Annotated in this window: 48 protein-coding genes and 1 riboswitch (2 of these 49 running past the window's edge); of the genes, 32 read left to right on the top strand and 16 right to left on the bottom strand. The window is 72.6% G+C overall.

Annotated features, from left to right (window positions below):
- Nucleotides 1-489, bottom strand: partial view of an RDD family protein gene (locus ACSP50_RS43080; protein WP_172898785.1) — the 5' portion only. It extends 291 nt beyond the left edge of the window; 489 of the gene's 780 nt are visible here — the first part of the coding sequence; its start codon is at nucleotides 487-489; the stop codon falls past the left edge of the window.
- A 130-nt stretch (nucleotides 490-619) separates the two neighbouring features.
- A complete protein-coding gene (locus tag ACSP50_RS22180; RefSeq protein ID WP_014691510.1) occupies nucleotides 620-2,254 on the bottom strand; it encodes an AMP-binding protein in 1,635 nt (544 codons plus the stop codon).
- A gap of 320 nt (nucleotides 2,255-2,574) precedes the next feature.
- On the opposite strand from ACSP50_RS22180, the gene ACSP50_RS22175 reads away from it, so the two are divergent.
- From ACSP50_RS22175 to ACSP50_RS22160, 4 genes are all read left to right on the top strand, one after another.
- On the top strand, nucleotides 2,575-4,146 hold the full coding sequence (locus tag ACSP50_RS22175) for a DUF2397 domain-containing protein (protein WP_014691509.1): 1,572 nt from the start codon (nucleotides 2,575-2,577) through the stop codon (nucleotides 4,144-4,146).
- Entirely contained in the window at nucleotides 4,143-5,306 is a 1,164-nt protein-coding gene (locus tag ACSP50_RS22170) for a TIGR02678 family protein (protein ID WP_014691508.1), read from the top strand. Before ACSP50_RS22175 ends, ACSP50_RS22170 begins: the two co-directional genes overlap by 4 nt.
- Entirely contained in the window at nucleotides 5,303-8,479 is a 3,177-nt protein-coding gene (locus ACSP50_RS22165) for a hypothetical protein (RefSeq protein ID WP_014691507.1), read from the top strand. The genes ACSP50_RS22170 and ACSP50_RS22165 overlap by 4 nt, the downstream gene beginning before the upstream one ends.
- Nucleotides 8,480-8,540: 61 nt before the next feature.
- Nucleotides 8,541-9,539, top strand: a complete 999-nt coding sequence (locus ACSP50_RS22160; protein WP_014689635.1) for an IS481 family transposase — start codon at nucleotides 8,541-8,543, stop codon at nucleotides 9,537-9,539.
- Between the two features lie 26 nt (nucleotides 9,540-9,565).
- Here the strand turns inward: ACSP50_RS22160 and ACSP50_RS44105 are convergent, their stop codons facing one another.
- The gene (locus ACSP50_RS44105; protein ID WP_231956687.1) at nucleotides 9,566-9,847 is read right to left on the bottom strand and encodes a hypothetical protein; all 282 of its coding nucleotides are present in this window, start codon (nucleotides 9,845-9,847) and stop codon (nucleotides 9,566-9,568) included.
- 3 nt (nucleotides 9,848-9,850) lie between these two features.
- Here ACSP50_RS44105 and ACSP50_RS22155 point away from each other — a divergent pair, with 3 nt between their 5' ends.
- The 3 genes from ACSP50_RS22155 to ACSP50_RS22145 all read left to right on the top strand — a co-directional run bounded on the left by ACSP50_RS22155 (nucleotide 9,851) and on the right by ACSP50_RS22145 (nucleotide 12,733).
- Nucleotides 9,851-10,786, top strand: a complete 936-nt coding sequence (locus ACSP50_RS22155; protein WP_231956686.1) for an SbcC/MukB-like Walker B domain-containing protein — start codon at nucleotides 9,851-9,853, stop codon at nucleotides 10,784-10,786.
- Nucleotides 10,783-11,994, top strand: a complete 1,212-nt coding sequence (locus ACSP50_RS22150) for a TIGR02679 domain-containing protein (protein ID WP_014691505.1) — start codon at nucleotides 10,783-10,785, stop codon at nucleotides 11,992-11,994. The genes ACSP50_RS22155 and ACSP50_RS22150 overlap by 4 nt, the downstream gene beginning before the upstream one ends.
- Nucleotides 11,995-12,073: 79 nt before the next feature.
- Nucleotides 12,074-12,733: a hypothetical protein gene (locus tag ACSP50_RS22145; protein WP_014691504.1), complete on the top strand. Its 660-nt coding sequence runs from the start codon at nucleotides 12,074-12,076 to the stop codon at nucleotides 12,731-12,733.
- Between the two features lie 161 nt (nucleotides 12,734-12,894).
- Here the strand turns inward: ACSP50_RS22145 and ACSP50_RS22140 are convergent, their stop codons facing one another.
- Entirely contained in the window at nucleotides 12,895-13,308 is a 414-nt protein-coding gene (locus tag ACSP50_RS22140) for a hypothetical protein (RefSeq protein WP_014691503.1), read from the bottom strand.
- A 100-nt stretch (nucleotides 13,309-13,408) separates the two neighbouring features.
- The gene (locus tag ACSP50_RS43075) at nucleotides 13,409-13,774 is read right to left on the bottom strand and encodes an Ig-like domain-containing protein (protein ID WP_043511924.1); all 366 of its coding nucleotides are present in this window, start codon (nucleotides 13,772-13,774) and stop codon (nucleotides 13,409-13,411) included.
- Between the two features lie 138 nt (nucleotides 13,775-13,912).
- Between ACSP50_RS43075 and ACSP50_RS22135 the strand changes: the two genes are divergently transcribed.
- Both ACSP50_RS22135 and ACSP50_RS22130 read left to right on the top strand, forming a co-directional pair.
- Nucleotides 13,913-15,421, top strand: coding sequence for a glycosyltransferase family 2 protein (locus tag ACSP50_RS22135; protein ID WP_014691501.1), 1,509 nt, complete (start codon nucleotides 13,913-13,915; stop codon nucleotides 15,419-15,421).
- Nucleotides 15,422-16,045: 624 nt separating this feature from the next.
- Nucleotides 16,046-18,667, top strand: a complete 2,622-nt coding sequence (locus tag ACSP50_RS22130; protein WP_014691500.1) for a helix-turn-helix transcriptional regulator — start codon at nucleotides 16,046-16,048, stop codon at nucleotides 18,665-18,667.
- Here the strand turns inward: ACSP50_RS22130 and ACSP50_RS22125 are convergent.
- Entirely contained in the window at nucleotides 18,630-21,263 is a 2,634-nt protein-coding gene (locus ACSP50_RS22125; RefSeq protein WP_043511921.1) for a helix-turn-helix transcriptional regulator, read from the bottom strand. The two genes, ACSP50_RS22130 and ACSP50_RS22125, sit on opposite strands and share 38 nt — an antisense overlap.
- A gap of 216 nt (nucleotides 21,264-21,479) precedes the next feature.
- Between ACSP50_RS22125 and lanL the strand changes: the two genes are divergently transcribed.
- The 5 genes from lanL (at nucleotide 21,480) to ACSP50_RS22105 (ending at nucleotide 29,648) form a co-directional block, all read left to right on the top strand.
- Nucleotides 21,480-24,224 carry a class IV lanthionine synthetase LanL gene (lanL, locus tag ACSP50_RS22120; protein WP_014691498.1) on the top strand — a complete coding sequence of 915 codons (2,745 nt, stop codon included), beginning with the start codon at nucleotides 21,480-21,482 and terminating at the stop codon, nucleotides 24,222-24,224.
- The gene (locus ACSP50_RS22115; protein ID WP_014691497.1) at nucleotides 24,221-25,993 is read left to right on the top strand and encodes a S9 family peptidase; all 1,773 of its coding nucleotides are present in this window, start codon (nucleotides 24,221-24,223) and stop codon (nucleotides 25,991-25,993) included. Before lanL ends, ACSP50_RS22115 begins: the two co-directional genes overlap by 4 nt.
- 18 nt (nucleotides 25,994-26,011) lie before the next feature.
- Complete coding sequence (locus tag ACSP50_RS42120) at nucleotides 26,012-26,152, top strand: hypothetical protein (RefSeq protein ID WP_014691496.1); 141 nt, start codon at nucleotides 26,012-26,014, stop codon at nucleotides 26,150-26,152.
- A gap of 74 nt (nucleotides 26,153-26,226) precedes the next feature.
- Entirely contained in the window at nucleotides 26,227-27,939 is a 1,713-nt protein-coding gene (locus tag ACSP50_RS22110) for an ABC transporter ATP-binding protein (protein WP_014691495.1), read from the top strand.
- On the top strand, nucleotides 27,921-29,648 hold the full coding sequence (locus ACSP50_RS22105; RefSeq protein WP_052311680.1) for an ABC transporter ATP-binding protein: 1,728 nt from the start codon (nucleotides 27,921-27,923) through the stop codon (nucleotides 29,646-29,648). The genes ACSP50_RS22110 and ACSP50_RS22105 overlap by 19 nt, the downstream gene beginning before the upstream one ends.
- A 23-nt stretch (nucleotides 29,649-29,671) precedes the next feature.
- Here ACSP50_RS22105 and ACSP50_RS22100 read toward each other — a convergent pair whose 3' ends face one another.
- Nucleotides 29,672-30,574: an AEC family transporter gene (locus tag ACSP50_RS22100; RefSeq protein WP_014691493.1), complete on the bottom strand. Its 903-nt coding sequence runs from the start codon at nucleotides 30,572-30,574 to the stop codon at nucleotides 29,672-29,674.
- An 11-nt stretch (nucleotides 30,575-30,585) separates the two neighbouring features.
- Nucleotides 30,586-31,581, bottom strand: a complete 996-nt coding sequence (locus ACSP50_RS22095; protein ID WP_014691492.1) for a DUF2867 domain-containing protein — start codon at nucleotides 31,579-31,581, stop codon at nucleotides 30,586-30,588.
- 50 nt (nucleotides 31,582-31,631) lie between these two features.
- Here ACSP50_RS22095 and ACSP50_RS22090 point away from each other — a divergent pair, with 50 nt between their 5' ends.
- The 3 genes from ACSP50_RS22090 to ACSP50_RS22080 are packed head-to-tail and all read left to right on the top strand — an operon-like array spanning nucleotide 31,632 to nucleotide 33,620.
- Nucleotides 31,632-32,255, top strand: coding sequence for a TetR/AcrR family transcriptional regulator (locus tag ACSP50_RS22090; protein ID WP_014691491.1), 624 nt, complete (start codon nucleotides 31,632-31,634; stop codon nucleotides 32,253-32,255).
- Nucleotides 32,256-32,300: 45 nt separating this feature from the next.
- Entirely contained in the window at nucleotides 32,301-32,993 is a 693-nt protein-coding gene (locus ACSP50_RS22085) for a type 1 glutamine amidotransferase domain-containing protein (RefSeq protein WP_043515057.1), read from the top strand.
- Between the two features lie 33 nt (nucleotides 32,994-33,026).
- Nucleotides 33,027-33,620, top strand: coding sequence for a TetR/AcrR family transcriptional regulator (locus ACSP50_RS22080; protein ID WP_043515055.1), 594 nt, complete (start codon nucleotides 33,027-33,029; stop codon nucleotides 33,618-33,620).
- A gap of 818 nt (nucleotides 33,621-34,438) precedes the next feature.
- On the opposite strand, the gene ACSP50_RS22075 is transcribed toward ACSP50_RS22080, so the two are convergent.
- A complete protein-coding gene (locus ACSP50_RS22075; protein WP_014691488.1) occupies nucleotides 34,439-35,083 on the bottom strand; it encodes an NADPH-dependent F420 reductase in 645 nt (214 codons plus the stop codon).
- 90 nt (nucleotides 35,084-35,173) lie between these two features.
- On the opposite strand from ACSP50_RS22075, the gene ACSP50_RS22070 reads away from it, so the two are divergent.
- The 3 genes from ACSP50_RS22070 (at nucleotide 35,174) to ACSP50_RS22060 (ending at nucleotide 37,289) form a co-directional block, all read left to right on the top strand.
- A complete protein-coding gene (locus ACSP50_RS22070) occupies nucleotides 35,174-35,560 on the top strand; it encodes a helix-turn-helix domain-containing protein (protein WP_014691487.1) in 387 nt (128 codons plus the stop codon).
- Nucleotides 35,561-35,883: 323 nt separating this feature from the next.
- Complete coding sequence (locus tag ACSP50_RS22065; protein WP_014691486.1) at nucleotides 35,884-36,447, top strand: RNA polymerase sigma factor; 564 nt, start codon at nucleotides 35,884-35,886, stop codon at nucleotides 36,445-36,447.
- Nucleotides 36,444-37,289 (top strand): hypothetical protein, encoded by an 846-nt coding sequence (locus ACSP50_RS22060; protein WP_014691485.1) that lies wholly within the window; start codon nucleotides 36,444-36,446, stop codon nucleotides 37,287-37,289. The genes ACSP50_RS22065 and ACSP50_RS22060 overlap by 4 nt, the downstream gene beginning before the upstream one ends.
- 30 nt (nucleotides 37,290-37,319) lie before the next feature.
- Here ACSP50_RS22060 and ACSP50_RS22055 read toward each other — a convergent pair whose 3' ends face one another.
- Complete coding sequence (locus tag ACSP50_RS22055) at nucleotides 37,320-38,126, bottom strand: hypothetical protein (RefSeq protein WP_014691484.1); 807 nt, start codon at nucleotides 38,124-38,126, stop codon at nucleotides 37,320-37,322.
- Between the two features lie 39 nt (nucleotides 38,127-38,165).
- On the opposite strand from ACSP50_RS22055, the gene ACSP50_RS22050 reads away from it, so the two are divergent.
- Nucleotides 38,166-38,954, top strand: coding sequence for a thioesterase family protein (locus tag ACSP50_RS22050; RefSeq protein WP_014691483.1), 789 nt, complete (start codon nucleotides 38,166-38,168; stop codon nucleotides 38,952-38,954).
- Nucleotides 38,955-39,033: 79 nt separating this feature from the next.
- Here the strand turns inward: ACSP50_RS22050 and ACSP50_RS22045 are convergent, their stop codons facing one another.
- The gene (locus ACSP50_RS22045) at nucleotides 39,034-41,082 is read right to left on the bottom strand and encodes a cellulose binding domain-containing protein (protein ID WP_014691482.1); all 2,049 of its coding nucleotides are present in this window, start codon (nucleotides 41,080-41,082) and stop codon (nucleotides 39,034-39,036) included.
- 137 nt (nucleotides 41,083-41,219) lie between these two features.
- On the opposite strand from ACSP50_RS22045, the gene ACSP50_RS22040 reads away from it, so the two are divergent.
- The 3 genes from ACSP50_RS22040 (at nucleotide 41,220) to ACSP50_RS22030 (ending at nucleotide 44,275) form a co-directional block, all read left to right on the top strand.
- The gene (locus ACSP50_RS22040) at nucleotides 41,220-41,669 is read left to right on the top strand and encodes a MarR family winged helix-turn-helix transcriptional regulator (protein ID WP_043511918.1); all 450 of its coding nucleotides are present in this window, start codon (nucleotides 41,220-41,222) and stop codon (nucleotides 41,667-41,669) included.
- A gap of 33 nt (nucleotides 41,670-41,702) precedes the next feature.
- Nucleotides 41,703-41,800, top strand: a riboswitch (glycine riboswitch).
- A 121-nt stretch (nucleotides 41,801-41,921) separates the two neighbouring features.
- Nucleotides 41,922-42,971, top strand: a complete 1,050-nt coding sequence (gcvT, locus tag ACSP50_RS22035; RefSeq protein WP_014691480.1) for a glycine cleavage system aminomethyltransferase GcvT — start codon at nucleotides 41,922-41,924, stop codon at nucleotides 42,969-42,971.
- Nucleotides 42,971-44,275 carry an L-serine ammonia-lyase gene (locus ACSP50_RS22030; protein WP_014691479.1) on the top strand — a complete coding sequence of 435 codons (1,305 nt, stop codon included), beginning with the start codon at nucleotides 42,971-42,973 and terminating at the stop codon, nucleotides 44,273-44,275. The genes gcvT and ACSP50_RS22030 overlap by 1 nt, the downstream gene beginning before the upstream one ends.
- Here the strand turns inward: ACSP50_RS22030 and ACSP50_RS22025 are convergent.
- Genes ACSP50_RS22025 through ACSP50_RS44625 form a run of 3 tightly spaced genes read right to left on the bottom strand, consistent with a single transcriptional unit; the run spans nucleotide 44,262 to nucleotide 44,967 of the window.
- The gene (locus ACSP50_RS22025) at nucleotides 44,262-44,540 is read right to left on the bottom strand and encodes a hypothetical protein (RefSeq protein ID WP_014691478.1); all 279 of its coding nucleotides are present in this window, start codon (nucleotides 44,538-44,540) and stop codon (nucleotides 44,262-44,264) included. The two genes, ACSP50_RS22030 and ACSP50_RS22025, sit on opposite strands and share 14 nt — an antisense overlap.
- A complete protein-coding gene (locus tag ACSP50_RS22020) occupies nucleotides 44,537-44,824 on the bottom strand; it encodes a hypothetical protein (protein WP_155123585.1) in 288 nt (95 codons plus the stop codon). Before ACSP50_RS22020 ends, ACSP50_RS22025 begins: the two co-directional genes overlap by 4 nt.
- Nucleotides 44,825-44,835: 11 nt before the next feature.
- On the bottom strand, nucleotides 44,836-44,967 hold the full coding sequence (locus tag ACSP50_RS44625) for a hypothetical protein (RefSeq protein WP_014691477.1): 132 nt from the start codon (nucleotides 44,965-44,967) through the stop codon (nucleotides 44,836-44,838).
- Nucleotides 44,968-45,057: 90 nt separating this feature from the next.
- Between ACSP50_RS44625 and ACSP50_RS22010 the strand changes: the two genes are divergently transcribed.
- The 4 genes from ACSP50_RS22010 (at nucleotide 45,058) to ACSP50_RS21995 (ending at nucleotide 51,844) form a co-directional block, all read left to right on the top strand.
- The gene (locus ACSP50_RS22010; RefSeq protein ID WP_014691476.1) at nucleotides 45,058-47,388 is read left to right on the top strand and encodes a 1-deoxy-D-xylulose-5-phosphate synthase N-terminal domain-containing protein; all 2,331 of its coding nucleotides are present in this window, start codon (nucleotides 45,058-45,060) and stop codon (nucleotides 47,386-47,388) included.
- Between the two features lie 414 nt (nucleotides 47,389-47,802).
- Complete coding sequence (locus ACSP50_RS44100) at nucleotides 47,803-49,626, top strand: Ig domain-containing protein (RefSeq protein WP_155123584.1); 1,824 nt, start codon at nucleotides 47,803-47,805, stop codon at nucleotides 49,624-49,626.
- Nucleotides 49,626-50,303: a hypothetical protein gene (locus ACSP50_RS22000; RefSeq protein ID WP_014691474.1), complete on the top strand. Its 678-nt coding sequence runs from the start codon at nucleotides 49,626-49,628 to the stop codon at nucleotides 50,301-50,303. The genes ACSP50_RS44100 and ACSP50_RS22000 overlap by 1 nt, the downstream gene beginning before the upstream one ends.
- Complete coding sequence (locus tag ACSP50_RS21995) at nucleotides 50,300-51,844, top strand: ricin-type beta-trefoil lectin domain protein (protein ID WP_014691473.1); 1,545 nt, start codon at nucleotides 50,300-50,302, stop codon at nucleotides 51,842-51,844. The genes ACSP50_RS22000 and ACSP50_RS21995 overlap by 4 nt, the downstream gene beginning before the upstream one ends.
- On the opposite strand, the gene ACSP50_RS21990 is transcribed toward ACSP50_RS21995, so the two are convergent.
- Entirely contained in the window at nucleotides 51,815-52,945 is a 1,131-nt protein-coding gene (locus tag ACSP50_RS21990) for an MFS transporter (RefSeq protein ID WP_014691472.1), read from the bottom strand. The genes ACSP50_RS21995 and ACSP50_RS21990 overlap by 30 nt on opposite strands.
- Nucleotides 52,946-52,972: 27 nt before the next feature.
- Here ACSP50_RS21990 and ACSP50_RS43460 point away from each other — a divergent pair, with 27 nt between their 5' ends.
- The 4 genes from ACSP50_RS43460 (at nucleotide 52,973) to ACSP50_RS21970 (ending at nucleotide 57,019) form a co-directional block, all read left to right on the top strand.
- Nucleotides 52,973-53,308, top strand: coding sequence for a response regulator transcription factor (locus tag ACSP50_RS43460; protein ID WP_014691471.1), 336 nt, complete (start codon nucleotides 52,973-52,975; stop codon nucleotides 53,306-53,308).
- A gap of 334 nt (nucleotides 53,309-53,642) precedes the next feature.
- Nucleotides 53,643-55,646: an NADPH-dependent 2,4-dienoyl-CoA reductase gene (locus ACSP50_RS21980; protein ID WP_014691470.1), complete on the top strand. Its 2,004-nt coding sequence runs from the start codon at nucleotides 53,643-53,645 to the stop codon at nucleotides 55,644-55,646.
- 15 nt (nucleotides 55,647-55,661) lie between these two features.
- Nucleotides 55,662-56,474: a crotonase/enoyl-CoA hydratase family protein gene (locus tag ACSP50_RS21975; RefSeq protein ID WP_014691469.1), complete on the top strand. Its 813-nt coding sequence runs from the start codon at nucleotides 55,662-55,664 to the stop codon at nucleotides 56,472-56,474.
- A complete protein-coding gene (locus tag ACSP50_RS21970) occupies nucleotides 56,465-57,019 on the top strand; it encodes a PadR family transcriptional regulator (protein WP_014691468.1) in 555 nt (184 codons plus the stop codon). Before ACSP50_RS21975 ends, ACSP50_RS21970 begins: the two co-directional genes overlap by 10 nt.
- Here ACSP50_RS21970 and ACSP50_RS21965 read toward each other — a convergent pair.
- On the bottom strand, nucleotides 57,001-57,217 hold the 3' portion of the coding sequence (locus ACSP50_RS21965; RefSeq protein WP_014691467.1) for an IPT/TIG domain-containing protein. 1,295 nt of this gene lie beyond the right edge of the window; the window shows 217 of its 1,512 coding nt (coding positions 1,296-1,512); its start codon lies beyond the right edge, outside the window; its stop codon occupies nucleotides 57,001-57,003. The two genes, ACSP50_RS21970 and ACSP50_RS21965, sit on opposite strands and share 19 nt — an antisense overlap.

Raw genomic sequence — 57,217 nt, 5'->3', positions numbered from 1 at the left:
GTAGCCCAGGAAAAGGACCGCATCCACGACCGCCGAGAGGAAGGTGCTGAGGAACCAGGAGTTCGACAGGATCCCGAGGATGACGCTGATGACGCTGACCACGATGGCGACGATGACGCCGTCGATGAGCCGGGCGACGAACCGGTCGATCAGGTTGCCGGGCTGGCCGACGCCGGTCCCGGGCGCGCCGTACGGGGCCTTCCCGTATTCGGGCTGCTGGTAGCCGGGCTGGCCGTAGCCCGGCTGCTGGCCGTAGCCGGGCTGCTGGCCGTAGCCGGGCGGCGGGGGCGGCGGCTGCTGACCGTAACCGGGCGGGGGCGGCGGCTGCTGACCGTAGCCCGGCTGCTGCCCGTAGCCGGGCGGCGGAGGCGGCGGCTGCTGGCCGTAACCGGGCTGCTGGTAGCCGGGCTGCTGGCCGTAGCCGGGCGGGGGCGGGGGCTGCTGCCCGTAAGCCGGCTGCTGCCCGTCGAACGGATCGGGGCTGCTCATTACGTTTTTCCATTTCTGGTAGGTTTGGCTCGATTGCGGCGCGCGTCCTTCGGAAAAAGACCGCTCACCGTTCCCGGGGCTTCACGTGAACGCACATCGTGCCATGATCGAGGACGTCCGAGGAATCGGGTCAGACATCTGACTTGCTGGTCAGGGCCAGCTCGCGGGTGGAGATATCGCGCATTTCGACTTTGCGGACCTTTCCGGTGACGGTCGTCGGGAATTCGTCCACCAGCCGCACGTACCGCGGAATCTTGAAGTGAGCCAGCCGCCCGGCGCAGAAAGCGCGGACATTCGCCGCGTCCAGCGGCGTCGCGCCGGGGCGCATCCGGATCCACGCCATCACCTCCTCGCCGAACTTCTCGTCCGGGACGCCGATCACCTGCACGTCCACCACGTCCGGATGGGTCAGCAGGAACTCCTCGACCTCGCGCGGATAGACGTTCTCCCCGCCGCGGATCACCATGTCCTTGATCCGGCCGGTGATCCGCAGATAGCCGTCGGCGTCCATCTCGGCCAGGTCGCCGGTGTGCATCCAGCCGTCCGCGTCCACCGCCTCGGCCGTCTTCTCCGGCTGCCCCCAGTAACCGAGCATCACCGAGTAGCCGCGGGTGCACAGCTCGCCGGACTCGCCGATCGGCACCGTCGCACCGGCCGGGTCGACGACCTTGACCTGCAGGTGCGGGCCCACCCGGCCGACCGTCGACACCCGGCGGGTGAGGCTGTCGTCGGGGCGGGTCTGGCAGGAGACCGGTGACGTCTCGGTCATCCCGTAGCAGATCGACACCTCGGTCATGCCCATCCGGTCGATCACCTGCTTCATCGTCTCCACCGGGCAGGGGGAGCCGGCCATGATGCCGGTGCGCAGCGACGACAGGTCGTACCCGGCGAAGTCCGGGTGGTGCAGCATGGCGATGAACATGGTCGGCACGCCGTACAGCGAGGTGCATTTCTCCTCGGCGACGGCCCGCAGCGTCAGCGCGGGGTCGAAGCCCGGCGCCGGGATGACCATGGCGGCGCCGTGGCTGGTCGCCGCCAGGTTGCCCATCACCATGCCGAAGCAGTGGTAGAACGGCACCGGGATGCAGATCCGGTCCGCCGCCGTGTAGTCGATCAACTCGCCGACGAGGAAACCGTTGTTCAGGATGTTGCGGTGTGACAGCGTGGCGCCCTTGGGGAAGCCGGTCGTCCCCGACGTGTACTGGATGTTGATCGGGTCGTCCGGGTGCAGGGTGCCGCCGATCGCGTCGAGAACCCCCGGCTCCGGCGCGGTGCCGGTCAGCGCGGTCCACTGCTCCTGACCGATCAGGACCACGTCGATCAGGTCCGGGCACTCGTCGCGCACCTCGTCGATCATCGCGGCGTAGTCGGACGTCTTGAACGACGGCGCGGCGATCAGGGTGCGAACCCCGGACTGGCGCAGCACGTAGCTCAACTCGTGGGTCCGGTACGCCGGGTTGACGGTGACCAGGATGGCGCCGAGGCGAGCCGTCGCATACTGCAGGAACACCCACTCCGGGCAGTTCGGGGCCCAGATGCCGACCCGGTCACCCGTGCCGACCCCGAGTGCGCGCAGGCCGAGCGCGACGGCGTCGACCGTGGCGGTGAGCTCGGCATAGGTCCAGCGCCGCCCGGACACCACGTCGACCAGGGCCTCCCGCTCGGCGTAGCGGGCGGTGGTGGCCACGAGGTCGGCGCCGATCGTCCGGTCCAGCAGCGGCGGCTCCGCCGGTCCGGTGCTGATACTGAGCTGCTGCTGCACCACGAGTGCCTCCCCGGATGGTGGTCCAAGCCACATCTTGACCCGCCGCGCCGCAACGGTCCACCCCCGGCCGGGCCGGCTCCGGGATGTCCCGGCCGACAAGTGTCAAGGAGTGGACAGTTGTCCCGCCCCGAGCGGAACGGTGATGTTGAGTGGTGCCGTGACTGCACAACGCCATCAGTTGATCATGGTGGGTTTTGTCACCTGGACGAACCCGCCAGGCGGGAACTGCCGCAACCAGCTTTTATGCTCGCCGAACGGCAGCTCGCCCGGTCCGCATGTCGCAGGCATGAGCGCGCGGTCGGACTGCGGCGAAGAAAGGGATGCGGGTGCGGCCGGACAGTTCCGAGGACGATGACGACGAACGTCCCGCTGCGGGCCTCGACCTGTGGCAGCTCGCCGGCCTCCCCGGCGGCCTGCTGCAGGCAAGCTATCTGACCAGCCGGTTTGCGGCGCAGTACCGGCTGATCGTGGACGTGCTGCTGGCCGAGCAGGAACACACGCTGACCGGCGTCGCCGCCACCGAACTGCCCGATCTGCTGCGCAGGCGCCTGCGCCACCTCGGCGTCGACACGGCCCTGCTCGATGATCCCGGCTTCCGGCTCAAGGAACGGATGGCCCGGCTCGAACGCTGGGGTGTGGTGTACACGTTCCAGGACAAAGCCGTCCGGGACGCTGAATTCGTCCTCGACCGAGACCGGTACCAGCTGACCGAGACCGTCGCCCAGCTGCACCGGGCAATCACCTCGCTCGGGGATGACAGCGCGGCCGAAGCCGCCGCCACTCTCGCCCCCGGCATCCTGACCGCGAACCTGAACCTGCTGTACGAGTACGCCCGCACCGACCCGGCCGCAGCCGCCGCAGCCTGGTCGGTGATCGCCACCACGCATCAGTCGATGGTGAAAGCCGCCGCCGGCTGGCAGGCCCGCCTCGCCGGGGCCCTGGCCGGGGCCCCGACGCCGGAAAAGATCACCACCGTGCAGGAGACGCTGCGCCGCTACGTCGACATGTGGGGCGCCGGCATCGACACCCACTCCGACACGATCACCACCCGTGCCGGGAAACTCGCCCTGCTCCCGGCTGGGGTGTGGCGGCGCATCGCCGTACACACCCTCGGCACCAACGCCGACAACCCGGCGATCGACGCCTTGGTCGACACTCACCAGCACACCCTGCAAACGCTGCGGCGCTGGTTCGACGGCCCGGACTGCCAGGCCCGCAAACTACGCCGGCAGATGCGCGACACGATCGGGCCGCTCCTGCGCGGGCAGCGCACCCTTGCCGCGGTCGGCGGGCACGTCTCCCGGCGTGCCGAACTGCTCGCCCTGGCGGCACGCCTGGAATCAGCCGCCGACGACCACGCCGCCTGGCGACTGTGGTGCGCCGCCACCGGGCTTTTCTCCGCCCGGCACCTACCGGGCGAGACGAACCCGCCGGCCGGCAGCGCCGGCGCGGTGTCGTTCTGGGAAGCCGACCCGGTCCCGATCGAAGCACGGCTGCGTAAACAAGGCCCCAAAGCCGTGACCGGCACCGCAGCCCGCATCGCCGACCGCACGGGCGCCAAACGCGCCGCCCGGGAACGTGCTGCCCGCATGGCAGCGCACGCCGCGCTCACCGAAGCCGCGATCCTCGCCCGGTCCGGGCAGCGACTCTCGCAATGGCGCAACGTAAGCGCCGATGAGCTGCAGATGCTGCTCGTTCTGCTGGCCACGATCGCCGCAGCCCGCCCCGACCCGACCGGCATCAGGTCGGCGACCACCGGCGACGCGCGCTGGCTGCTGCACGCCGACCCGCCACCAGACGGCGCACCCGCCGCGATCGTGCACACCCCCGACGGACGCCTGGTCCACCCCGACATCGCCCTGCACATCACCCCGGCCGGGAGCCGCCCGTGAACACCGCGACCTCCGCCGTCGAAAAGCAGGCCCAGCAGGCATTCCTCGGTCTGCTCGCCCAACCCCTGATCACCCCGGCCACCAACCGGATCCTGCACCGGCACGTGCTGCGCCACCAACGCCAGATCACCGACCACGCTCGCCGCGCCGGCTACCGCATCCAACGCGTCGGCCGCGCCGTCCGTCTCATCCGGGTACCGATCGGCGGACAGGTCACCGCACCACCACGCCCCGCCGGCGCGCCCGGCCGGCGACTGCTGGCACTGGCGTGCTGCCTCGCCGCCTGCTGTGAAGAAGTCTCGACCACCGTCACCCTGCAGCAGCTGTCCGACATGGTCCGCGACCTGACCGGCGCCGCCGGGTCCACCGTCACCGGCTACGACCCGGAACTGAAACCGCAACGGCGGCTGCTGCGTGACGCCGCCACCCTGCTCGCCGACTGGGGAGTGCTACGCCGCCGCACCAGCGACGAAATGCTGCTCGACTGGACCGAAGACGGTGCCGGGCCCGGCGCCGGCTATGACGTCGACCGGGACGCCCTGCTGCTGATGACCAGCCCCGACGTCCTGGCCGCGGCCCTGCACACCGCCGCGGCCGATGCTGAGCAGCTGGCCGCGACCCGCACCGTGCGGCAGCTGCGAGAGCTGCTGGAAACCCCCGCCGTCGTCTACGCCGACCTCGACGAACACGACGCCGACGCGCTGCGCAAAGCCCGCGGCCTGCGCACCGCCGATCTGGCGCAGATGACCGGCGGCACGGTGGAAGCGCGCGCCGAGGGCCTGCTCCTCGTCCTACCGGATGATCCCGACCGGCAGCCGAGCGTCGTCGACTGGCCCCGCGCCCGCGCCGCGGACTGGGTCGCGCTGCTGATGGCCGACCTCGCCGGCCGCCACGGCGCCCGGACCTCCACCGGCACGGTCCGACTGACCGGCACACAGGTCGACGAGGTCGTCGACGACCTTGTGGCATGGCGCGGCGACTACATGTCGAAAGACCAGAAAACCGTGCCCGGCAGCGTGCGCGCCGACGCCGAAACGATCCTGACCGAACTCGGCCTGCTCCAGGTCGGCGCCGACGGCTCGTGGACGTTGTCACCGGTCGCAGGGCGTTACCGGGACCCCGACATCACCCTGATCGACACCACGGAGCCCACCCGATGACGATGATCGACCTGCCCGCGCCGGGGCCGGCCGCCACCGACGAGCAACTGGCCGCCTGGCGTGACGCCGTGACCACCGCCGGACTCCCCGCCCCGTCCCGCAGCCGCTGGCAGGTCCTGCGCGCAGGCGTGATCGGACTGTGGGAATTCGACGTCGCCGAGTACTGGTTCGCTGACGGCCGGGCCCAGTTCGTCGGCCAGAACCAGTCCGGCAAGTCCACCATGATGGCCTTGACCACGCTGCTCATGCTCGCCGGCAGCCTCGACCGCAAGTACGTCGACACCTTCGGCGAGTCCGAGAAGGAATACCGGTACTACGTCGAACCCGTCACCGACGACCGGGACCGGCGTGACGCCTCCACCTCGACCAACCGGGGCTGGGCCTGGGTCGAATACGGCCGCGTCGGCCCGCTCGGCGCCCCCGAATTCTTCACCACCATGCTCTACACCCAGACCAAACGCGGCGTGAAGCAGATGACCCGGGCCTGGGTCGTCTGCCGCGGCACCGCCCGCGTCCGCGACGGCCTGGACCTGGCCGTCGGACAGGCGGTCACCGAGCCCAGGGAACTCGAGGGCGTCGACGGGCTCACTGTCTACCCGAAGGGCGCGGACTACACCGAGCGGCTCGCCACCGACCTGTTCGGCTTCGACGACACCGAACGCTATGCGACCGTGATCGAGATGCTGAAGGTGCTGCGTACCCCACACCTGGGGCAGAAACTCGACCCGGCCTGGTTCACCTCCCAGATCCGTTCCGCGCTTCCGCCGGTCGCGAAAAGCGAGGTGACCGAGCTGGCCAACGGCTGGCAGGAACTCGAACAGCTGGCCCACGACCGTGACCACGCCGACGAAGCCCGCAAGGCGATCACCGTCTACCTCAACCGGGCGTGGCGGCCCTGGGCCGATGCCGTCCTGCGGCTGCACGCCGACACACTGATCGCCGCTGACGCTGCGTTCATCAAGGCCGGCGACGACGCCACCGCGGCGGAAAGGAAGCTTGAGCAGGCGCGCGCCCGCCTCAACGAGGAGACTCAGAACACCATCGACCTGGAGAAGGCCCTCGGACGGACCCGCGCCGACCTGATGCAGCTGCTGCGCTCATCGGCGTACACGACCGCCGTTGACCGCGCCGACGACGCGAAACGCCTGCGCGCCGACGCCAACGCCGCTGCTGAGCGCGCCCGCAAGGCCACCGCCCAACTGGCCACGACCCGCGTTGACCTGCAGAAGGCAACCGGCCGTCGCGACACGACCCGGGCAGAGCTCGGCGTTGCCCGAGACGAGGTCGAGATCGCGGGCGGGCACGCTGTCGAGGCCGCCACCGCCGCCGGGCTCGGCGAACACGCACCGGCCTGGGCAGCCGCCGGCGACGTGGACCGGTTCGACGCCGCAATCGCCAACCGCCGCGGGCAAGTCGCCGCTCTCCGCAAACTCATCCGCGCCGCCAGCACCGCCGCCGCGACCTGGAACACCCTCGACGACCTGGCGCAGAAGGCGCAAACCGAACTCCACAATCGGACGGCCGCAGCCACCGCCACCGAGAATGCTCTGCAGCAAGCGGTGCAGACGCTGTCGGACGACCTGGAACGCTGGGCTTCGGCACTCGACGAATGGGCGCCACCGACCGAGATCCGCACCCAGTGGATCACCGCCGTCACCGACCAGACCCGCGTCGAGCGGCCCCGGGAACTGCTCACCGCCCTGCTGACCCACCAGTGGCTCGAACCGGTCACCGTACCGCTGATCACCCGCGCCGCCGACCTGCGCGCCGCCGCGAAAACGGCCACCCACCAAGCAGCCGCGGCGGACGCCGAAGCTGACCGGCTCGCCGCCGCCGGCGACCCCATCCCGAGCCCGCCGGCCCGCTGGACCCGCCGTGAACGCCCCGCCTTCCCCACAGCGGCGGGCGCCCCGCTGTGGCGACTGCTCGATCCGGTCGACGATCTCGACCCCGCCGTCCTCGACCATGTCGAGGCGGCCCTGGCCGCCGCGGGCCTGCTCGACACCTGGGTCACTCCCGACGGCACCTTCAACCCCGAGCACGGTGCCGACGTCGTCATCACCACCGGCACCCTGCCTGCCGCGACAACCTCGCTGGCCGCCGTTCTCCAACCCGCCGAAGACGCCGCCACCCTCACCGAGGCCGTCACGAAGGTCCTCCACGGCATCGGCTACACCCCTGACGGCCCGCTCACCACGACCGTGTGCCTCGCCGCCGACGGACGCTGGCAAACCACCGCCGCAGCCGGCCGGGCAGCGCCCGCCGAACACGGCGCTGCATTGATCGGCACCGCCGCCCGCGCCGCGACCCGCCGCCGCAACATCGCAGAACTACGCGCACGGGCCACCGCGTTCCGCGACGAAGCGCAGCGCCTCGCCGGTGAAGCAGACACCGTCAGCACCCGCGTCACCAGCCTGCGCGCCATCGCCGGACAGGCACCCACCGACGCCGACGTGGTCGCTGCCGCCGCCGCTCACACTGCCGCGACCGCCGAAGCCGAGAAGGCCGGCACCGCCCACCGCGACGCCCGCAGCCGCGAGGCGCATGCCCGCACCCTGTCGCAGGAGAAGTCAGCAGAGGTCACCCGCTACGGCACCGACAACCGGCTGCCCACCGGAGAAGAACACCTTGACGCACTTGCCGCGGCCCTCGACACCACCGCCACCGCCGCCGGCACCCTGAGGCTGGCACTGCGCGGGCTCACCGCCGCCACCGCTGCCGCAACCGATGCCGCCGACCGGTTCATCACCGAAGAGGATCGGGTCAGCGCCGCTACCACCCTCGCCGAGGACGAAGCGGCAGCCGCCGAACTGGCCGACACGAACGCGACCCTGGCCGAACAATTCGTGGACGCCGACGCTCAACAGCTGTTCGCCCAGGCCGAGGAACTCGAACGCAGAGTCGAGGAATACGGCCCGTCGATCTCAGCCAGCCGACGCGAAGGCCTGGCCCGCTCCAAAGAGGCAGGCGAAGCCGAGAACGCCTGGAAGAGCGCCTGCAAGGACCACACCGCAGCCGGTGAACACCGCGACGTCGCAGCCACCGCCTGGTGGACCCCCGTCGACGCCGGTCTCACCACCGCCCGCAACCTGCCCACCCCGGACAGCCGCGACCTGCCCGCCGCGCTAGCTGTACTGACCACGGACGTTGGTGACGGGGAGATCTTGAAATAGGTGAGGGCCTTCGGGTTCGGTGTGGATTGCGACGTCCTACCCCGAACCTGCGGAGGCCCTCATGCCCCACCGTAATGCACCCTTGTCCGAGACCGGCAGGCTGCGCCTGGCGCGCTGCGTGGTCGATGACCGATGGCCGCTACGGCGAGCCGCCGAACGTTTCCAGGTCAGCACGACCACAGCGAAACGGTGGGCCGACCGCTACCGCACCGACGGGCCGGCGGGTATGACCGACCGTTCCTCGCGACCACACCACAGCCCGTCACAGACTCCGACCCGCACTGAGCGGCGAATCATCAAGGTCCGCATCCTGCGCCGTTGGGGACCCGCCCGGATCGCCTACTTCCTGAGCCTGAACCCGGCCACCGTGCACCGGGTCCTGACCCGCTACCGGCTCGCCAGGCTCACCCACCTGGACCGGGCCACCAGCCGGCCGATCCGCCGCTACGAACACGACACACCAGGCGATCTGGTCCATGTCGACATCAAGAAACTCGGCAACATCCCCGACGGCGGCGGCCACCGCGTCCACGGCCGGGCCGACGGCAACCGCCACAGCTCGGCCCACCGGGACCCGGCCCGTCCCCGCACCCACCACGGCCGGCCCAACCTCGGCTACCACTACCTGCACAACGCTGTTGACGACCACTCCCGGCTGGCCTACACCGAAATCCTGCCCGACGAGACCCGCGAGACAGCCACAGCCTTCTGGCAACGCGCCCACGCCTGGTTCACCAGCCGGGGCATCACCGTCAAACGGGTACTGACCGACAACGGCTCCTGCTACCGCTCCCACCTATGGCATGACGCACTCGCCGCCGCCGGCATCACCCACAAACGCACCCGCCCCTACCGGCCCCAGACCAACGGAAAAGTCGAACGCTTCAACCGCACCATGCTCGACGAATGGGCCTACGCCCGGGCCTACCGCACCGAAACCGAACGCCGCGAAGCCCTGCCCGCCTGGCTACACACCTACAATCACCACCGCGGACACACCGCACTCAACGGCCTACCACCCGCCAGCCGCGTCCCCAACCTCTCGGGTCAGTACAGCTAGCCCACGCCCGCACCGCCACCGAGCACCTACGCCCGCTGACGTGGCCCGACCGCCTCGACGACAAAGCCAAACGCGCCGAAGCCGCCCTCTCCCGCATGCTCGGCAGCGCCCTGATTGACCTTCGCACCGTTCTGGAAGCCCACGGCGGTCGCTCCGTCATCACCACCGAAGCCGACGAACAGCACCCCCTGCCGTCGGTCACTCTGATCGTCGATGCCTCCGGCACCCCGCTCGACCCCGCCGAAGCCATCCTGCACCTGCAGAAACTGGTCGACGACCTGTCGCGCACCCACGACGAGAAGCTCCACCAGATGTACACCGAACTTCTCTCGTCCACCTTCATCGACCACCTCGCCGACCGGATGCGGAAGGTCATCACCCTGCTCAAGATCGTCAACGATGTCCTCGAGAAACACCCGACCGGCGCCAACAAGACCACCCTGCGACTGCGTCGCGTCCCCGCGGAAGGCCAGACCCCCGGCTTCAAAATCCTCAAAGCACTCCTGGACGGCACCATCGAATCCGACGCCGCGCAACAACAGATCCAACTGTTCCTCGGCGCCCGCCTCCGCGAAGCCCAGGAAGCCGGCCTCGTCGGGACCGAAGACTGGACCGACCGCCTCGCTGAACTCCTCGACTACCGCGCCTGGTTCGACGTGGTCGCCCAATACAAGGTCGGCGACAGCGACGAGGACGAGAACCGATGGAAGGACCTCACCAGGAAAGTCCACGGCGTCGACTCCGGCGGCGGCAAAGTCGTCACCCTCCTGCAACCTTTGCTGGCCACCCTGGTCGCCCTGTACTCCGAATCCCCGAACGCACCCCGCCCCCTCTGGCTCGACGAAGCCTTCGAGGGCGTCGACCCGGCCAACCGCGCCACCATGATGCGGATGCTCACCGACTTCGACCTCGACTTCCTGCTCGCCGGCCCGGCACCCCTGGTCGCCGTCGCGCAAGTCCCCGCCGCCGCAGTCTGGATCATCACCCGCGCACCCGCACCCATCCCCGGCGTCGACCTGTCCCTGATGCTGTGGGCCGGCCACACCCTCGAACAGATCCCCGTCGGGGACTACGCCACCCGGCTACTCACCCCACGCCGCAGCGCCGAAAACCTCGGTCCCGACCTGTTCGCGGCCATGCTCACCGACCCGGCACCGGCCGAGCCGTCGCACACCAACGGAGCCGACCACACCGACACCGAGCAGACATCGGACGCGGCCGGCATCGGCGAAAGCGAGCCCGCATGAGCGCGGCAACCGACCGATGGGCCGCCCAACCCGGCCCCCGGAAGGTCCTCACCGCCGTCCGTGAACTGCTGCAGGAACGCCGCACCGGCAACGGTGTCATCGTCCGCGTCGAGCTCACCGCGACGCAACGAGCCCAAGTGGCCCGCTACCTCGGCGTGGCGTGGGACACCTCCGGTCAGCCCGTGACCCTCGGCAGACTCCGTGCCGCCCTCCTCCGAGCCGGCGACGACCTGCTCGACCTGCTGACCCGTACCGGCGGCGCCATCGAGGACGTTCGCGGCCGCCGTGACGAAGCCGCCGCCCGCGCCGCCGCCCGCATCGACGCCGCCTACACCGGCCTCACCACCGCAGGCCTACCCGATCACGCCGTCCGCCTGGCCCGCAAACGCCGCTGGCTCGGCACCGACCCCGAGACCGCCACCCGCCGCTCCGACGACCTGCAACACCTGTGGCAAGCGTTGCCCGGCACCGGCCGTCCCCTCGCCGAAATCGCCAACTCCCTCTACGGCGACCCACACCGCCTCGACCGCGACCACGACCTCGGCCGCGCCGCCGCCCGGCTACTCGCGGCCGCCGCGGCCGCCGCGGACGATGACGCCGCCTTCGCCGCCGACACCGCGCTGACCGCCGACCGGTGGCGGCAGGTGTGGTCCCAGTACGGCATCGGCTGCGACGAAGTCTCCGCCACCGTCCTGGTCCTCAACCTTCCCCTGATCGGGAAGGCACCGGCCGCCCGGATCGCGGGCGCGGCAGCCGTACACGGCGAACCGGTCTGGCTGACCAGCCGCAGCCTGCGCGGAGACTGGACACCCGGACCCGACCTGACCGTCGTGCGCGTCTGCGAGAACCCCGCCGTCGCCGAGGCCGCCGCCGACCGACTCGGCAGCGCCTGCCTGCCGCTGGTCTGTATCTACGGACGGCCCTCATCAGCAGCCTGGACACTGCTGCGTGGCCTCGCCGCCGACGGCGTCCGACTCCGGGTCACCGCTGACCGTGACGCCGCGGGCCGCGGCTTCCTCACCGAGATGCTCGCCTTACCCGGCGCCACCGAATGGCTGCCCGACGCCGACGGGCTGTACGAGGAAGCCCGGCTGGAAGCCCTGGTGGCCGACCTCGATCCCATCACCCGTGCCGCCGGTGACAGAGATGATCATGGTGAGGGGCTTTTGCCGGGCCCCGATCCGAAGCCGACAATGGGCTTCGACTGAGCTTTCCTCATCCTGCGCAGCGGCTGGCTGGGACGTAATGCAAGACGCGAGGAAGTCCAGGGCGTTATAGGGAGCAGCCTTGTCGCATTTCGGGGTTTACGTCTGCCTGGCTCCGGGGGCGGAGGCGGACTGGCAGGCGGCCGTCGCCGCGGTGATGGCGCCCTTCCGGATCGACGACGAGACCGGTCTGGGGGAGTGGGACCACTGGCACCCGTCCGGGCAGTTTCTGGTCCGGCCGGAGTACGCGGACAGCCCGCTCATCCTGCCCAGCACCCGATGGCCTGCCGATCCGCTGCGGTGCGACGGCGGCCCGAAACGGATGCTCGATCTGGAAGGGATGCGGACGGCGGCACGGGATCGGGCGGGACAGCTGTGGGCCGCCTGGCGGGAGGCGGTATCCCGGCATCCACCCGCCCGGTCCCTCGAGACGTGCGCGTCGCGGGAGGCGTACGAGGCGCAACCCCTCATCGCGGAGATCCGGGCCCGCAGCGACGACGAGGGCGACGTCTTCGGCCTGCTGTGGACCGACGGCCGGGACGAGGTCACCTACCTTGGAGACGACGAGCAGCGTTTTCTCGACACCGCCGTCGAGTCCGCGCTGATGACGTACGCGCTGGTCACGCTTGACGGCCGATGGCTGGACATGGAGCAGACGCCGGCGTTCGCCTCGCTGGTCTGGCCCTGTCTGGAAGGCCTGCCGGAGGACGCCTTCGTCATCGAGCTCGACTGTCACTGTTGATTGTCGGTCGGCGGGTGCACGGGAAGCAGCCCCGCACGCCGGTCCGTCAGGGGGCCGGCGACACGGCGGTCAGCCCAGCATCGTTGCTCGTCAGATGGTCCACTTCCCGCGCGGTCGATCAGGGTCGACGCGCGGCGGCGATTTCCGGGAAGCCGTTTCGCCTAGGGGGTTGTGCCTTCACAGATCACGCCCCCCGGGTTGGTGGTCTCCGCAACCTTTTCGCCGTCGAAGAACATGCGACAGGTGGCGTTTCCGGGTTCGCTCAAGGTGACCGCTACGGCTACGTACTGCTGGGACTTCTTGAAGGTGACGGTGGTTGACCAGGGGAGGCCGGCTGTCTCTCCGAGCGAGGCCGGCACCTTGGAAATTTCCGAGCTCGTTCCATTGGTCCACGTGATCATGGTGGCGGTCTTGCTGGTGGCCTCGACCTCGTAGCGGACCTTGAGGCCAGACCCGTCCCGCACGATGAACATCACCGCCGCCGCGGATGCTGCCACGAGAACGACCGCGAGCGCGACCAGGTAAAGGCGAAGCTTGGAATGCGGTGACGTCGACGCCGGTGAGTCCGGGCTCATTTCTCTTTTCCTGTCGGGTATGTGCCGACACTTCGTGCATGGCGGCTGGTTGCTCGCCGGTGCCGGCCCGCTGCGGGCCGGCACCGGCGAGGGCCATGCATCAGCGGTGGTAGGTGCGCCGGCTGCTGTACTGGATGTTGCCGGCGCGATCGTACGCCCGCAGTTGCACGGTGAAGGTCTTGCCGTACCTCGCGGGGTTGAGGGTGAACGCGTAGCCGGCGCGGGTGTCGGTGGCGACCGGTTTGCCGTTGACGAGCAGCTCGACCCGGGCGATGCCGTTGCGGTCGCTGGCGGCGGCGGTCACCGCGGCGCTTCCGGTGAGTTTGGCGCCGTTGGCGGGTGCCTTGCTGATCGCGATGGCGGGTTTGGTGTTGTCGACGACGACGGTCCGGGTGGCGGTGCTGGTCTGGCCTCGGCCCGCAGGGCAGCCCTCCGGGCGGCCACGCCCGAAAATGTCACACCGCACTTCCAGCCTCACGACGAACGGAAAGGGCATCTGCGACCCTCGTCCGCTGCGGCTGACCGGCGGCGACGTCCGGAGAAGCGTCCAAAAGTTTCACAGCATGACGCATTCCTGAAAACGCTCTCCCGTACGGTCTGCGCCGTGACATCCACGATTCTGCTTCTCGCCGTTCCCGGCTTTCTGACGCTCTACTTCGGATTCTTCGCTGTCTTCAACTACACCTACGCGTTCGGCGCGCTGACCCGCCGCCGCCCGCCCACGGTCCCGCTGCCGCTCGACGCGGCGGTGGCGGTCGTCATCGTGTCGTTCAATGAGCGCGAAGTGATCGCCGACACGGTGGTCGCGTGTGAGCAGCTGACCTATCGGAACAAGACCATCATCGTCGGCGACGACTCCACCGACCCGGAAACGATCGCCCTGCTGCGGACACTGGCTCAAGAGCGGGGCTGCACGTTGGTACCCGGCGCCCGTTACGCCGGTAGCGACATCGAGCTGTGGGAATCGGATCGGTTCGTCCTGTTCCACCGGGCGGAGAACGTCGGCTTCAAGGCGGGCAACCTGTCGACCATGGAGCAGTATCTCCGACAGCGTGGCTTCTCCCACATGTACCTTCTGGATGCGGACTGGCGTCCCCAGGCCGACGCCGTCGAGCGCTGCCTCGAGGTGATCGCCGCCGACCCGGCCACGGGATACGTCCAGGCCAAGCGTCTGTATCACTACGGCCGTAGCGACCACTTCCAGCGCTGTCTGGCCCTCAACGAGGAATCTTGCTATCTGTCCGACCTGCCCGGCCGGCAGCGGTGGAACCACATGGTGCTGTTCACCGGTTGCTGCGCGATGTTCGACCTGCGGGCGCTGTATGCCGTGGGCGGATTCCGCGCCGGTCACCTGACCGAGGACATCGACCTGTCGAATCGTTTCTACCTATCCGGCTATCGCGGCGTCTACCTGGAAGACGTGGCCAATCTCGGTGAGGTGCCGCCGAATTACCAGGCGTTCCGTCGGCAGCAGGAGCGCTGGGCGATCGGTTCGGCCCGCACCTTCAAGGAGTACCTGCTGCCCGTCCTACGGTCAGGGCTCGACCTGCGCACCAAATGGAGCCTGCTGCGCCAGAACGCCTACTACACCGCCGCCTTGGGCGTCGAGTTGTCCGTGGTGTGGAGCCTGCTGGTGGTCGCCGTCGCGGTCCTCGGCACCGGACCAGGCTGGCCGGCGGCCGAGCCCGGTGAGCTGCTACGCGTCTTGGGATACGGGCTGGGACCGGTCATGCTCGTGACGCTGCTCAGCGGCGTCGCCCCCCTCGTCGTCACGACCATCAAAAAGCGCGAATGGATCAATCTTCTCTACATCCCGGTCGCTAGCTGGATCGCCCTGTCGGTCGTGCACACCTATGCGATCGCCAACATCAAGGGGTTCCGCAACACGGCACAGTCCTGGTTCGTCACCCCGAAGACAAACCGTAAGAAGGGCGCGGTACGCATACGCGCGGGGCGTCGTATGCGGGCGTTCAACATGGTGACGCTGGTCGCCATGACCGCCACCTATCTGGCCGTATACCACCACACACCCGACCCGGCGTCGCTCGCGCTGCTCGCCGTGTACGCCGCGCTCTGGCTGCCGTCGATGGCCATCGCCGCCATGAGGAGCTGAAACGCCGCCGTGGCCGCCGAAGTCCGGGGCGCGAGGCCACCGACCGACTCGCCGCCGTGAAGCGCACGCGCGGCGGAGCGATCACCGGCCGCGCCCGCGCCGAGCGACAGGCCCGGGACGCCGGCACCCGTGCCGGGGCACCGTAGGAGGTCGCCCGCGACAGCCGACTTGCCAACTGCGCGAGCACCTCGCCGCCGTCCGGCGGGAACCGGCCAGCACCCGGGACCGGGCACTCACCGCCGAAACCGCGGCCGGTGATCGCGAGGTGCGGGGACAGCCGGCAAACACCCGTTGTTTGGTGCAATGACTGTCGACGGCGTTGATCCGATCCATGCTCGTACGTCAAACGGGAAGGCAATCCTGATCATCCATGGGTCCGGTGCCCTGCAGGAGGTACCGGTCTGATCATGTGGGTGTTCGGCCACTTGCCCGGTGATGACGTGATGGTGTCCGGCCGGCGCAGCCCTCGGCGGGCAGAGCGACGGTGGGGCCCGGCGCCGATGGACCTCGCCGAGGACCGACTGGCCGATGGTGCGGGTTCGCCGCAAGGATCTCTCGGCCGACAACGGCGTCCTCTGTGGAATCCGATGATAGAAACGTCGTATGTCGGGTGAAGCATCATCGATGTCCGGTGCCGGCGGACGCGGGTTGGTCGGCCGGCAGGGTGAGCTCGACGCCGTCCGGGCGGCGCTCACCGAGCTCGGGTCCGGTGCCGGCCGGGCCCTCGCGTTCGTCGGGGAACCCGGGATCGGCAAGAGCGCTCTCGCGGCGGCGGCGGTGTCCCTGGCCCGAGCGGCCGGGGTCGATGTCGTCGCGGCGCGCGGCGCCCCGGTGCCCGTCCCGGGGCCGCGACGGCCGGTGCTGGTGGTGGTCGACGACCTGCACGAGGTCGCCGACGCGCACATCGACCGGGTCGAGCGTCTGGTGGCGGCGACCGGCGCCGGGCCGGTGCTCTGCCTGCTGGCCTACCGCGAGCGGCAGATGTCGCGGGCCCTGGCCGCGGTGCTCGCCGGCACCGTGCCCGCCGGACTGCTGGAACGCCGCACGATCGGACCGCTCTCCGCCGAGCAGTGCCGGGAGTTGCTCGGCGACCGGCCCGGCGTCGAGGCGGCACACCGGGCGAGCCAGGGCAACCCGGGTTACCTCGCTGTTTTCGCGGGGCAGCCGGACGCCGGCACCCCGATCCTCGGTGAGCTGGCCCGCCTCGACCGCGCCGCCCTCACGCTGGTGCGTGCTGCGGCGGTGCTCGAGCAGCCGTTCCGGCCGGAGCTTCTCGCCGAGGTCGCCGAGTTGCCGGTGCCCGCGACGCTGACGGCCCTCGACACGCTCATGCGACTCGACCTCGTCCGGCCGGCCGAGCCGGCGCCGCACCTCGCGCTGCGGCACCCGGCGATCGGCGTGGTCGTGTACGGCCGGTTGGAGCCCAGCCACCGCGCGGAGCTGCACCGCCGCGCCGACGCCGTGCTGGCCGACCGGGCGGCCCCGATCGCGCTCCGCGCCCACCACGTGGCGCGAGCGGCCGACCTGAGCCGGCCGGACGACGTCATCACCCTGATCGCGGCGGCGCGGGGAATGCTCTACGGTTCCCCGGCCGGCGCGGCCGGTTACCTGCAGACCGTCCTGCCGTTGCTGCGCGACGGCGACCCGCACCGCCACGAGGTCCAGGTGCTGCTGGCCCGGGCGCGCCTGCTGACCGGCGAGGCGTCCGAGGGCCGGGCGCTGCTCGACGCGTTGCGCTCGGCACCGCCGCGCCGGGCGCCCGACGAGGCGCACGCGCTGGTCGACTCCAGCCGCATCGAGCGGCAGCGCGGCCGCTACGGCGAGGCCGCGGCCCTCGCGCGGGCCGGGCTGGCCGCCTTGGCCGACCGCGACACCGGGACCGCCGCGGCGCTGCACACCGAACTCGCCGACCATGCCTACAACCTGGGTGACTACGAGACGTCGCAGCAGCACGCCGAGACCGCGGCCGCCATCGCCCGCCGCCACCACGACCCGGTCGGCGAGGCACACGCCCTGGCCCACGCGGCGCTCGCCCAGCTGTTCACCGGCCGGCAGGCCTGTGCCCTGCGGACCGCGACCCGGGCGGCCGACCTGGTCGACGCGGCACCCGACGCCGTGCTGCTGACCAACCTGGAGGCCGTGTTCCAGCTCGGCATGATGGAGGGGATGCTGGGCCGGCTCGCGAACTCGGCCCGGCACCTCGAGCGCGGCGTCGACCTGTGCCGGCGGACCGGTCAGAACTACATCGAGCCGGCGATGCTGACCGCGTTGACCAACGCGCGCCTGCGCTCCGGCAGCCTGCCACAGGCGCTGGCGACGTTGGACGAGCCCCCGCACCCGGTCGAATGGGACGCCAACGCGGCCACCGAGGCGATCACGGCGATGCTGCGCGCCAAGATCCTGTTCTGGCGGCACCGGCCCGGCGACCTGGCCGAGGCGGTGGCGCAGGCCGATCATGCGGTACGCCTCGCCGGTGACACCCCGGAGTCGTGGGCCGTCACGATCCGCTGCTTCCACGCCGAATTCGTGCTGCTGACCGGCGACCCGGCCCGTGCCCGCTGGCTGATGCTCGACGCGGCCGGCGGCGCCGACCTGCCGAAGCTGACCGCCTGGCGGCGCCCCCGCTGGTGCGACACCCTCGCCGAGGCGGCGGCGGCCGAGCACGACGAAGCCGCGGTGCGGCACTGGGCCGAGCTCGCCGAGGTCTGCCTGCGGCAGCTGCCGTCGACCGACCGGCAGGGGTTCGCCCGGCGCGCGCGGATGCGGGCCCATGCACTGGCCGGTGAGGTCGACCGCGCGCTCGCCGCCGGGCGCGACGCGATCACCGACTTCTCGGCGGGCGGGGAGCGGATCGAGGTGGGCCGCACGTTGCTCACCACGGCCGCGGTGGCGCTGGACGCCGGCGACACCGGCGAGGTGGCCCAGTGGCTGGACCGCGCCGCGGTGCTCGCCGACCGGTGCGGGTCGGCCCGGCTGGCCGAGGAGGCCGCGACCCTGCGCGGCCGGTTCACCGAAGGTGGTGCGCTCGCCCACCTCACCTCGCGGGAACGTGAGGTCGCCCGGTTGGCCAGCACCGGCATGACCAGTGGCGGCATCGCCGAAGCCCTGTTCCTGAGCGTGCGCACGGTCGACGGTCACCTGGGCCGCGTGTACCGCAAGCTGCAGGTGCGCAACCGGGCCAGCCTGATCGGTGCTCTCCGGGCCGGTGTCACACCGCGACCGCGGTCAACGCCGCCCGCGACGTGACCCGCAGCTTGCGGAAGATGCGGGTCAGGTGTCCCTCCACCGTCTTGACCGAGATGTACAGCTCACGGGCCACGTCCCGGTTCGTGAGGCCGGCCGCGACCAGGGCACAGATGCGCCGTTCCTGCTCGGAGAGCACGTCGGCGCAGCCCCGGGACCGGCCCGCGCCGATGCGACGCTGCACGTTGACCGCGAGGACGGCGAGCCGGGCCGCGCCGTACGCGTCCGCGAGGTTCTTCGCCTCGCCCACGCTCGCGGCCGCCTCGTCGAGCTGCCGCAGGTCGACGAGGACCCGGCCGAGCAGCAGGCGGGCGCGGATCTCGGCGGGCACCAGTCCGGCGGTGGCGAACGCTGCGGCGGCCGCGGACAGCTGCCCGGCGGCGACCGGATCGGCACCGGTCACGACCGCCTGCGCCAGCAACGCATGGCCACGCGGACCCGGCAGGCCCACCACGTCCGCCACCCGGGCCGCGCGGCCGGCCCAGTCGCGCGCCGCCGCCGGGTCGCCGAGGACCATCGCGGCGCGAGCGGCGGTGCCGAACCACCCGGCCTGCAACGCGTGGGTCGCCGCGTCGTCGCGATCCACCACCGGACGTAGGAGCGCGGCGCAGTCGTCGGCCCGCCCCTGATCCAGCCGCACCGCGGCGAGCTCGGCGACGGCCGCCTGGCCCGGCCGGTCCGGCCCGGCCGGTGCACCGACCGCCGGCCCGGCGGTGGGATCGTCGCGCAACGCCGCGGCGGCGTGGTGCAGCGCCTGCGCGCCGGCGGCCAGGTCGGTCAGGTGCAGCAGGTGCGCGGCCCGGTGCGCCTGGCCGGCGGCCGCCGTGGCACCGGCCAGGTCACCGGTCGCCAGCTGGGCGTAGGCGCGGCAGATCAGCAGATGGGGCAGTAGATGCCGCTGGCCGGTGCCGCAGGCGGCCCGCACCGCCCGGCCGGTGTGCCGGATCGCGTCGGCGTGCCGCCCCGCCATGATCTCCGCCCAGGCGAGTTGGCAGACCTCGTCGAGGAAGGCGGCGAACGGTGCGTCCGCCATGCCGTCGACGACCGGGGTCGCCCCGGTGAGAGCCGCGCACAGCTGCGGTGTGTGCCCTCGGTAGCCGGCGTCGAGCGCCCGGCAGATCGCCACCGCGGTCCGGGTCCGCGCATCGGTCGCGCGTTCGGCCAGGGCGGCGAGCCGCCGCGCGCCACCCCCGGGGACGCCCAGCCCGGCCACGGCCAGTTGCAGCCGCACCGGGTCGGCTCCCGGGTCGGCCGGGGCCCACCTGGCCAGCTCGGTGCGTGCCACCAGCTCGGCGCCGCCCGGATCACCGAGCAGGCGCTGCGTCGCCGAGCACAGGGCGACGACGCCGGCGCGCCGACCGATCGGGGCCAGCTCGGCCGCCTCGATGAGCGCGGCGCGGCAGCCGGCCGGATCACCGGTCGCCGCGCTGGCCCGCGCCAGCGCCAGCAGCAGCTCGATGCGGGCGGGGGCCGCCGGGTCGGCGGGCGGCTCGGGACGCAGCCGCAACGCGGCGCGCAGCCAGGCGGCCGCGGCCGCCGGGGCGCGGGGCGTCGCCCGGGTGGCCGCCTCGGTGAGCACGGCGACCGCCGTCGCGTCGCCCGGCCGGGCCGCCCGGGCCAGGTGCGGAGCCCGGGCGAGGGGGCCGGCACCGCAGCGGTGCAGGGCCCGATCCGCGCGCGCGTTCGCGGCGATCCACCATCCCGGTGGCGTCCGGCGGACCACGGCGACCCGCACCAGGGTGTGCCGGAGGGTCAACCGGTGATGCGATCCGTCCGAGCGGACGAGGTCCCGGGCCGCCAGGCCGTCGAGCGCGGCGAGCGCGGCCCGCTCGTCGAGCTCGGCGACCGGCGCCAGCAGGAGCGGGTCGAACGGGTCGCCCAGGACGGCGGCGGCGCGCAGCACCGCGAGCTGATCGCCGTGCACCGGCGCGAGGTCGCGGGTCAGGGCGGTGCGCAGATCCTCGGGTAACGCGGCGGGGTCACCGCCGCGGCGCTCCAGTTCGCATGCCACCCGCAGATAGAGCGGATTGCCGCCGCTGGCGGCCAGGTGGCGCAGGGCCGGACCGTCGCCGAACAACCGCGTGGCCGCCGCCTGGTCGAGAGCGGCCGGAGCCAGGTGGACGGTGCGGAAACCGGCGGCGGTGTCCCGCAGGACCGTCTCCAGCGCACCGGAGACCTGACGGGGCCGATAGGCACCGGCCACCAGCAGAGCCCCGGTCGGCGGACGCCGCAGGAGCCGGCTGAGCACCGCCAGGTCGTCGTCGTCGGCCGCATGCAGATCGTCGAGGCACAGCACGACGGCGCGTCGACCGCCGGCGGCGGAGCGCAGGCCGTCGACGGCCCGCGACACCGGGGAGTCGCCGGGAACCGCCCGCCCGACCGGCGTCGCCCGTCCGCGGAGCACCGGGAGCCCGGCCGCGCCGGCCAACCGGCCCAGCTCATCGAGCAGCGCGGTCTTGCCCAGTCCCGGGTCCCCGCCGACGGTCACCACCACGGACCCGCCGCCGGCACAGGTGGCGACGGCGGTGATCAGGGCGTCGAGCTCGCTGTCCCGGCCGACGAGCGGCGGCTGTGAGGCATCGGCCCGCACGGCGGTCACCTCCCTTCACCGTCCTGCACCGTCGCGGAAACGGTCCCAGAGACGGCCGGGCCGGGAACAGGCGTGGAACTACCCGATCCGGCTACGTACCGCCGGTACCCTTGCCCGCCGCCGGCCGGGAAACAAGGGTCCCGACCCTGATGCTGTGCGCCGCCACCGCTGCCAGATTCATTGCCGGGAGCCGCCGATGCGGCGGGTCGAAAGGCGGGCAATCGCATGGGCGAGTTTCACTTGCGGAGCATCGTGGCGGCGGTCGTCGCCGTCGACGGCACGCAGGGCTGGTCGTTCACCGAGGACGACACCTGGTGTCACGTCTGTCCGCCGGACGGCACCGCGGTAGCGCGGGTGCAGGGGTGGAAGCTGCACGTCTCGGCCACCCGGCTGTCCGTGCCGGAGGTGCTGCACCGCTGCGCCGGGGTGCTGGTCGAACGGGCCTGCGCCTTCAAGTTCGCCCGCACCGCCGAGCTGGTCGCCAAGCTCACCAACGAGCGGTACGACCGGGCCCAGTGCGGCAAGATCATCACGGTCTACCCGGAGGACGACGATCAGCTGCGGGAGGTCGCCGCCGCGCTGGATGCGACGACCGCGGGCATGCGGGGGCCGGCCGTGCTCTCCGACCGGCCGCTGCGGCCGGGCAGCCTCGTGCACTACCGGTACGGCGCCTTCCAGGGCGTCCGGGTGCTGACCGACGACGGCGCCTACCAGGTCCGGCTGCGCACCCCGGACGGCCGCACGATCGAGGACGTCCGGGCGCCGAGGTTCTCCCCGCCGCCGTGGGCCGAGCCGCCCTATCCGGCACCGGCCGCCCCACCGGCGAGCAACGGTGCCGCGGGGGCTCGCACGGTGGTCCTGGGCGACCGTTTCGAGGTACGTGAGGCGATCCGGCACGCGGCCCGCGGCGGCGTCTACCGCGCGTGGGACCGGCACACCGAGACGATGGTGATCGTCAAGCAGGCCCGGGCCGACGTCGGCCAGCGTCCGGACGGCCGCGACGCCCGCGACGTGCTGCGCGCCGAGGCCGACGCGCTCGACGCGCTGGCGGGCATCGCCCCCGACCGGCTCGCCCTGTTCGACCAGAAGGACCACACGTTCCTGGCCGAATCCCTGGTCCCCGGCACGACCCTGTCCGCGTGGATCCACGACCGGCTCACCGCCGCCGGGCCGATGGCCGGCCCCGCGCCGGCCGACGCGCTGGACATGGCGTCGCGGCTGGCCGGCCTGCTGGCCGAGGTGCACCGGCGGGGCCTGGTCTTCCAGGACTTCACCCCGATGAACATCATGGTCACCCCGGACGGGTCGCTGCGGCTGATCGACCCCGAACTGGTGGCCGTGCCGGGCGCCTGGGCGCTGCGGGGACACACGCCGGCCTTCGCCCCGCCGGAGACCGTCGACGAGATCGGGCCGGGCCGGGTGCCGCAACAGAGCGCCGACCTCTATGCCCTGGGCGCGGTCCTGTTCGTCCTCGCGCTCGGAGCCGCGCCGCTGTTCGGCACGGACCAGCCCGGGCCGGGCTCCACACACGACCGGATCACCGCACTGATCACCGCCGCGGCGGTGCACAACGCCACGGCCCGCGCCCTGGCCCCGGCGATCCGGGGACTGACCGCCGACGAACCCGCGCAACGCTGGAGCATCGAGCGGCTGCGCGCGTTCCTCGACGACCGGGCGGCGACGCCGACGACGGTGCTCCGCACCGGGCCGGCCGAGGGTACGACGTCCGACCGGCTGCCGGCCGCCGAACTGGACAGCTTCGCCCGGGACGGGCTGACCCACATCGTGAGCACCGTCGCGAGCGAGCCGGATGCCGGCCGGCTGTGGTCCAGCACGGCCTTCGGCACCACGGCCGACCCGCACTCCGTGCAGCACGGTTCGGCCGGCGTGCTCAGCGTGCTGGTGCGGGCCGACCAGCTTCTCGACCGGCCCGACCTGCGCGCCGTGATCGCCCGGGTGGCGGCCTGGACCGGGCGTCCCGGCACGGCGCCGCGGCTGCTGCCCGGCCTGTACTTCGGCCGGTCGGGAACGGCCTGGGCGCTGTACGACGCCGCCCGGCACCTCGGCGACGCCGATCTGGAGGCCCGCGCGGTCGACCTGGCTCTCGCCCTGCCGGTGCGATGGCCCAACCCGGACGTGTGCCACGGCGTCGCCGGCTCGGCCCTCGCCCAGCTGCGGCTGTGGCGGGGCACCGGCCGCGAGGAATTCCTCGATCGGGCCCGGCAGGCCGGTGAAGCGTTGCTGGCCGGCGCCACCGAGGCGGACGGGCGGGTGTACTGGACCGTGCCCGACAACCTCGACTCCACGCTGGTCGGCATCACCCACCTGGGGTTCGCCCACGGCGTCGCCGGCATCGGCTACACGCTGCTCGCCCTCGCGCAGGCCACCGGCCGGGAGGACTTCCTGCGCACCGCGGTGCTGGCCGGCGACACCCTGGCTGTCGAGGTCGACCGGAAACCGTGGGGTGCCGGGTGGCGCTCCGACCGTGGCGACGAGCGCGGCACCGGCATGCAGTTCCACTGGTGCAGCGGCTCGTCCGGGGTGGGCACCTTCCTGCTGCGCCTGTGGCAGGCCACCGGCGAGATCACGTACCTGGACCTGGCCCGCGAAGCGGCCGCCGCGGTGCGGCAGACCCGCTGGCGCACGGGTACCTCGGCCTGTCACGGGCTGGCCGGCAACGGCGAGTTCCTGCTGGACCTGGCGGACGCGGTCGGTGGCGAGTACCGGGCCTGGGCGCAGGAACTGGCCACCTCGATGGTGCTGCGCCACGCCCGGCACGGCGACCTGCGGCTGGTACCCGACGAGGGGGATCAGGACGTGACCGCCGACTTCAACGTGGGCCTCGCCGGCTCGGTGGGATTCCTGCTGCGCCTGCGGCACGGCGGCCGGCGGCCGTTCATGGCAGACCCGTCGAGCGGACGGTGGCAGGTCGCGCCGGCCTCGGCCCGTCGTCCGGTGGCCGCACGATGAGCAGCCCGGCGACGGCGCAGGTCACCGCGCGCATCAGCTTCCGCTTCTCGGCCGACGGGAGCCGGGCGGTCTGCATGGCGGCCGACGAACGCGGCCGGCACCGGGTGGAGAGCTGGCAGCTGGGCACCGTCGGCCCCCGCCTGAGCTTCACCGCACCCGTCACCGGCGACCCGCGCTGGATGATGCCCCTGCCGGTGGACGCCGACCGGGCGCTGCTGACCTGGTTCGGCGCCGGCGGGGCACTGACCGCCGAACTGCTGGACCGCGACGGCGGCCGCACCACACTCGGCACCTTCCCGGCACCGCTGCGCGTGATCGGCGCGCCGGCGGCGACCGGCTTCCCGGCACTCGGCTGGGCGGACGCACCGGAGAGCGCCGGTACGACGCTGCACCGGCTGGGCGTCGGCACGCCGTGGCTGCGCCCGGTCGCCGAGGTGCCCGGCCGGCTGCGCGACGCCGTGGCGTGCGGCGACCGGGTGCTGGTCACCACCGGCCACGGCGGCCGGTCCACCCGGATGATCGTCGATCCCCGGGACGGCACGTGCGTGCCCGCGCCCTGGTTGGACGGTCTGTCCCGGGTGCTCGCCTGCGCCGGCCGCCGGGTGCTGGCGACGGTGCGCCGGCCGGAGGGCCCCACCGTGGTCCTGGCCGACCTCGACACCGGGGAGCCGCGGTGGTCGGCGCCGGGGGACTGGTGCCGTCCCGAGGTGTACCCGGTCGCGCTCGATCCGACCGGCACGAGCATCGCCGTCGTGCAGACCCGCGGGGCTCGTTCGCGCCTGCTCCGCTGGGACACCATGTCCCGCGCCGCGCACCCCGTCACCATGCCGGACAGTGATCTGGTGCCGCTCGCGGCCTGGACGCCGAACGGGTTGTGGCTTCCCCGGTCGGGCCCGGATCGGCCGTGCGGCCTCGCCTGGCTACCCCCCGGCGCGGACCGGCTGCGGGTGCCCGCGCCACCGTCCCCGCCGTGGTCGCCCGGCCGGCTGGAGACCTTCCCCGGTGCCGGCGGGCCGGTCGAGGCCGTCGTGCACGGGCCCGACTGGCGCAGCGCGGCACACGTCGTGGTGGCCCTGCACGGGGGCCCGGCGAGCCGGTGGTCGCTCACCTTCGAGCCGCTGTTCCAGGCGCTGGCCACGGCGGGGGTGGCCGTGGTGGCGCCCAACCAGCGGGGCAGCACCGGGTACGGCACCGCCCACGCCCGGGCGATCGTGGGCGCCTGGGGGGTGCCCGATCTCGCCGACGTCGCCGCCATCGGCGCGTTCCTGGGCAGCCGCCGCGGGCCCGGCCGGCCGCGCCCGGCACTGTACGGCGTCAGCTACGGCGCCTACCTCGCGCTGCTGGCGGCCGCCACCCAACCGGACGCCTGGTCGGCCTGCGCCGCCCTCGCGCCGTTCCTGTCCGGGCCCCGCCTGCACGCCGACGGCCATCCCGCCGTGCGGGGCATGGTGGAGCGGCTCGACGGACTCACCGAGGCCGACGACGAGATCGGCCCGCGCGACGTGGCACGGCTGGCGTCCGGGCTGCGGGCACCGCTGCTGCTGGTGCACGGCGCCCAGGACGAGTCCACCCCGGTGGCGCATTCGCGGCTGCTCGCCGAGCGACTGACCGCCCTGGGCCGGTCGCGTGGCGTCGACCTGCACTACCTGGAACCCCCTGACCGCGGTCACGCCGTGCTCGGCACCGCCGTCCAGGATCCGGTCACCGCAGTGGTGACACGGTTCCTCGCGGAGAGCCGGCCGACCGTCGCCCCTGCCCCGACGAGCTGACGAAAGGAGGTGATGACGATGACCGACGATCTCGACGCCCTGCAGGACCTGCCGGCGATGGAGGAGGAGGAGGCGCAGGCCGGCACCTGCCGGTTCACCTGTGCCTCGACCACGTGCAAGGGCACCTGCCCGGCCACCTGCAGCGTGACCGGCCAGTGATCACCCGACGGGCGGCCGCGCCGGCTGGACATCGGCGTGGCCGTCCCGTCTTCGACCGACTTCCTGGAGGTGCGATGCGGGTCTTGACGGCGACCGCCGGGATGCTGCGCGTACGCCTGACCCTGTTCGTCGCCGCGCTGACGGTGCAGGCCGCGGCCGGCGTGACCGTGCCGGCGCTGCTCGCCGCGGCGAGCGACGCGGTGCTCGGCGGCCGCGGCACCGGTGCGCCCGTGGCGGCTCTCGCGGCCGTGCTCGCGGCGGGCGCCGCGGCCGAGGCCGTCGTCGTGTGGTCGTCCGTCGCCATCGGCGCGGTCGGCACCGCGCGTCTGCGCATGCTGACCCTCCGGCGGCTGCTGGCACTCGGGCCCCGGTCGCCGTTCGCCGTGGGGGAGGCGGTGACCCAGGTGGCGCAGGCCGCCCCGCAGGCCGCGGCGCTCCCCGGTCATGTGGCCGAGGCGTCCGTCTCAGTCGCCGGCTCGGCCGCGGCACTCGTCGCGTTGTGGCTCGTCGACTGGCGGGCCGGCCTGGCCTTCACCCTCCTGGTGCCGGTCACCGTGCTGGCCGCCCGGCGGTTCGTCACCGAGGCCGCCGAGGTCGAGGGCCGCTATCTGGCGGCACAGACCCGCATGGCGTCGCTGTTGGCCGGCGCCCTCACCGGTGCCCGCACCATCCGGGCCGCCGGCACCCTGGCCGCCGAGACCCGTCGCGTCGCCGGCCCGCTGCACGAACTGTCCGCCGCGGGCCACGCGTCGTGGCGCGTCCAGCGCAGCGCCGTCTGGAAGATCGGGTTGCTGGTGCCCGGTACCGAGATCGTCGTGCTGGCCGTCGCCGGAGTGGACGTGAGCGCCGGGCTCATCACCGCCGGAAACCTGCTCGCCGTCGCCGGCTACCTCGCGCTCGCCACCGGACTTCTCGACCAGATCGACACCGCGCTGAGCCTGGCGCAGGCCCGCGCGGGCGCCGACCGGCTCGACGCCGTGCTGCAGCGGCCGGCCGTCCCGGGCGGGCCCCGCAGCATCCCACCCCCGGACGGCGCGGTGTCGCTGCGCGGCGTCACCGTCGTGCGCGCCGGCGGGCGGGTGCTCGACCGGCTCGACCTGGAGATCCCGGACGGTGTGGCGGTGGCGCTGGTCGGCGCCAGCGGCTCCGGCAAGAGCGTGCTGGGCGCCCTGCTCGGCCGGCTGGCCGACCCGGACGAGGGTGCGGTCCACATCGGCGGCGTCGACATCACCGACCTGGATCTGCCGGCCCTGCGCCGGACGGTGACCTATGCCTTCGCGCGCCCCGCGCTGGCCGGGCGCACCCTGCACGAGGCGATCCGGCTCGGCCGGCCCGAGCTCGACCGGGTGGCGGTGGAGTCGGCGGCCCGCGCCGCGCGGATCCACCACGTCATCCGGCGGCTGCCCGCCGGCTACGACTCGGTGCCCGCGCGTACCCCGATGTCCGGTGGACAGCTGCAGCGTGTCGGACTCGCCCGGGCCCTGGTGCGACCCGCCCTGGTGCACGTGCTCGACGACGCGACGTCCGGTCTGGACAGCGTCACCGAGCGGGAGGTCAGCGAGGCCGTGACGGCCCGGCTGCACGGCCGCACCCGCGTCGTCGTCACCCACCGCGCGGACACCGCGGCCTGCTGCGACCTGGTCGCCTGGCTGGACGCGGGACGGGTCCGCGCCCTCGCGCCGCACGCCAGGCTGTGGGCCGATCCCCGCTACCGGGCCGTGTTCGAGACCGTGGCGGTCCCGTCGGCGGCCACCGACCGGGAGCAGCCGTGCGCCGCCGACCGGTGAGCACCCGGATGATCCGCTTCGGCCTGACCGGGCCGGCCGCCGCCCTGCTCGGCGATGTCCTGCGGGGCAGCGGCCGGCCGCTGCGGCGGATCGCCGTGCTCTCGGTGGCCGAGGCCGCTCCCGCACTGGCATCCGGCTGGGTCACCGCGGCCGCGCTGGACCGTGGCTTCCTGCAGCACCGGCTGTCCGTCGGACTCGCCTGGCTCGCCGTGCTCGCCGGTCTGCACCTGCTGCGGGCCGCCGCTGAACGTGCCCTGTTCGATCCTCTGGCCGCGGTCGTCGAGCCGATGCGGGACCGGTTGACCCGCCGGGTGGTGCACCACACGCTGCTCGAGGCGACCTCGCTCGCGGCGCCGCCGGACACCGCCGGGGTGTCCCGGCTGACCAGCCAGGTGGACGCGGTACGGGACCTCACCTCGGCGCTGCTGCGCACCGCCCGGCCCCTGGCCATCACGCTGCTCGCCGCGGGAGCCGGCCTGACCGCGCTCGACCCCGTGCTGTCCGGGCCGGTGCTGGCGGCGCTCACCGTCGCCCTGGTGGCCTTCGCGTGGTCGATCCGGCGGGTGGGGGCGCTGCGGCGGGTCGCGGTGCTGGCCGCCGAGGACGTCGCCGCCCGGGTCGGCGAGGTGCTGACCGCGGCGCGGGACATCACCGCGCTGGGCGCCGAGGAGGAAGCGGCCGCCCTCGTCGAGGCGGACTCGCAGCGCGCGCTGCGCGCCATGCTGAGCGCCGGTCGCGCCGCCGCGTCCCGGGTACCGGTCGTGCTCGTGGGTGGCCATCTACCGCTCGTCGGGCTGCTGCTGGCCGCCCCGCACCTGATCGGCACGCGGGCCATCACCGCGGGCACCCTCATCGGGGCCGCCACCTACCTGGCCGGGTCGATCGTGCCGGCGCTGCGGATGTTGACCAGCGCCGTCGGCGGTTACTGGAACACCCTCGCCCTGCTGCTGCACCGGCTGGCCGAGGTGGCCCCGGATCCGGTCGCCGATCCGGTGCCCCCGGCCCCGGTGTCACCGGCGGTGCGTCACGACACGACCGCCGACCTCACCGTGGCGGGGCTCACCTTCGCGTACGCCGCCGACGCGGAGCCGGTCCTGCGCGACCTGACGCTCACCGTGCCGTACGGCGATCACCTGGCCATCACCGGCGCCAGCGGGATCGGCAAGTCCACCCTGGCCCTGCTGCTGGCCGGCATCCGGCAGCCGTCGGCCGGTCAGGTGCGCATCGGCGGTCGTCCGGCCGCCGGACTGCCCGAGGAGCAGCGGCACCGGCTCGTCGCCCTGGTGCCCCAGGAGGCGTACGTCTTCCCCGGCTCGGTGCGGGACAACCTGCGCTACCTGGCCCCGTCCGCGGACGACGACGAGGTCGTTCGCGCGGTGGCGGCGGTCGGCATGACCACGCTGCTGGGCCGGCTCGGTGGCCTCGACGCCGAGCTGAACGACCCGGCCGCCACCCTGTCCGACGGCGAGCGGCAGCTGATCGCGCTGGCCCGCACGTACCTGTCGCCGGCGCCGGTGGTCATCCTCGACGAGGCCACCGCGCACCTGGATCCGGCCGCGGAGACGGTGGCGGAGGCCGCGTTCCGCGACCGGCCCGGCACCCTGATCGTCATCGCGCACCGCACCGGCTCGGCCGCGCGGGCCCGACGCGTCCTGCACCTGGACGGCGACGACCACACGGTGACCGAGCACCTCGGCGCACACACCTGAGGTCGAGCCGCGGATCCGCCCGGTCACCGGGCGAACAGGAATGTCACCAGCAGCAGGACCGGCACGCAGGCCAGGGTGGTGAGCAGAATGACGTCCCGGGCGAGAACCGTGCCGGTGGCGAACCGCTGGCCGTACAGGTACACGTTCTGCGCGGTCGGCAGCCCGGCCAGCACCGTGACGGCGTACGCCTGGTCGTGCGGCAACCGCAACCCGGCCGCCAGCCCGCAGGCGGCCAGCGGCATCCCCACCGTTTTGAGCCCGGCCGCGACCAGCGTGGCCCGGCGGTCCGGGCCGGGCGCGAGAATCCGGCGGCCGGACAGCGACATGCCGAACGCGATCAGGACCATCGGCACGGCGGCATGGCCGATCGTGGTCACCGGGTCCAGGAGCACGGCGGGCAGCCGCAGGCCGGTCGCCCCGGTCGCGGCGCCGAGCAGGGTGGCCACGATCAGCGGGTTGCGCAGCGGCGCGGTCACCGTGCCCCGCCACGATGCCCGGCCGGTGGTGGCGATCTCCAGCAGGGTGAGCGCGACCGGCGTGATGACCAGCAGCTGGAGCATGATGATCGGGACGGCCAGGGCGGCGTCGCCGAGAACATAGGTGGCGATCGGGATCCCGATGAAGTTGGCGTTCACGTAACCGGCGGCCAGCGCGCCCACCACCGGCGAACGACCGCGACAGATCAGCGCGAACAGCCCGAAGCACACCACCGCCGCCCCGGCCGACACCAGCAGCGGCTCGCTGAACAGCGCCGCCGGGTCGGCCGCGGCCACCCCGGTGAACAGCAGGCACGGGTTGAGCACCAGCCAGACCACCCGGGCCAGCACCGCCTCGGCGTCCGGCGGCAGCCGGCCCCACCGGCGCAGTCCCCACCCGGCCAGCACGATGACGCCGATCAGCAGGAAACCGGAGAGCGCGTGGGCCATGATCGGCCACGCTATCGGCCGGTGTCGCCGATCGTCAGCGGGCCGGCTGCGGTGAAGCCGGCGACGGTGCGGGCCGCGTGCCGCAGCATCGTGCGGACCACCAGCGGGTGCACCCGGCGGACGACGGCGAGATAGGCGCGTCCGGCGCGGGACCGGGTCGCCGCCAGGGTGGCCACCGTGACGGTCGTGCCGTCGGCGTCCGGTTCGACCCGGAGTGCGGCGCGGAAGGCGAGGTGGTCGGCGTCGGTGCCGAGCAGCACCTCCCGATCGGTGCGGGTGAGCGTGTCGAAGGCCGAACCGTCGTCCGGCGCGATGCCGACCAGGGTGACCAGCCGGTTCCGCAGACGCAGCAGCGCCGCCACGACTCTCGGCGGATTCCGGAAGACCGCGTCCGCCCAGTCCTGTGGGTCGACGGTGGTGCCGGGCGGCACGCGCACCGCGAAGGCGTCGGCCAGGTCGGGCCGCGGGACCGAGCCGGGCAGCAGGCCGGCGTGGGGCACCGGCGCGACCCGGACCCGGGCGCCGGTCGCGGCGAGCGCCAGCCGGGCCCGCCACGGGTACCGCACCGGGTGCGTGACGGTGCCGGTGACCGCCCGCTCGGCGTTGTCCAGCAGGTGCTCGAGGACGGTGTCGTGGCAGGCCCGGACGACGGCCGGCCAGAGCAGCCGCATCCGGCCGATCGGCGTGCCGGTCAGCCGGTGCCGCAGCACGCAGCCGTGTGGCCCGTGATCCTCGACCTCCAGAGTGTGGGTGCCGATCAGGCCGGTGCCCGGGTGGAAGGTCAGCTCGACGCGCCGGCCCGGTTCGTACCCGGTGACGTGGTAGCGGATCGGGCCGTGCCCGCCGTCGGCGCCGACGCCGAGCGGCCGGTCGAACCGCATCGGCGCCCAGGGTGGTGCGGGCCAGAGTGGGTCGCCGGGGGCGCCCATCCGGTCCAGCAGCCGGCCCACCCGGGCTGCCGGGACGGGTAGAGCCCGTTCGTGGACGTTGTGCACGGTCGCTGCCATGGTCTGCCTCCGTACGGTGCCGTATGGTTTACATACGCTAGCGTACGGTCATGCGGGAGCAACAGGAGCGGCGCGGCACCGGCAAGCGGGCGGCGTCCCGGCTGACAGCGGACGACTGGACCGCCGCGGCCCTGGAGGCGATGGCCGCCGGCGGCCTCGGGGCGGTCGCGGTGGAGCCGTTGGCCGCCCGGCTGGGCGCCACCAAGGGGAGTTTCTACTGGCATTTCGCCAATCGGGAGGCGCTGATCGAGGCGGCCGTGCTGCGCTGGGAACGGGAGTACACCGAGGGCGTGATCCGGCACGTCGACGCCGAGCCCGACCCGCTGGCCCGGCTCCGGCTGCTCATCGGCCTGGTCCTGGGGGCCACCGCGCCGGACCGGGGCGGCGCCGTCGAACTGGCGATGCTCGCCACCGCCGACCATCCGCACCTCGCCCCGGTGCTCGCCCGGGTCACCGAGCGGCGGGTGGCGTACACCTCGGCGTTGTTCACCGCGCTCGGCTGGCCGGTCGCCGAGGCGCGCCGGCGCGGAGTGCTCGCGGTCACCGCCTATCTCGGCTACGCCCAGATGGCCCACGTCGCGCCGGAGTCCCTGCCGGCCACCGAGCCGGAGCGACTCCGCTACGTCGACCAGGTCGTGGACCTGCTCACCGCGCCTAGTAGACCAGTCGTCTAGAGTGGGGCTGTGGCCGACCCGGGCCACGGAGTCGAAGGGCTGAACATGAACGTTCTGGTAGTTCTGACCTCGCACGACGAACTGGGCGACACCGGCCGCAAGACCGGCTTCTGGCTGGAGGAGCTCGCCGCGCCGTACTACCGGCTCCAGCAGGCCGGTGCCACGATCACGCTGGCGTCGCCGAAGGGCGGGCGCCCGCCGCTGGATCCCAAGAGCGACGAGCCGGGCTCGCAGACCGAGGACACCCGCCGGTTCGCGGCGGACCCGGCGGCGACGGCCGCGCTGGCCTCCACCGTGCCGCTGAGCACGGTCGATCCGGCCGACTACGACGCGGTGTTCTACCCGGGCGGGCACGGCCCGCTGTGGGACCTGGCCGAGGACAGCCACTCCCGACGCATCATCGAGACCACGCTGCGCTCCGGCAGGCCGGTCGCCCTGGTCTGCCACGCGCCGGGCGTGCTGCGCCACGTCACCGACGAGGCGGGCGCGCCGCTCGTGCGGGGCCGTCAGGTGACCGGCTTCGCCAACACCGAGGAGGCCGGCGTCGGCCTGACCGAGGTCGTGCCGTTCCTGGTGGAGGACATGCTCAAGGCCAACGGCGGCGTCTACTCCCAGGGTCCGGACTGGGCCTCCCACGTGGTGCGCGACGGCCTGCTGATCACCGGTCAGAACCCGGCCTCGTCGGCGGAGGCCGCCGATGTGCTGCTCGCGCTCCTCGACGAGCGCGCCACCGCCTGACCCACCGGTCCCTTCGGCACATAGGCTGGCGTGGTGACGACCAGGAATCTCCACCGCGACACGCGTACGCAGCTGCTGCTGGCTGCCGAGCGGTCGTTCGCCCGCAAGGGCTATGCCGCGGTCGGCATCAACGAGGTCCTGTCCAGCGCCGGCGTGCCGAAGGGCTCCTTCTACCACTACTTCGCCTCGAAGGACGCGTTCGGCGAGGCGGTGCTCGCACGTTACTTCGAGCAGTACCTGGCGGAGATGGACGAGATCCTGAACGCCGCCGGTCGAGACGGGGCTTCCAAGATCCTGGCCTACTTCGCGTCCTGGCGGGAATCGCAGAGTCTCGGTGACTGTGCGGGCAAGTGCCTGGCGGTCAAGCTCGGCGCCGAGGTCGCGGACATGTCCGAGCCCATGCGGCTGGCCCTGAAAGCCGGGACCACGGGGATCGTCGACCGGCTCGAACACGCGATCGTCGGCGCCGTCGCCGACGGATCCGCGCCGTTCACCGGGGATGCCCGCGCCACCGCCGACGCGCTCTATCAGCTGTGGCTGGGAGCCAGCGTCATGGCCAAGGTGAACCGGAGCCCGGCCGCCCTGGACACCGCGACGACGGTGACCCGCCGGCTGCTCGGCATCTGACGGCGCGGCCCGGCGCACCGGATCACCACCTCGATCGTCTGGCCGTCTTGGAAGATGCCCTCGCTGCCATGTTCGGGCGCGAATTACCCAGAAGGTCAACATTTCATAGAACTCGCCTGTAGGTCCTTACCGGCACCGACCGCCTCATTCGAGTTGCCTGCTGTGAAGCGGACCACGACGCCCACCTCGCGCCGTTCTCCACCGCGATTCGCTCGCTGCACTGCGTTATGGCCGCCGGGGCCCACCGCTCCCGCTCGCGCCGATGAACGGGTGCCGGGAAGCACCGGACTGATGGACTGGGTCCGCAATAGGGTGCCTGGGGATGACCGCCTTACCGGCCACCAGATTCTCGAGCAGCCGAGGACCGCACTCGGCGTTTGGCCTCGGTCCAGCCGACGGCCCGCCGGTCAAACGCGGCCAACGCGGGGAGCGACGCTGGTCGGTGCGGTACCGGAGACCGCCGATCGGGTTGCTGGCCGAGTGCGGCATGGCACAGCCGGTATCGGTTGCCACCGCCGTCGCCGACGTTGCACTCCTCAGCAATCAGTAGGCCGGCGCTGCGAAGCTGCCGTAGCGCGGTGGCGATGCTGGAGCGCGTAGCGGGAGGGCGGCAACGTGCCCCCCCGCGGCTCTCGCACCGATTTCGGCATGCGACAGACGGACCGTGCCGTCGTCGATTGCGTTGTCGACCAGGCAGCGCCGGACGTCACGGCGCAGCCCATTCACAGCGCTGGCCGTCTCGATGATCCCGGACGGGGATCCGCGACGCGGCGCCGGCAGGCCCGGCGCCCGCGTCGAGACCGCGATGCCGCACCTGGTCAGGCGCTGTCCGGGACCGCGAAGGCCGCCTCCAGCGGCGGAAACGCCTTCCGGGCGTCCACCCCGGCGAACCAGAGGCCGACCACCAGGACGGACGTCGCCTCCAGATATCGGGCGCGGTGCAGCCCACCGGCCGGAGCCGGCTGCGACCCCAGGTCACTGACCAGCAACCCGACCAGCTTCACCGCGTCGTCGTCGCCGCACAGCGGGACGATCGGCTGCTGCCCGGAGAGCCACACCTCAGCCGCGCACAGATTGAAGGCCTTCACCACGTGCGTACCGGGTGCCGCCGCCGCGATCCGTTCGGCCACCGCGTCCTCGGCGAGCACCAGCGTCTCGCCCGCCGCACCGTCCGGGGTGAACGCATTGGTGCAATCGATCAGCGTACGGCCGGACCACGCGCCGTCGCCCGCCTCCGCGAGCACCTCGGACAGCGCGGCCACCGGAACCGCGAGCAGGACGACCTCCCCGAACCGCGCGGCGTCACGGACGGTGCCGGCGCGGGCACCGTACCCGATCGCTGTGGCCAGTTCGTCGGCCCGCTGCGGCGATCGCGCGCCGATCATGATCTCGTGCCCAGCCGCGGCCCACCCGCCGCCGAGTGCCCGCGCCATCTGTCCTGCGCCGATGATGCCGATTCGCATGCTTGCTCCTTGACCGTAGGTGTCGGTGCCGACGGTAGGGACGCCGATGCGCACCCCCAGGTGCGCTTCGCAGGTGGCACGCTCAATGACATGACGACGAGCATCGAACGGACGGTCTTCCCGTCGTACGGAGACTTTGAATCGGATTGTCCGGCGCGGCTGGCGGTCGACCTGTTCGGCAACTCGTGGCTGACCGTCATCGTCTACACGCTGCGGGACGGTCCGATGCGGCCGGGCGCGCTGCGGCGGGTGATCGGCGGCATCAGTCAGAAGATGCTCACCCAGACCCTGCGCCGGATGCAGCAGATGGACCTGGTGGAGCGGCGCAGTTTCGCGCAGGCACCGCCCCGGGTGGAGTACCGACTGACCGAGGCCGGCCGGGACCTGCTCGTTCCGATCCTCGCCCTGGGCGCCTGGGTCGATCGGCACGGCGACGCCGTCCGCACCGCGATGCTCGGTTCCCTCGACGAGTCGTGACCCGGCCGTCGGCTTCCCTGGTCGAGTCGGCCATGGCCTCGGGGTGAGGGCCGGCGTGCATGACGATGAAGCGGTGGTGACGGCCTGCTCGCCCCACCTCATGCTGGTGGCGTCTACCAGGGCTGATACCGCTTGCCGGCGTTCGGATCGGCGTCACCGTGACGCCGATCCGAACGCCGGGAACGGAGCCCGTGCGAAACAGGCGGAGAGACAGCCACTAACGCTTCGTCCAGCCGGTCGAGCACCAGAAAAAGATCATCGGGCGGTGTTGCAGCGGCCTCCGCGTCAGACATGTAAGGGTGTCCGACGCGAGAGGGGAACTCATGGCGATGGTGAGCGAGCTCGACTTCACCGAGCTCTACCAGGCGCACTACGTGGACGTGCTGCGGTTCGTCCGACGCCGGGCGAGCCCGGAGGACGCCGACGACATCGTCGGCGAAACCTTCCTCACCGCGTGGCGCCGGCGCGCGGACCTGCCGCCCGAGCCGCGCCCGTGGCTGTTCCGGACCGCCCGCAACATCATGCTCAACACCCAGCGGGGCTCCCGGCGGCAGCAGGCGATCAGCATCCGTATCGCCCATGAGCCGGCGGAACCTGTGGCCGACGCCATGGGGCCGGTGGAGACCCGGGTCGACCTCAGCGCCGCCTGGCGGGAGTTGACCCCCCGTGACCAGGAGACGCTGGCTCTGCACATCTGGGAGGCGCTCAGCGATCGGGACGCGGCTGCCGTCCTCGGCTGTACGAGAGCGACGTACACCATGCGACTGATGCGGGCCCGGCGCCGGCTGGCCCGCCTACTCGGACCGGGGGCCGTCGTCTCGTCCGCCGCCACCCCCGCCCCGCACCCGACGTCCACGCTGGCACCGACCGGATGGGAGCACTCGTGAACACCGACACCATCGCCCTGCTGAAGTCTCGCGACGGTGCTCCGGCCCGCGCCCTCACCCGGGAGGAGAAGGCCCGGCAGGCGCATCTGCTGCACCGCATCCTCACGGATCCGGCGCCCGTTCGTCCGGCGGCTGCCCGGTCCCGCTCCTGGGCGGCGTTCTGGACGACCGCCGGCATCGGGGCCGTGGCGATGGCCGCCGTCGCCGTCGTCGTGACCGTCGGCCCAGGGGTGCTGCGGTCTCCGGCCGCAACGGGGCTGACCACGGTCGACGTGGCGAGCTGGACCAGCACCTCGATGCGCCTGCCGTCCGCGGCCCAGGAGGTCGCCGCGGGTCCACGGGACTGGTGCATGAAGAACACGGTCGGTGATCCGAACAGCACGGCGACACGCACCGTGGTCAGTGCTGAGCTTCGCGGGGTGGTCGGCTCCCTCATCATGAAGCAGGGCGACGACTACTCACTGTGTATGGCGGGACGGGACCGATCGGGCTTCGCCGAGCTCCTCGACGCACCCACACCGCTGCTCGACGCAGAGGTCCGGCCGATGACCGGCGGCGGCCACGGCGACGGGAAGTCCGCCTTCTCCTACGTGGTCGGGCGGGCCGGTGATGCGGTGACGAGGGTGACCTTGACCGTGGGCGCGAGGACGGTCGACGCCCACATCGAAGCCGGCTGGTGGACGGCGTGGTGGCCGAACCCCGAAGCCACCGGCGACCGGCCCGAGCCCGAGGTCACCGTCACCGTCACCGTCACCCTCCGCGACGGGCGCAGTCGCACCGCTCCGCTGTCCTACGATCAGCCCTCGGCCGGCCCCCAGCCGTCCGCCACGGCGTCGCGCTGATCCCGGCAGATGCCGCCGCACCTCCCGGGGTCAACAGTGGTCGTCGAGGAGTACGCGCGGTGACGCCGCGGCGCGGCGCAGGGCGTACAGGGTGAGGGCGGCCGCCGCCACCAGCGGCGCCCCGTCGCGGATCAGTCCGTCGGTGCCCAGCAGGAGGCGGCACAGCGGCAGGTCGAACAGCAGCACCGCGATGGTGACCGACACCAGGGTCCGGCGGGCCCGGCCGCTGCCCCGGGCGAGGAGGAAGGCGGACAGCAGGGCGACGTAGCTGACCGCGATCCCGGCCAGGATCCACAGGATGACCGGGAACGCCCACTCCGGACGGTGCCCCAGCGTGCCCGCCGCGACCAGGGCCGGCACCAGCATCAGCGGGCTGTAACTGAACGCGGCCAGCCGGGCGGTCAGCACCCACGGGTCGCCCGGCGGGGCCTCGCGCAGGCTCAGGCCCTCCCGGGTCAGGACCGGCCGGCGCGGCAGGTGGGTCAGGTGCGCGCCGATGCCCCGGTGGCGGTGCAGCAGTGCGACCACGGTCAGCCAGAGCATGGCGAGCACGCCGAAACCGACCAGCCCGGACGGCGAGACGATCAGCCGGCCGACCGCGAACAGGGTGGTCATGGCCAGGATGACGCTCAGCGGCCTGGCGGTGGCCCGGCCCTTGCGGACCTGGGAGATCAGGATCAGCCAGCCCAACGTGCGGACCAGGGCCCAACCGGTCCGGACCGCGAATCCGACGCCGTGCTCCGGGGCGGAGGAGAAGTTGACGGTCTCGACGGCGACGGTGGCGACGGCCGTGGCGATCAGGAGTCCGGTGAGCACGCGGACCGGGCGGGGGGTCATGGTGACGCCTTACCCCGGACGGCGGGTGAGAATGGCTCGGTGAGCGATCCCGATGCGTATTACCTGCCGGCCGGTGACGGCGAGTTCGACGCCACCACGGCGACGACCAGTCCGTGGGACGACGCGATGCAGCACGGCGGCCCGCCGGCCGGGCTGCTGGCCCGCGCCGTCGAGCTGACCCGGCCCGATCCGGAGATGCCGATCGCCCGGCTGACCGTCGACATGCTCGGGCCGATCCCGCGCGGGCGGGTGCGCACCGAGGCGACGATCGTGCGCCCGGGGCGGCGGGTGGAGATGGTCGAGGCGCGGCTCTGGGCCGGCGGCAGACTCGCGGTCACCGCCACGGCGTGGCGGATCAGGACGCAGAAGGACCTTACCCGGCGGTACGCCGTACCGGTCGTACCGCCGCCTCTTCCCGCCGCGCAGGCCGCGGTCTTCTTCCCCGGTGTGGACCCCGCGTGGGGTTACGGCCGCTCGATCGAGTGGCGTTTCGTCGCCGGCTCGTTCGCCGAACCCGGTCCGGTCGAGTTGTGGGCGCGGGTCCGGCTGCCGCTGGTGGCGGGGGAGACGCCGTCGCCGGTGCAGCGCCTGGCCGTGCTCGCCGACTCGGCGAACGGCATCTCCGGGGAGCTGCCGCTGACCGGATGGCTGTTCATCCCGCCCACGATGACGCTGACGATCGCCCGGGTGCCGGAGGGCGACTGGGTGCATTTCGCGGCGCGGACCACGATCGGCCCGTCCGGCACCGGGATCGCCCAGGGGGTGCTGTCCGACCCGGACGGATTCGTCGCCCAGGTCGGACAACCACTGTTGATCAGCCCGCGATGAAGGTCGGTCGGCGGTAAAGGGTCAGCCCGGCGGGACAGGACCGGAAAGGGTCAGCCCGGCGGGAAAGGGTTGTAACGGGTCAGCCCGCGGTGGTCACTCCGCAGACCGTGCCGTTCAGGGTGAACACCCCGGGCGGCACGTTCGGCCCGCTGTACGCCCCGACGAACCCCACGTTCCCGCTCGCCCCGGCGCCCAGGGTCGCGTCGCTGGTGACCCGGACGGTCCGCCCGTCCGAGTTCCAGGTGGCACCCCACCCGCTGCTCACGCTCTGCCACCCGGTCGGCCAGGTGAAGGCCAGCGTCCAGCCGCTGACCGGCCCGGCCCCGTTGTTGGTGACGTCGATCGAAGCGACGAACCCGTTGCCCCAGTCGTTGGTGTCGCGGTAGGCCACCGTGCACGCGGCGTCGGTGGGCGCGCCGGTCGTGACGGTCACCGGCGGCGAGGGCGGGGAGAGCCGCCCGGCGCCGTCGCGTGCCAGCACGTTGATCGTGTACCGGTGCCCGGGCTCCAGGTTGTGCACCGTGAGCGAGGTGCCGGTGGTCTCGCCCAGCAGTGCACTGACGCCCCGGTTCTGCCGGTACACCTCGTACTTCAGGCCGCCGCCGCCGGCCGGCCAGGAGATCGTCGCGGTGCGGTCGGTCGCGGTCGCGGCCGGTTGTCCGGGCGCCTTCGGCGCCTTCGGGTCGACCCGGTCGGGATGCAGGACAACCAGATCGACGGTGTACGGCGCGAGCACCTGCGTGCCCGCTGTCCCGGCCGCGCCACTGGTCACCCGGGTCGCCCCGGTGGCGTACGTGGACACCGTCGGCACCGCCGCGGACGGCGTGAAGCCCTGGTAGTTCAGGGCCACCGTGTGCGCCGCGTCCGGGTCCTTGTTGATCAGCAGGACCGCCAGGTCGCCGTTGGCCCGGTGCACCGCGTGCGCGCTGACCAGTGCGTTGTCGCTGGCGGTCCCGACGAAGCGGTCACCGGCGTGCGCGAGCGAGCCGACCAGCGACAGCGCGTGGTATGCGGGGAACGGCGTGTTCAGCGGCGGCTCGCAGGCCGCGTTGTCCGGCGTGCAGGTGCCGCTGGAGAGCAGCCCGAAGTCGTTGAAGTCGGTCTGCCCGGCGATCGTGCCCGCCCGGTCCGGCCCGTTGTGGACGTTCCACCAGTCCACCGTGAAGACGCCCTGGGCGAGCAGCCCGCTGTAGACGTCGGCCAGGAACAGCGCCCCCGGCTGGGTGTTGCGCCCGGCGTCGACGTTGGTCTCGGTCATGCTGATCCCGATCCGGGAGCTGTCCGCCCCGGCGTACCGGCTGATCTGCCGGCGCAGCAGGTAGACCGCGTCCTGGATCTGCGCCGGCTTGCCCAGCGCCTCGGCCGGGGTGGTCCCGCCCGGGTACCAGTGCACGTCGACGAAGTCGATGGCGGTCCCGGCCCGGGTCAGCACCTCCTGGTTCCAGGTGCCGCTGTCACCGGCCCCGACGATCCCGTCCGGCCAGTTCCCCGGCATGGTCAGCACCGCACCGACCTTGACGGTGGGGTCGACGGCCTTCATCGCCTGGGCGTAGGCGACCACGGCGTCGGCGTACTCCTTCGGGCTCTTGTCGGCGTGGTCGTCCGCCTCCCACGCCGAGCCGTAGTGCCCGTTGCCGTAGTTCTCGTTGCCGATCGTCCAGTAGGTGGCGTGGTAGCCCTTGGTGACGTTCGCGTACCGGACCCAGTCGGCCGCCTCCTGCGCGGTCCCGGTGCCGTAGTTCGCGATGATCATTGGTTGGGCCCCGGTCCGCTGGGCGCCCGCCATGAAGGTGTCGAAGTCGGTGCCGGGCGCGACGTAGCCGCCGGGTGCCGTGTTGTCCTTCCAGTGGTAGATGTCGGCGTACGAGCCGCCGGGATACCGCAGCATCCCGACACCCGCGTCGTGCAGCAGGTCGGCGACCGCGTCGGTGCCGAGCTGGGAGTCCCAGACGGCATGGTTGACGCCGACCGCGGTGCCGGCCACGGTGGCGAGGCCGGCCCGGGTGTCGACGTCGACGTGGGTGTCAGCGGTCGCCGCGGCGGCCGGTGTCGGCGCGATGGCGGGCGCGAGCCCGATCGTCAGCAGTACGGCGCTTGCGGCAACACGCCGTCGGATCCAAGGGTGCACGGGGCTCTCCAGGGGACGAGATGATGGGAGCGCTCCCATAATTCGCCGTGGAAATCAACTCTGTCAATGAGGACGGAGCGGTGGCCCGGCCGCGCGCGGGCGGCGCGGGGCGGTGCGGGAGGATGCCGGTTGTGGGCATGACGAGCGGTGAGGGCCGGGGAGCACAACTGTTGCCGGTGCTCGGGCAGCTGGTGCGGTTCCTGCGGCAGCTGGAGGGGCCGGACAATCCGAGTTCGATCGCGCTCGCCGTGCTGCGCCGCCTCGCCGATCACGGGCCGGGGCGGGTCACCGACCTGGCGCGGCTCACCCGGGCCTCACAGCCGGGCATGACCCAGCTGATCGGGCGGATGGAGAAGGCCGGACAGGTGCGCCGGGTGCCCGACCCGCACGACGGGCGCGGCGTGCTGGTCGAGGTGACCGACGCCGGGCGTGAGCTGCTCAGCCGCACCTACGCGTATTACGCCACCACCCTGGACCGGCTCTTCGAGCAGCTGACCCCGGAGGAGAGTGACACCGTGGTGGCGGCGCTGCCGGCCCTGGAACGCCTGGCCCGGGCCGGTGAGCGGGAAAGCGCCGGCACCCGGTAGGGTCGGCGCTGACAAGTGAAGACTTTCGCCGTCACAGCCGCCGCGGGAGAGTCCCAGGGTCCGTCACCTGGGCGCCGAAGGAGCAAATTCTCCCTCAGAATCTCTCAGGCACCCGGTACCGCAGCGGTCAGGCGACTCTGGAAAGTCAGCCCCGTCGCGGGCTGCGCCCACGGTGCAAGCCGCCTTCGCGGTGAACCTCTCAGGCACAGATGACAGAGCGAGGGAGGCCCGACACCCGAAGGAGCCTCCCTGTTGCGACGCACCGCGCTGCACGACGTCCACCGCCGCCTCGGCGCCTCGATGACCGGTTTCGCCGGCTGGGAGATGCCGCTGCGGTACGGCAGTGACGTGGCCGAGCACCACGCCGTACGGCAATCCTGCGGTCTTTTCGATCTGGGCCACATGGGGCAGATCGCGGTCAGCGGACCGGATGCCGCCGCCTTCCTCGATTTCGCCCTGGTCGGGCGCCTCTCCGCGGTCGCCGTGGGGCGGGCGAAATACACCATGCTGTGCCACACCACCGGCGGGGTGCTCGACGACCTGGTGGTGTACCGGCTCGCCGAGCGCAGCTTCCTGGTGGTGGCGAACGCCGCGAACGCGCCGATGGTGCTCGCCATGCTCGGTGAGCACTCCGGCGGCTTCGCGGTGACCGTGACCGAGCACGTGGGTGCGCTGATCGCGATCCAGGGGCCGGACGCCGTGAAGATCGTCGGCGAGCATCCCGACCTGCGGTATTACGCGATCAAGCCGGAGCGGGTGGCCGGCCGTGACGTGCTGCTGGCCCGCACCGGGTACACCGGCGAGGACGGCTTCGAGATCTACTGCGCGAACGAGGACGCCGAGGCGATCTGGGCGTGGGCGGCCGCCGCGGGCGCCCAGCCGGCCGGGCTGGCCTGCCGGGACACGCTGCGCCTGGAGGCCGGCATGCCGCTGTACGGCCACGAGCTGACCGTGCGCACCACGCCGTTCGACGCGGGCCTGGGGCGGGTGGTGGCACGGGACAAGCGGGATTTCGTCGGCGGCGACGCGCTGCGGGCCGCGGAGCCGGTGCGCGAGCTGGTCGGCCTGGTGACGACCGGCCGCCGCTCGCCGCGCGCGGGCTATGCGGTGATCGATGCGGAGACCGGGGCGAAGGTCGGCGAGGTGACCAGCGGTGCGCTGTCCCCGACGCTCGGCCACCCCATCGCGCTCGCCTATCTCCGGAAAAATCTGGATCGGGCCCGGCTGGCGGTCGATGTACGGGGCACGCCGATCCCGGCGGAGATCGTGAAGCTGCCGTTCTACCGGCGAAAGAAGGACTGATGGCCGTCTCGGTGTTCGACCTGTTCTCGATCGGCATCGGCCCGTCCAGCTCGCACACGGTCGGCCCGATGCGCGCCGCCCGGATGTTCCTGGGACACCTCGACGACCGGGTGGCGACCGTGCGCGCCGAGCTGTTCGGCTCGCTGGGCGCCACCGGGCACGGGCACGGCACCCCCCGCGCGGTGCTGCTCGGCCTGATGGGCGAGGACCCGGAGACGGTCGACACCACGCTGGAGCCGCCGGCCTCCCTCACCATGGACGACCGCCGGGTCGAGGTCGACCTGGTCCTGCACCGGCGGCGGTCGCTGCCCGAGCACCCGAACGGGATGACGTTCACCGCGCTCGACGCGAGCGGCGCGGTGCTGATCAGCAAGACCTACTTCTCGGTCGGCGGCGGGTTCGTCGTCGACCAGGGCACCTCGCGGCTGCGCGCCGACGAGACCCCGCTGCCGCACCCGTTCAGCTCCGGCGCCGAACTGCTCGCGCTCACCCAGCGCACCGGGCTGTCCATCTCCCGGCTGATGCTGGCCAACGAGACCGCGTGGCGCCCCGAGTCCGAGGTGCGGTCCGGCCTGCTCGCCATCTGGGACGTGATGCGCGACTGCGTCGGCGCCGGCCTGGACGCCGAGGGGGTGCTGCCCGGCGGGCTGAAGGTGCGCCGCCGGGCCGCCGCCACGGCCCGGCAACTGCGGGCCGCCGGGGATCCCGCGGTGCACGCGATGGAGTGGCTCACCGCGTACGCCATGGCCGTCAATGAGCAGAACGCGGCCGGTGGCCGCGTGGTGACCGCGCCCACCAACGGCGCCGCGGGGATCATCCCGGCGGTGCTGAGCTACTACACGGCGTTCATCCCGGGCGCCGGCCCGGACGGCATCGTCCGGTTCCTGCTGGCGGCCGGCGCGATCGGCCTGCTGTTCAAGGAGAACGCGTCGATCTCCGGCGCCGAGGTCGGCTGCCAGGGCGAGGTCGGCTCGGCCTGCGCGATGGCGGCGGCCGGCCTGGCCGAGGTGCTCGGTGGCACCCCGGAGCAGGTGGAGAACGCCGCCGAGATCGGCATGGAACACAACCTGGGGCTGACCTGCGACCCGGTCGGCGGCCTGGTGCAGATCCCGTGCATCGAACGCAACGGGATGGCCGCGGTCAAGGCGGTGACCGCGGCCCGGATGGCGCTGCGCGGCGACGGTAGGCACCATGTCTCCCTCGACAAGGTGATCAAGACGATGAAGGAGACCGGCGCCGACATGAAGATCAAGTACAAGGAGACCAGCCGCGGCGGCCTGGCCGTCAACGTCATCGAGTGCTGAGCACCCCGTCGAACTCGAACACCGGTTTCGGCACGTCGTGTCCCTGCGTGTCGGTGACCGTCGCGAGTCCGATGATCTTCGACGGGCCACCGGCCACGTAGGTGCCGTCGGTCTTCACGGTGACCTCGAACTTGCCGTCCTGATGCTGCCCGTGCAGGTCGGTGAAGCTCATCATGCAGATCCAGTTCGGGCCGGCGCCGGTGTCGGCGACCTTCGGTCCGCCCTTGTCGCAGGCGGCCGAGGCGCCGATCGTCGCGGTGGTCACGCCGGGACGGCGAGCACCAGGGCGGCGCGGGTGATGGCGGGTCGCATGGTCATCCTCCGGTGATGTCGCGGCGGCGCAGCGTCAGGAACGCCGCGGTCAGGCAGATCAGGGTCCGGGCGGCACTGACCGCCAGCCCGGCGGTCAGCGGCCCGGTGAACGGACGGCGTCTCCCCGGTGGGTCGGGCCGCGCCGCGCGATCCCGCGCCCACGACCGCGGCGATCAGGGCATCGATGCGCTCCTGCGGACCGCGCACCGGCAGCCCGCCGCCATCGATCGGCGCCACGTCCCGCCCGCTCACGGCGGCGATTGCGGCGGTACGCTCGTCGTCCCCGTCCGGATCTCGTGCGCCTGCTCCGGGGCCCGCTCGCGCAGCGCCGCGATCGACCCGTGGTGGCCGACCGCGTCGACCGCCAGCACGTCGCTCATGCCGGGAAAGTTAAAGATCCGGCATGAAAGCGAGATGAAGGCACGCCTATCCTCGCTGCGAACCACCAGCCGCCGACCCGGGAGATTCCGATGGACGAAACGCCGACCGACCTCGACGCACTGCACGAGATCGCCCGGCGCGTGCTGTGGCTGTCGGCGTCGATCGTCGACGCCGCCAACGCCGGCCGGCCCAACGACTCCGGGGTCAAGGTCGGCGGCCACCAGGCGTCGAGCGCCTCGATGGTCGACATCATGGTGGCCCTGTGGTTCGCCGAGCTGACCAGCCGGGACCGGGTGTCGGTCAAACCGCACGCCTCGCCGGTGCTGCACGCCGTCAACTGGCTGCTCGGCGACCTCGACGAGGCGTACCTGCCGACGCTGAGGGCCAAGGGCGGCCTGCAGTCGTATCCGTCCCGCCTCAAGGACCCGGACACGGTCGACTTCTCCACCGGGTCGGTGGGCATCGGGGCGACGGCGGCGCTCTGGGCCGCGATGGCGCATCGGTACGTCGCCTCGCAGTTCCCCGGCACGGCCCCCGGTGGACGCTTCATCAGCCTGCTCGGCGACGCCGAACTGGACGAGGGCGCCATCTGGGAAGCGGTCATGGACCCGGCCGTGGCCAAGATGGGCGAGTTGCTCTGGGTGGTCGACCTCAACCGGCAGTCCCTGGACCGGGTCGTTCCGGACATCCAGATCACCAAGTTGCAGGGCATGTTCGCGGCCGCCGGGTGGCAGGTCGTCATCCTCAAGTGGGGTCGCATCATCTCCCGGCTGTTCGACCGGCCCGGCGGTCAGTCGCTGCGCGCCCGGCTGGAAGCGATGCCCAACGAGGAGTACCAGCGGATGCTGCGGGTCGGCCCCGCCGAGGTGGCCGAGCGCATCCTGGCGGGCAGCTCATCGCTGGCCGACGGCCACGAGCTCAAGGCGCTGCTGGACGAGATCCCGCCGGACGAGCTCGCCGCCGCGGTCCGCGACCTCGGCGGCCACGATCTGGGACTGCTCGTCGACACCTTCCACGGCGTCGAGACGCACCGCCCCACCGTCGTGTTCGCCTACACCGTCAAGGGCCGCGGCCTGCCCACCGAGGGGCACCCCAACAACCACTCGGCGCTGCTCAGCGCCGCCCAGATGGACGCGCTGGCGCAGGCCTGCGGCATGGACCGCCGGGCGCCCTGGCAGCGTTTCGGCCCGGACACCCCGGCCGGCCGGCTGTGCGCGGCCCGCGGCCGGGCGCTGCGCCGCGAGCCCGTCGCGCCGACCTCACCCCTGCCGGTGCCGGTCCAGCTCGACCACGGCTACCGCAAGCCGATGAGCACCCAGGCGGCTCTCGGCCGGTTGCTGGCCGACCTGCCGCGCGACGCTCCCGAGGCGGCGGCCCGGGTGGTCACCTGCTCTCCCGACGTGGCGTCGTCCACCAACCTGGGCGGCTGGATCAACAAGACCGGCGTCTGGTCGGTGGAGGACCGGCACGACTGGTTCGCCGACGACGCCGAGCGGGTCCTGCGCTGGCGGGAGGACAGCAACGGTCAGCACATCGAACTGGGCATCGCCGAGGTCAACCTGGTGTCCCTGCTGGGCGAGCTGGGCACCACCTGGTCCCGCTGGGGTGAGCGGCTGATCCCGATCGCCACGCTGTATGACCCCTTCGTGTCGCGCGCCCTGGAGCCGTGGTCCTACGGCATCTACGCCGGGGGTCAGTCCATCCTCGTGGGCACCCCGTCCGGCGTGACGCTCGCGCCCGAGGGCGGCGCCCACCAGTCGATCACCACCCCGTCGATCGGGCTGGAGCAGCCCGGCTGCGTCGCGTGGGAGCCGGCGTTCGCGCAGGACCTGCAGTGGTGCTTCCTGCACGCGATGAGCCGGGTCGGCGTCGAGGGCGGCACCTCGGCGTACTTCCGGCTGTCCACCCGGCCCATCGATCCCGGGCTGGCCCGCGTCCCGGAGGACCCCACCCTCCGGGAGCGCCGTCGCCGGCAGAGCGTCGCCGGCGGCTACCGGTTGCCGGCCGATCACCCGATCGGCGACGAGGAGGTGACGCTGGTCGGGGTCGGCGCCATCATGCCCGAGGTCGTCGCGGCCGCCGACGCTCTGGCCGCGCACGGCGTCAAGGCCGGGGTCGTCTGCCTGACCAGCCCGGATCTGGTCTTCCGCTCGTTCCAGCAGCGCGGCAGCCGCGCTGCCGGCGTGGGCGGCGGCATCCTGGACGAGCTGTTCCCCGCCGAGCACCCCACGCCCCTGGTCACCGTGCAGGACGGCCATCCGCACACACTGGCCTTCCTCGGCGCGGCGCGCGGGGACCGGATGCGTTGCCTCGGGGTGACCGAGTTCGGCCAGTCCTCCGGCCTGGCGGACGCCTACCGCCTGCACGGTATCGACACCGGCAGCATCGTCGACGCGGCGCTGACCCTGACCCGGCACTGACCTCGCGGTCAACCGGTTCGGCGGAGCTCGGCGGCCCTCTGGCGAGGGGTCGGCCGCTGCTCCGCCCGACCGGTGGCCGGCATGTGCCCCCGGTCGTGGCGGGCGCCGGAGCGGGATCTCCTCGACCCGGCCGCAAATGCGGGCCGTCATCACCGCCGGTCGCCTCGACCAGGCCGGGCCGGGCTGCGCTCGTCCCGCAGGCAGACAAGGAGCCGCGCGGGCCGGCTGACCGTCGCTCCGGGCCGTTTTCGCGCGCCGTTGCTCTCAAGGCGGCTGTCGCCGTGCCGATAAGGGCACGTCCACCGCGTGCGGGGTGGGGTGTTCAGGCAGCGACGGGAGTTGGGGACCGTGTTCCGGGGCGACCAGGTGCCGAAGCGCGTCAGGGTGTGCGACGCGGGCGATGGTGGGTTCACCATGCTCGAGATGATCGTGTCCGCCGCGGTCGTGTGCGTCGTGCTGATGGGGTTGAGCACCTTCTTCGTGCAGGCCATGTCGACCTCGCACGGGCAGGGTCAGCAACAGGGCGGCATCCGGCTCGCCGCGGATGCCATGGACACCCTCCGGGCGCCGCAGGTGACGGCCCTGCTGTCCGAGCGTGCGCCGTGCGCCACGGCATGCCCGGCGCCGGTGGCCAAGGCGGTGCCGCTGCTGGCCGACACCGAGCGGTGGGACGCCGCGGCGGTGCCGACGGCGGTCACCACCGCGCCGTCCACGGCCACCGGCGGCATCGCCTTCCCGGTGCCGCCGAGCTCGTCGGGCATCGCGGTCAACGGGGTGACGTACCAGCGCTATCTCTACCTCGGCAAGTGCTGGGAGCAGACCGGCGGGAGTCCCTGCACCGCCGACAACACCCAGCCGATCGCCATGGTGCGCGCGGTCGTCGGGGTGGCCTGGCCGTCGCCCGCCTGCGGCGGCGACACCTGCTCGTTCGCCACGTCCACGCTCTTCGGTGCCGGTGGGTCGGGCGACCCGGTGTTCGGCTCCGGCGCGGTGGCCGTGACCGCCGTGCCCGACCAGGTCAGCACGCTCGGGTCGGCGATCGCGGCGCTCCCGCTGTCGGCCACCGGCGGCAGCCGGCCGTACACCTGGTCGGTCACCGGTCTGCCGAACGGTCTGACCTTCGACCCGACCACGACCTCGGTGACCGGGACGCCCACGAGCGCCGGCACCTCGACGGTGACGGTGACCGTCATCGACGCCCGCGGCAAGACCGCCCGGATCACCTTCCGGTGGGCGGTCGTCACCAAGATCACGCTTGCCAAGATCGCTGACCAGGGCACCACGCAGGGTCGCAGCGTCACGCTCTCACCGTCCGCGGCCGGCGGCACCACTCCGTACACGTGGTCGGCGACCGGTCTGCCGAACGGCCTGTCCATCGACAGCGCCACGGGGGTGATCACGGGTACGCCGGACACCCTCGGCGCCTCGAACGTCACCGTCACCGTGACCGACGCCCGCAAGCAGAACGCCAAGGTGTCGTTCGTGTGGACGATCTACTCGGCGCCGAAGCTGGCCATTCCCCCCAAGCAGGACACCTACATCGACACCGCCGCGGTCCCGCTGCAGATGGTCGCCACCGACGGTGTCGGCCCCTACACCTGGACGGCCACGAGTCTGCGCGCCGGCATGTCGATCGGGTCGAGCAGCGGCCTGATCACCGGGACGCCCGCCGCCCTGGGTACCGCCCACGTCGTGGTGACCGTCACCGACAGCCGCGGCGAGAGCGCCTCGGTGACCTTCGACTGGTCCATCGACAAGGCTCAGCAGCTGAACGACAGCACCACCACCCAGCTGATCGTGGCCAACCCCTCGCTGTACACCTGGGGTGCCGTCAACCTGCCGCCGGGGCTCTCGATCAACTCGGCGACCGGACTCGTGAGCGGCACGCCGACCACGGCCGGCACCTGGGACATCCAGATCCTGCTCACCGATGCCAGCGGCACCGTGAAGAAGATCCCCTTCAAGTGGACGATCTACGCACCGCTGACCATCACGTCGCCGGGCGCGCAGTCCAGTCAGAAGGGCAAGGCGATCACGGCGCTGCAGCTGACCCAGACGGGCGGCGTCGGACCGTTCACGTGGACGGCCTCCGGGCTGCCGGCCGGCCTCGCGCTGGACGCGAACACCGGTGTGATCACCGGCAAGCCGATGACCGTCGCCACCTCGACCGTGTCCATCACCGTGACCGACTTCGCCGGCAACCGGAAGACGATCGCCTTTACCTGGCAGGTGAGCTGATGAGGAACCGGACCCCGATCCGGGCACGCCGCGCCCTGCCGGGCGGGGACGCCGGGGTCACGATGATCGACCTGATGGTCGCCATGGCGCTGATGTCGATCATCGGGGCCATCGCGACCGGCGGCCTGGCGCAGCTGTACCGGATGACCGACGCCACCGACCGGATGGACGAGGCCCAGACACAGGCGAGCCTGGCATACGCCGGCCTGCAACCGGAGATCGGCGTCGCCTACGACATCAGTGACCCGGGCGCCGGAGCCGGCGGCGATCCCTCCGTCGAGTACGTCACCCAGGATTCCAGCGGTCAGCGGGTCTGCCACCAGCTTCGCCTCTCCGGCGGAACGCTGAAGCTGCGCCAGTGGCCCGCGTCGGCCACGACCGTGTCCGCGGCCGGCTGGCGGGTCCTCGCGTCCGGGCTGGCGGCTCCCGCCACGCCGGACGCCGACACCGGCGCGGCGGCCGCGCCGCAGACCCTGCACTTCCCCGACTTCTCGACACCGTCGCTGACGAACCTGCCGAGCGCCACGCCGCTGCAACTGCGGATCCGGCTCACCGCGACGGCCAGCGGGGGGAAGGGCTCGACCCAGCGCGACACCCAGACCACCGTCGTCGCGGCCAACAGCACCGTCGGCTGGCACGACCCGGTCGCCTGCTCGCTAGGAAGGAACACGCCGTGAGCGCTCCCCGACACCCGCGTCCGCTGCCCGCGGCCGGCGACCGCGGGTCGATGCCCATCGCCCTGCTGGTCACCATGGTGGCGACGAGCCTCAGCGTGGTCCTGAGCTCCCTGGTGATCGCGCAGATCGGTACCACGCGCTTCGACCAGCGGCGGGTCAGCGGACTGCAGTCCGCGCGCGCGGGCCTGCAGGCTGCCGTGGCCACGATCCAGGCGTCCACGTCGGGTGGCGTGTCGACCGTGACCCTGTCCACGGCGGCCGGCAACCCGCAGGGTGATCGCACCAAGCTGCCCTGCGCCCCGATGACCGACGCCTCGTCCGCGGGCCCGGCCACCTATGCGGTCAGCTTCGACTACTACACGACCGACCCGCAGTACGGCGGCAGCCCGCTGGCCCCGTGCCAGACCGGACAGGGGCCCGGCAACCAGGCCGCCTACGTACGGTTGACGTCGACCGGGTTGGACCTCGCGGGCAAGGTCAGCGTGACGTTGACGGCCACGTACCCCCTGCTGTCCGGTGACCAGAACCTGGCCGGCGACACCGTCCGGCTCGCCGGGACCAACCTGTGCCTGGACGCGGGCGACACGCCCGTCGCGGGCGGGCAACTGGCGCTGCGCACCTGCGCCGCCAGCACCCGGCCCAAGAGCCAGCTGTTCGCCTACGGCTCCAACCTGCAGGTCAGATTGGTGTCGTCGAGCCCGCCCGACGGACTGTGCGTGGACGCCCAGCAGACCAGCGGGTCCTCCCTGGCCCTCGCCGCGTGTGGCACCACCACCGTCCCCGCCACTCAGCAGTGGATCTCCGCGAGTCCCGGGCCGTCCGGTGGCGGTACCTGGGCCTCCTCGGCCCGGACCCTCTGCTGGCGGGCCGCGGGTCCCGTGGCGGGCCTGTCGGTCAACCTCGACGCCGACTGCAGCACCGCGTCCACCTTCGTCTCGCGGGGCTCGGCCGGTGCGGGCGCGGCCGTGCTGGCCGACCGGAACCAGTGGGTGGACTACGCCGAGTTCAGCCGGTGCATGGATGTCGGCGGACAGAAGGTCGCCGACGCCCGGCTGATCACCTATCCCTGCGGTCAGAGCCCGAGCCTGACGAGCGCCGACTGGAGCCAGCAGTGGGTGCCGGTGGACGCCACCAGCGGTCAGGCCGCGGTGCTCGCCAACGGGGTCGCCGGCGTGGCGGACGTCCTGTTCACGGTGACCGACAACGACGCAAGCCCGACCAACCCGGACGGCAGGTACTGCCTGTGGAGCCCCGGAACCGCCGGGCAGAAGGTGCAGGCGAAGGCCTGCTCCACGACAACGGCCGGATACCGGTGGACGATCACCCGGAACACCGGCCTGCCCACGACCAGCTACCGGGTCCAGGACGACCATGCCCTGTGCCTGACCGCGGTCGGACAGGACGTCCTCGTGGACCCGGGCGCCCCGGCGAACACGAGCATTCTCCGGACGATGCCGTGCGACGGCTCCGACCAGCAGAAATGGAACGCCCCGTCGACCGCGCAGAACGCGTCACCGCTGCTGAACGTGACGCAGCGGTAGTGCCGGCAGGATGGCGGCGAGTGCACCCACCAGCACCGCGAGCACGGCGAATCCCCCGTTCAGCGTGGTCGCCGTGGCGATCGCGCCGACCAGCAGCGGTCCGCCCGCGTCGCCCAGTTCGCGGCCCAGTTCGGCGGCGCCCATGGTCTGCCCGAGCCGCTCCGGCGGGGTCGAGCCGGCCAGCGCCGCGAACCCCAGCGGGGTGATCAGGCCGGTGCCGGCGCCGATCAGCGCCGCCCCGGCGAGGACGCCGGTCAGGCCGGGCAGCAGCGCCGCGGCCAGGCCGAGCGCGGTCAGCAGCAGCCCGGCGGTCAGCCCGGTGCGCAGGCTCAACCGCCCGTCGTCGAGCGCCCGCCCGGCCCGCGGCTGGACCAGCGCCGCGCACAGCGCCAGCACCGACACGGCCGCGCCGGTGGCGATCGGGCTGAGCCCGGCGGCCCGCCCGGTGACCGGCAGGAAGCCGACGCCGACCGACAGGGCCGCGGTCGCGGCGGCCAGCGCCGAGGTGGGCCGCAGGAAGGTCGCCGAGGTCAGCCGGCGGGCCAGATCGAGCAGGGTCTGCCGGGTCTTCGGCAGCGGCGCCAGGTGCGGGACGGCCAGCAGCGCCCAGACGGCGACCGCCGCGCCGAGCCCGGCCAGCACGACGAACAGCGACCGCAGCCCGCCGGCCCAGACGATCACGCCGCCGAGCAGCGGGCCGAGGGTGTAGCCGATCGACTTGTAGAAGCCGTACGACCCGAACGCCCGCCCGTGCTTGGCGCCGGGATTCAGCCGGGCCACGAGGGCCGACGCGGCCGGGGAGAACGCCGAGGCGGCCGCGCCCTGCCCGAGCCGAGCGGCCCACAGCCAGCCGGGGCTGTCCGCCGCCACGTAGACCGCGGAGGCGAGCGCGAACGCGACCAGGCCGCCGAGCAGCACCGGCCGCGGCCCGATCCGGTCGGCGAGACTGCCGAACACCGGCTTGAGGACGATCTCGGCGCCGTCGTAGAGGGCCAGCAGGCCACCGAGCGTCAGCAGCGAAACCTGCGCCCCGCCCAGGTTCGCGGCGATCGCGTGCGCTCCGAACGCGGTGGTGAACCCGGCCGCGTAGAGTGGCCACATCCTCTTCACGAGAGTGAAAGATAAACGATGCGGGTCCTGGTGGTGGAGGATGAGCGTCGGCTCGCCGAGCTGGTGGCGCGCGGGCTGCGCGAGGCCGGGCGTTGCGCCGGCCGGGCCCGACGCAGCGTAACCGCCCGCGCCGCAGCCGGCCGGGGGATGCCAGCCCGGCACACCGCCGAGGTGCGGCACACCGGCGACGACGAGCTGCTGGCCCTGCACCGGCATTCCCACGAGTCGGCCGTGGCTGTGCTGCAGGCCGGTGACCTGCGGCTCGACCCCGGCGCCCGGCGGGTGTTCCGGGACGGCGCGGAGATCGAGCTGTCCGCCCGCGAGTTCGACATCCTGGCCCTGCTCATCATCTGAGCGCCCAGGCCGAGCAGCTCACCACCGCGGTCGGGCGGGGCGGGCCGCCGCCGGTCAGCCCGGGCACCACCTTCCAGCTGCTCGACGCCGGCAACCGGGTGGTGCCCGGCCTGCCCGGCCCGCGGCGGCCCCCTGCGCGCCGCGGCCACCACTTGGCCGCACTGCCGGCGGACCGGCCACGGGTGGCCGCGGACCGGCTGTTCACCGCTGCCGGCATCCGCCCGGCGATGCAGCCGGGCCTGGTTGCGGGGCCGGTGGTGCCGCTGGACACTCCCGGACCGGACCGGTGATAGTCACTTTCTTTAGTATGCAACTGTTTGTATAGTCGCGGCCTATGAGCCGCTATCCGACGCTGCTGAGCCCGCTCGACCTCGGCCACACCGTGTTGCGCAACCGGGTGGTGATGGGCTCGATGCACACCAAGCTCGAGGACCGCGAGCAGGACCTGCCGAAACTCGCCGCCTACTTCGCCGAGCGGGCCAAGGGCGGGGTGGGCCTGATGGTGACCGGCGGGTACGCGCCGACCTGGCGGGGCTGGCTGGCGCCGTTCGGCAGCAAGATGACCAGCGGACGGCACGCCGACAAGCACCGCGTGGTCACCGACGCGGTGCACGAGCACGACGGGAAGATCCTGCTGCAGGTCCTGCACGCGGGCCGGTACTCGTACCATCCGTTCAGCCTCGGCGCGTCGGCGAAGAAGTCGCCGATCACCCCGTTCCGGCCGCGGGCCATGTCGGCGCGGCAGGTCGACGCGACGGCGACCGCGTTCGCCCGGGCCGCGCGGCTGGCCCGCCGTGCCGGGTACGACGGCGTCGAGATCATGGGTTCCGAGGGCTACCTGATCAACCAGTTCCTGGCCGCCCGGACCAACGACCGCACCGACGCCTGGGGCGGCTCGGCCGCGAAGCGGATGCGCTTCCCGCTGGAGATCGTCCGGCGGACCCGCGAGCTGGCCGGCGACGACTTCATCGTGCAGTACCGGATCAGCCTGCTGGACCTGGTCGACGACGCCCAGTCCTGGGAGGAGACGGTCGAGCTCGCCCGCGGCCTGCAGGAGGCCGGGGTGTCGCTGTTCAACACCGGGATCGGCTGGCACGAGGCGCGGGTGCCGACGATCGTCACCTCGGTGCCGGCCGGCGCCTTCACCTGGGTGACCCGCAAGCTGCGCGACGAGGTGACGATCCCGGTCATCGCCTCCAACCGGATCAACCGGCCGGAGGCTGCCGAGCAGATCCTCGCGGCCGGAGACGCCGACCTGGTGTCGATGGCCCGGCCGCTGCTGGCCGACGCGGACTGGGTGGTCAAGGCCGAGCAGGGCCGGGAACGCGAGATCATCACGTGCATAGCGTGCAACCAGGCCTGCCTGGACCACACCTTCAAGAACACCCGGGCGTCCTGCATGCTGAACCCGCGGGCCGGGCACGAGACCGAACTCGTGCTGCTGCCGACCCGTACCGTCAAGCGTTGTGCGGTCGTCGGAGCCGGGCCGGCGGGGCTGGCGGCGGCGGTCGAGCTGGCCGGGCGCGGACACAGCGTGGAGCTGTTCGAGGCGGGCGAGTCGATCGGCGGGCAGTTCCGGCTCGCGGCGCGCATTCCGGGCAAGGAGGAGTTCGCGCGGACCCTCGACTACTACCGGCACATGATCGACGTTCGCGGGGTGAAGCTGCACCTCGGGGTGCGGGCCACCGTGACGGACCTGGCCGGCTTCGACGAGGTGGTGCTCGCCACCGGCGTGACACCGAGGATCCCGCAGATTGCCGGCATCGACCACCCGTCGGTCCTGACCTACCAGCAGCTGGTGGAGGGTGCGCCGGCCGGGGAGCGGGTGGCGATCATCGGCGCCGGCGGCATCGGCTTCGACATCGGCGAGTTCCTGCTGCACGACCAGAACGAGCCGCTCGACGACTGGATGCGGCGCTGGGGCGTCACCGACCCGGCGGCGGAGCGCGGCGGGCTGACCACCGCCGTCAAGCCCTCCGTCCGGCGCAAGGTCTACCTGCTGCAGCGCAAGGAGACCGCGCTCGGCAAGGGCCTGGGCAAGACGACCGGCTGGGTGCACCGGGCGACGCTGCAGCAGTCCGGCGTGACCATGCTGCGCGGGGTGTCCTACCAGAAGATCGACGACGCCGGGCTGCACCTCACCGTCGGCGAGAAGGCCCAGGTCCTCGCGGTGGACACGGTCGTGCTGTGCGCCGGTCAGGACTCGGTCCGCGATCTCGTCGCGCCGCTCACCGACCGCGGCGTGACGGTCCACGTGATCGGCGGCGCGGACGTCGCGGCCGAGCTCGACGCCAAGCGGGCCATCAAACAGGCCACCGAGCTCGCCGCTTCGGTCTGATCCAGAGGGAAGATCATGGGATACGTCAGCCTCACCATCGACAACGGCATCGCCCAGGTACGTCTCAACCGGCCGGAGAAGTTGAACGCCCTGGTCCTGGACACCCTGCACGAGCTGATCGCGGTTGCCCGCCGGTTGCGCCGCGACCGCTCGGTCCGCGCCGTCGTGATCGCCGGGGAGGGCCCGTCGTTCAGTGCCGGCCTCGACATCGCCGGCACCCTGAAATCCCCGGCCCGGGTCGTGCGTGCCTTCGTCCCGGTCCCCTGGCGCGGCACCAACCTGTTCCAGGAGGCCTGCTGGGCGTGGCGGCGGATCCCGGTCCCGGTGATCGCCGCGGTCCACGGGCACTGCTACGGCGGCGGCATCCAGATCGCGCTCGCCGCCGACCTGCGCTTCGCCACCCCGGACTCGCAGTGGTCGGTCCTGGAGGGCAAGTGGGGCATCATCCCCGACATGTCCGGCATCCGCAGCCTCACCGAGGTGGTCGGCCTGGACGTCGCCAAGCGGCTCACCATGACCGCCGAGCGGTTCAGCGGCGCCCGGGCGGCCGAGCTGGGCATCGTCACCGAGCTCGCCGACGATCCGGTGAAGGCGGCCACCGCGTTCGCCGAAAGCCTGCTGGCCAAGTCACCGGACGCGATCGCCGCCGCGAAACGCCTGCTCAACGGAGCGGTGACGAGCAGCGCCCGGCGCACCTTCGCCCGTGAACGCTGGGAGCAGATCCGGCTGCTGCGGCTGCCCAACACCGCGATCCTGCGCCGCGCCGTGCTCGCCAAGGCCACCCCGGAGTTCCGGCCCCGGGCCCGTAGGATGCGTCCGTGGCACTGAGGAACGCCGTTCTCGCGGCGCTGATCGACCGCGAGTCCTCTGGGTACGACCTGGCCAAACGCTTCCGGGTCTCGGTCGCCAACTTCTGGACCGCCACGCCGCAGCAGCTCTACCGGGAACTCGACCGGATGGAGTCCGAGGGGCTGCTCGCGGCGCGGCTGGTCAAGCAGGACAGGCGGCCCGACAAGCGGATCTTCTCGGTCACCGAGGCGGGCCGGGCCGCGCTGCTCGACTTCACCCGGCAGGAGCCGAAACCGACCACGGTCCGCGACGAGCTGCTGGTCCAGGTGGAGGCGCTGGCCTGGGCCGACCCGGCCAGCGTCCGGTCCTCGATCGAGGCGCGGATCGAGCAGAGTCGCCGGCGGCTGACCGCGTACGAGCAGATGGTGGTGGAGATCCTGGGAAGCCGGAGCCACGCGGAGTTCCTCGCCACCGGAAACCGGATCGGCCCCTACCTGACGCTCCAGCGGGGCATCAGCTTCGAGCGGGAGAACATCACCTGGGGTGAGCTCGCCCTCCAGGTGCTTCAGTCCAGGTCGATGTAGTTGAAGACGGCGGCCGGGGTGAACCGGCTGGCGGTGCCGGTGCTGGCGGTGAACGACACCCAGACCGGGCCGGCCGTGGTCGCCGGCGGCGTCACGCACAGGTAGGTGACGAAGGTGCCGGTGCCCTGCCTGGTGCAGGACGCCTCCTTACCGCCGAACGTGAAGCCGGTCGCGCCGCCCAGCTCCCCGCCGGCGATC

It is taken from the genome of Actinoplanes sp. SE50/110, from assembly GCF_900119315.1.
GTDB lineage: Bacteria > Actinomycetota > Actinomycetes > Mycobacteriales > Micromonosporaceae > Actinoplanes.
This window is presented reverse-complemented; position numbering and strand designations above follow the sequence as displayed.

Coding starts and splice junctions, on each gene's coding strand:
- ACSP50_RS22155 (WP_231956686.1), top strand. CDS start 9,851: ATGTACACCGAACTTCTCTCGTCCACCTTCATCGACCACCTCGCCGAC.
- ACSP50_RS22115 (WP_014691497.1), top strand. CDS start 24,221: ATGAGCAGCCCGGCGACGGCGCAGGTCACCGCGCGCATCAGCTTCCGC.
- ACSP50_RS22065 (WP_014691486.1), top strand. CDS start 35,884: ATGGCGATGGTGAGCGAGCTCGACTTCACCGAGCTCTACCAGGCGCAC.
- ACSP50_RS21990 (WP_014691472.1), bottom strand. CDS start 52,945: ATGTGGCCACTCTACGCGGCCGGGTTCACCACCGCGTTCGGAGCGCAC.
- ACSP50_RS22085 (WP_043515057.1), top strand. CDS start 32,301: ATGAACGTTCTGGTAGTTCTGACCTCGCACGACGAACTGGGCGACACC.
- ACSP50_RS22055 (WP_014691484.1), bottom strand. CDS start 38,126: ATGACCCCCCGCCCGGTCCGCGTGCTCACCGGACTCCTGATCGCCACG.
- ACSP50_RS21980 (WP_014691470.1), top strand. CDS start 53,643: ATGAGCCGCTATCCGACGCTGCTGAGCCCGCTCGACCTCGGCCACACC.
- ACSP50_RS44625 (WP_014691477.1), bottom strand. CDS start 44,967: ATGAGCGACGTGCTGGCGGTCGACGCGGTCGGCCACCACGGGTCGATC.
- ACSP50_RS21975 (WP_014691469.1), top strand. CDS start 55,662: ATGGGATACGTCAGCCTCACCATCGACAACGGCATCGCCCAGGTACGT.
- ACSP50_RS22030 (WP_014691479.1), top strand. CDS start 42,971: ATGGCCGTCTCGGTGTTCGACCTGTTCTCGATCGGCATCGGCCCGTCC.
- ACSP50_RS44100 (WP_155123584.1), top strand. CDS start 47,803: ATGCTCGAGATGATCGTGTCCGCCGCGGTCGTGTGCGTCGTGCTGATG.
- ACSP50_RS22140 (WP_014691503.1), bottom strand. CDS start 13,308: ATGAGCCCGGACTCACCGGCGTCGACGTCACCGCATTCCAAGCTTCGC.
- ACSP50_RS22095 (WP_014691492.1), bottom strand. CDS start 31,581: ATGGCAGCGACCGTGCACAACGTCCACGAACGGGCTCTACCCGTCCCG.
- ACSP50_RS22000 (WP_014691474.1), top strand. CDS start 49,626: ATGAGGAACCGGACCCCGATCCGGGCACGCCGCGCCCTGCCGGGCGGG.
- ACSP50_RS22110 (WP_014691495.1), top strand. CDS start 26,227: ATGCGGGTCTTGACGGCGACCGCCGGGATGCTGCGCGTACGCCTGACC.
- ACSP50_RS22175 (WP_014691509.1), top strand. CDS start 2,575: ATGCGGGTGCGGCCGGACAGTTCCGAGGACGATGACGACGAACGTCCC.
- ACSP50_RS43460 (WP_014691471.1), top strand. CDS start 52,973: ATGCGGGTCCTGGTGGTGGAGGATGAGCGTCGGCTCGCCGAGCTGGTG.
- ACSP50_RS22160 (WP_014689635.1), top strand. CDS start 8,541: ATGCCCCACCGTAATGCACCCTTGTCCGAGACCGGCAGGCTGCGCCTG.
- ACSP50_RS22040 (WP_043511918.1), top strand. CDS start 41,220: ATGACGAGCGGTGAGGGCCGGGGAGCACAACTGTTGCCGGTGCTCGGG.
- ACSP50_RS42120 (WP_014691496.1), top strand. CDS start 26,012: ATGACCGACGATCTCGACGCCCTGCAGGACCTGCCGGCGATGGAGGAG.
- ACSP50_RS22010 (WP_014691476.1), top strand. CDS start 45,058: ATGGACGAAACGCCGACCGACCTCGACGCACTGCACGAGATCGCCCGG.
- ACSP50_RS22150 (WP_014691505.1), top strand. CDS start 10,783: ATGAGCGCGGCAACCGACCGATGGGCCGCCCAACCCGGCCCCCGGAAG.
- ACSP50_RS22090 (WP_014691491.1), top strand. CDS start 31,632: ATGCGGGAGCAACAGGAGCGGCGCGGCACCGGCAAGCGGGCGGCGTCC.
- ACSP50_RS22070 (WP_014691487.1), top strand. CDS start 35,174: ATGACGACGAGCATCGAACGGACGGTCTTCCCGTCGTACGGAGACTTT.
- ACSP50_RS22165 (WP_014691507.1), top strand. CDS start 5,303: ATGACGATGATCGACCTGCCCGCGCCGGGGCCGGCCGCCACCGACGAG.
- ACSP50_RS22100 (WP_014691493.1), bottom strand. CDS start 30,574: ATGGCCCACGCGCTCTCCGGTTTCCTGCTGATCGGCGTCATCGTGCTG.
- ACSP50_RS22075 (WP_014691488.1), bottom strand. CDS start 35,083: ATGCGAATCGGCATCATCGGCGCAGGACAGATGGCGCGGGCACTCGGC.
- lanL (WP_014691498.1), top strand. CDS start 21,480: ATGGGCGAGTTTCACTTGCGGAGCATCGTGGCGGCGGTCGTCGCCGTC.
- ACSP50_RS22130 (WP_014691500.1), top strand. CDS start 16,046: ATGTCCGGTGCCGGCGGACGCGGGTTGGTCGGCCGGCAGGGTGAGCTC.